Origin of the sequence: Sorangium sp. So ce128 (assembly GCF_051525245.1) — a bacterium.
Classification (GTDB): Bacteria; Myxococcota_A; Polyangia; order Polyangiales; family Polyangiaceae; genus Sorangium; species Sorangium cellulosum_B.
In genome coordinates, this window is the sequence record NZ_CP150313.1 from 8,216,221 (window position 1) to 8,273,021 (window position 56,801).

Consider the following 56,801-nt stretch of genomic DNA (forward strand, 5'->3'; position numbering starts at 1 on the left):
AAGCTCCCGGGCGTGACGGTGCTCAACATCTCGGCGGACCTGCCGTTCGCGCACACCCGCTTCTGCGCGTCCGAGGGCATCTCGAACGCGGAAGGCCTGTCGACGTTCCGGGGAGATTTCGGCCAGAAGTACGGCGTCACGCTCGTCGACGGGCCGCTCGCCGGCCTGCTCGCGCGCTCGGTCCTCGTGCTCGACGAGCAGAACAAGGTGCTCCACGTCGAGCTCGTCCCGGAGATCGCGCAGGAGCCCGATTACGACGCGGCCCTCGCCAAGGTGCAGTGAGCCGGAGCGCCGGCGCCTGGCCGCCCCGCGCGCTGGCGCACCTCGTGATCTCGCGCGCTCGCGCGCTTCGTGATCTCACGCGCTCGCGCGCTTCGTGAACCGGATGCGCAGCCCCTCCGGCTGCATCGCGAACGCCATCCGCTCCCGCACCGGCGCGGTGTGATCCGCGAGGTGCACCGTGAAGCTCCGGAGCACCATGCCGACCGTCACCGCGCACTCCAGGAGCGCCATCGCGCGCCCCGGGCAGACGCGCGGCCCGCCGCCGAACGCGAGCGCCATCCTCGGCTCGTGGGGTAGCGTCGACGGCGCGCCCCCGAGCCAGCGCTCGGGGCGAAACGACTCCGGATCGCCGAAATATTCGGGTTTCCTCCCCGTCGCGCGCGTGAGCGCCACGACGCCGGCGCCGGCGGGCACGGCCACGTCGCCCACCGCGGTGTCGTGGTTCGCCTCGAGGAAGAGCAGCGGCGCGGCGGAGCGCAGGCGCAGCGTCTCCTGCGTGACGGCGGCCGTGTACTCGAGGCGCTTGCACTGCTCCAGCGTCGGGATCAGGCCGCCGCCGAGCACGCGATCGACCTCCTCGCGGGCGCGCGCCTGCACGTCGGGGCGCGAGCCCAGGTAATAGAGGATCCACGCGAGGGTGTTCGCTGTGGTGTCCTCGCCCGCGAGCAGCATCGTGAGCACGTTCGCGTAGACCTCGGCGTCCGAGAGGCGCGCCCTCGGGTCCTCGCCGTCCCGCGCGGCGATCATGAGCTCCAGCAGCGTCCGCGGGCGCGCGGGCCGGTCCGCGCCGCCCTCGAGCTCGCGCCGCGCGGCGGTCACGAGATCGAGGATGAGCCGCTTCACCGCGACCAGGGCGCGGTCGTAGGCGCGGTCGGCGGGCAGTCCCAGGTAGCGCCAGTAGGGCAGCGGCGCGAGCATCCGCCGGTTCAGCCCGAGGAACACGCGCTGGAGGTGCTCCTGGAGCGCGTCCGCCCCGCGCTCCAGCGTGTTGAGATCGCGGCCGAAGGCGACCGACGAGGTGACGTCGACCGAGTAACGCATGAGATCGCCGAGCACGTCGCGGGCGGCGCGCTCGTCGGCCGCCCGCGCCCAGAGCTCGCGCAGCCGGCCCGTGATGTCGCGGATGCTCGGGAAGAAGCCCTCGACATGCCTCGGGTGGAACGTCGGGTGGATGAGCTGCCGCTGCTTCCGCCACGCGTCGCCGTCCGCCGAGAACAACCCGACCATGTCCGCCTCGCGCGACACGGCCTCGATGGCGCGCACCCGCCGGAACACCGCGGGGCGGCGCTGGAGCACGTCGCGCACGAGCTCGCCGTCCACAACGACGAGGACCGGCTGTCGGCCCATCCGCACGACGAAGAGGTCTCCATGGGCGCGCCACCACCGCTCGAACTCGAGGTGCCAGCGGTCGGGGTGGAGCGCGAGCAGATGGCCAAGCACAGGCAGGCCCGGCGGCCCCGGGAGATCCGCGAGCGTCCGCCGGGGGCGCGCAGCCGCGTCGCCGCGGCCGATCGCGTCCTCCATGGCAGGGAGCGTGGCGTTCATGCCCCCTTCATACAGAGGCGGCGCGCCCCGACGCAAACCCGACAGGCGACAGAGGACGCGCCCCACCGCGCTGGACGATGTCGGACGGGCGGAGCGCCGGCGCTGGCGAGGTGGCGTCGACACGGAGTAAGACGCGGACATGACGGAGCCGCTGGAGCGACAGCTCGCGAACCTGTCCGGCGCGGAGATGGTGGAGGCGCTCGGCCTCGGCGGGGCGCCGGCGTGGGTGCGCCGGGCCGGGCGCGCGGCCTTCGCCGTCCCTTCGTGGCCGCTCGGGCGCGTGCTCGCGCGCTTCGATCGGCGCACCGGCGAGGCGGGGCTCCACGTCGCGGCGCGGGAGGCGCTCGCCGGCTTCGGGGCGCGCTGGACGGCCGACGCGGCGCCGCCGTCGCGCGGGGCGCTGCTCGTCGTGTCCAACCACCCCGGCGCCTACGACGCGCTCGCGCTCATGGCGGCGCTCGGCCGGGAAGACCTCATGATCGTCGCGGCCGATCGGCGGTTCCTGCGGGCGCTGCCCCACGTGAGCCGGCGGCTGCTCTTCGTGCCGATCGACGAGGGCGGCGCGCTCGCGCTCGCCGCGCGGTCGGCCGGCGTGCGCCGCGCGCTGCGGCACCTGCGCCGCGGGGGCGCGCTGCTGCACTTCCCCGCGGGGCGCATCGAGGCGGATCCGGCGTTCGCGGGCAAGGGCGACGCGCTGCTCGCGGAGTGGCAGCCGAGCGCCGGCGCGCTGCTGCGCGCGGCCGCGGCGGCGGGAGGGCGCGCCGCCGTGGCGATCGTCTCGGGGGTGCACTCGCCGCGGGCGAAGCGGCTGGCCATCACGCGGTGGGCCGAGCGCCGCGGGATCACCACGCTGGCGCCGCTCCTGCAAGTGGCGCTGCCGGGCTTCGACGACGTCGAGGTGCGGGTTCGCCTGGGCGAGGCGCGGGACGCGGCGGAGGTGGCGGGCGGGGCCCGCGACGACGCGGCGCTCACGCGACGGCTGAAGGACGAGGCGGCGTCGCTGCTCGCGGGGGCGTGACGGCCCGGCGCCCCGGGGCGGCGCGATCCTGCCCGCTCTTCGCCGAGCCGGTCATCCCCTCATCGGCTCATCCAAGCGCCGCGCGCGCGAGCGCCGCGCGCACCGCGGCCGTGGTGCCGTCCCAGGTGGGCAGCGTCGCGGCCCGGACGGCCGCCGCGCGGCGCATGCTCGCCCGGAGAGCGCCGTCCTCGAGGAAGCGGGCGAGCGCCGGCGCGGGGCCCTCGACGTCGTCCCAGAGCAGCGCCTCCGCGCCGTCCTGGACCGCCTCCGCGATCGCGCCGGCACGGGCGGCGAGCACCGGAACGCCGGCCCGGACCGCCTCCGTGAGCACCATGCCGTAGCCCTCCAGCGACGAGGGCAGGACGAGCGCGTCCGCCGCCGCGAGCTCGGCCGCGAGCGCCTCGTCCCCGAGCACACCGGGCGCCGAGACGCGCGCCCGCAGGAACGCGGAGCCGGCGATCGCGCGGCGCACCCGCCCGGCGTAGGCCGGGTCGCGCGCCGCGTCGCCGATGAGCACGAGCGTGGCATGCGCGCTCCCGACCCGCTCGAACGCCGCGAGGAGCTCCAGCAGCCGCTTGCGCGGGATGAAGCTCCCCACGAACAGGAGCCGCAGCGGGCCGCCGTCCCGCCGGGCGCGGGGGAGCAAGGGGAGCCGGTCCGCGCCCGGCGTCGCCACGTCGACCCGGGCGAGCCCGAGCTCGCGCCGGAGCCGCGCCGCGGTCGTCGCGCTCGTCGCGAGGTGCGCGTCGCACAGGCGGATCACCGCCGCCTCCGCGAGCGAGAGCGCCGCGCGCCGCGGGCCGGGCGGGAGCTCCCACGCGCTCAGGTGGTGCACGAGGAGCGCGCGCGCGATCCGCCGCGGCAGCGTCACGAACGCCGGCCCGAGCTCCCGGAAGCAGAGCTCGTCGCCGACCACCACGGCGGGGTCGATCCGGGCGAGGCGCCGCCCGAGCGCGAGGCCGGCGAGCGCCCGCGACCGCGGCGCCGGATCGAGGGACACGACCTCCACGGCGTCGCCCCGGGCGCGCAGCCGCTCGACGACGAGCCGATCGTAGATGTAGCCGCCCGTTGTCTGGTCGAGGGCGCCGTAGACGATCCAGGCGATGCGCATGGGTCAGGGGAGCGGCCCGCCGCGGCGGCCGGCGCTACAGGTCGCGCTCGAAGCCCGCGTACGCCGACGGCGACTCTCGGACGAGCACCCTCAGCGTCGATCCCGGGAGCGGCGCCTCTCCCGCGGGCAGCCTCGCGATCTCCTCGGCGAGGAGCCCGGCCACGTGCTCGGCCACGCGCTCGGTCGTGGAGGTGCGCCCGGGGAAGGCGGGGTGCTCGTCGAGGTTCGTGTAGTCGATCGTGTCGAGCACCCGGCGCAGCGACGCGTGCAGCGCGCCGATGTCCATGACCACGTGGTGCGGGCCGAGCGCCTTCGCGCGGATCTCGATCTCGACGGAGTACGTCGCGCCGTGCATCCGGGTCGCCGGGCCGAAGAACGGATCGGAGAAGCTGTGCGCGATCATCACGTGATCGCTGACGCCGAGGAGGAACATGGCGGTGGCGGGCCTCTGACTTCTAGGGTGCCTCTCGCGTAGCCGATCGCGCGCCGTACCGGAAGACCGTCTGCAGCCGCGCCCCGGGCTCGGCCGCGAGCTCTGCGTACACGGACGGCGCCGCGTCGAGCGGGACGGACGGGTCCAGCAGCGCGTCGAGCGCCGGGTCTTCGAGGAGGGCGCGGACGAGCGCGAAGCGCCGCGCGTGGTCCCAGCGGGGGGCGCGCTCCGGCGGGAGCGTCGAGACCTGGCTCGCCCGCAGGCGCAGGCGCCGGCGGTGGAACTCCGCGCCGAGCGCGACCGGGCTCGTCCGCGCCCCGTAGAACGACGCGACCGTCACCGTCGCCTCGCGCGCCGCGTGCGCGATCGCGCGGTCGAGCTCCTCCGGATGGCCGGTCGCGGCGATCACGGCGTCCGCGTCGCCGCGCGGCCGGTCGTCCTCGGGCCGGAGCGCCGCCGCGGCGCCGAGCGCGAGTCCCACCTGGCGCCGCCGCTCGCTCGGCTCGACGAGCCGGACCACGGCCCCGGCGCGCCGCGCGAGCGCCACGATGAGCAGCCCGACGACCCCGCCGCCGAGCACCACCACGTCGTCTCCGAGCCCCACCCCCGCGTCCCACACGCACGTGATCGCCGTCTCGAGGTTCGCGGCCAGCACCGCGCGCTCGGCCGGGATCGAGCGGGGCAGGCCGCGCGCCGCGCCCGGCCCGAGCAGGTGGAGATCGCCATGGGGCGCGAGCGCGAAGACGCGGTCGCCCGGCCCGAGCGCCGCGCCCTCGCCGCGGGCGACGACCTCGCCGACCCACGCGTAGCCGTAGCGGCGCGGGTAGGTCGGCGCGCATTCAGCGTCGGGCGCGTCGAGCGACGGGTCGAACGGCGTCGGCCCCTCGCCGCGGAAGAGCAGCAGCTCCGTCCCCTGGCTCACGCCCGACGCGAGCGCGCGCGCCACGACCTCGCCGGGCCCGGGCGCGCGCGGCGGGGCCCCCGGACGCACCTCGACGAGCCCTGGCCGGACGAACCAGAGCTCCCGGGCGAGGGGCGGGGCGGCATCGCTCGGCGTGATGGCCCCGGGCGGCGCGGGCGCGTCAGTCGGGATAACGCACCTCCCCTCGCAACAGCACGTTGCCCCCGAGGAGCTCGACCGCCGGCTCGCGCAGGTCGATCGCCGACGCGAGCGGCGCCTCTCCCAGCGCGCCGACCGCGGGGATCGCCGTGTCGCCGAGGAAGCGCGGCGCGATCTCGACCTCCGCGCGGTCGGCGAGGCGCGCGCGCAGGAACGAGGTGAGCACGGCGCCGCCCCCCTCGACGAGCAGCCGCCGCACGCCGCGCGCGTGCAGCTCGGCCAGCGCGTGCGGCAGCGAGACGAGGCCGCTGTCGTCCGCGGGCACGACGATCACCTCTGCGCCGCGCTCCTCGATCCACGCCTGCGCCGCGCGCGACGCGCGCCCCGCCGCGCCGAAGACGACCACGCGCCCGCCGGCCGGCTGCCCGCTGCCGGGCGGCTGCAGCAGGCGCGCCCCTTCCGGCACGCCGAGGGCGCTCGCCAGCACCACGCGCATCGGCTGGCGCCCCTCGCACCCGCGCAGGGTCAGCCGCGGATCGTCGATCACGACGGTGCGGATCCCCACGAGCACCGCGTCGTGCTCCGCGCGCGCCCGGTGGGCGCACACCATCCCGGCGGGTGTGCTGAGCATGACGCGCTGGTCCCGGGCCGCGATCCGGCCGTCGAGCGTCTGGGCGAAGTGGAGCGTGACCCGCGGGCGCGGCAAGCTCATGGCGCGCCCGCGGGTGCGCGTCCGGCGCGAGCGAACGCGCAGGGGAGAGGGGACTTTGCCGCCGTCCCGAGCCGACAGTGGAGCCTCCGGGGCACGACGGCACTCTAGACCAGAACGTGGGAACCGGGGAGGAGCGCGCGCACTCGATCACCCAGTTCCACGCTTTCTAGCAACGCGTTCATCTCCGCGCTCAACGGCCTCATCCGAAGCTCATTCCGTCCGGCGCGCCGATGGCGCTGCTGCAGTAGCGCCATCGGGCGACTCGAAGCATCGATGAAGATCAGCGAGACACGGTTCGATCGTCTCTCTGGCGACTCCGTCCCTCGATGGGCGCAAAAACGATATGTCGAGCGGTGCTCCGACGCGAACACGCCAAGCGTCGAGGTCGCCGGAGCGACGTCAAGTCCACGAAGCGCGTGACGCGGCGCACGCCACACTTTTCGAGTCGAGCGGTGATGCCATCGCTGTTGCTGCAATTGTTCAAGTCACGCTCTGCTTTTTTGCGCACGGCGATGCCGCGCACCGCCGTGTGCCTGTGTGCAAGTGTATGTTGCGCGCCATGCGCGCCCATACCTTGACCGAATCTTTTGCACTTCTCACGCTGGCGGCGGCTCTCGCCGCCGGTTGCTCTGGATCTTCTGACGCTGACGACGGAGACCCCGGCGCAGCGGCGAGCTCTGGCGGGCTACCGAGCGCTAGCGCCTCGACGGGCGACGCCGCGAGTGGCAGCGGCGGCTCGACCTCGGGCAGCACCGGCGTCACCAGCGGCGCCGGCGTCACCAGCGGCGCCGGCGGCGCGGGCAGCACCGGCAGCACCACGGCGGGAACCGGCGGCGGCGCGGCGGCAGGTACCGGAGGTAGCGGCGAAGCGAGCAGCACCGCGGCAGGAACGGGCGGCACCGCGAACCCGGGCTCCGAGCTAGGCAACGGCGCCATGGAGGGCTCCGGCAAATCGAGCGAGCGGTACGAAACGGGTCTCGTCTCGCGCGACGGCACGCCGTACGTGCTCATCACCAACGGCTGGGGCCCCGGGTTCGGCAACCACACCGTGTCGTGGGAAGGCACGTCGTTCACGGTGGAGAGCATGAGCGGCTCGGCCGGCTCGATGGGGCAACCCGCCTCGTATCCGACGGTCTTTTGCGGCCGATACTCGGTGAGGGAGGTGCCTGACTGCGGCTTGCCGGCGCCGAGCAGCTCCATCAAGAGCCTGCGCACCGGCTGGCGCTGGGCCAAGAATGGCAACGAGGGCCAGTACAACGCCGCGTTCGACATCTGGATGGGCAACGGCACGCAGCTCCAGGGCTATCTCATGGTGTGGCTGCGCGATCCGACGCGCTTCCAGCCCGCCGGGCAGCCGAACGCCGCGCACCAGGGCGTGGAGGTCGCGAACGTCCCCGGCAAGTGGAACATCTGGAACGGCATGGTGAACGGCCTGCCGATCGTGAACTGGGTGCGCGCCGAGGGGCAAGACAGCTCGGAGATCGAGTTCGACGTGATGGACTTCGTGCGCGACGCGCAGACGCGCGGCATCAGCGTGCCCGGCAACACGGTCAACGCGGTCGCCGTCGGGTTCGAGATCTGGGAGGGCCCGATCACGAACCTGAAGAGCCTCGACTTCTACGTCGACGTGAACTGAGCGCCGCCGCTCGCTTGCCGCGCAGGCCCAGGCGTCCTAAGCGCGCCGCGATGCCCATCAGCTGGCCGGATCTCTCCTCGCGTTGCGAGCGCGCTGGCCTCCCGCTCCGCGGCGGCTTCCACCCGCGCGAAGGCGACGGCGTGCCGGCGGCGGGCGACCTCCCCGCGGGGACGCTCGTCCTGCTCGGCAACGCCGGCCCGTCGATGTGGCGCGCGTTCTCGCGCGCCCGCAAGGACACCCCCGATCTCGCGCTCGACGACTGGACCGCCGCGGTCGTCTCCCCGCTCGCGGCGGAGCTCGGCGCGACGGCCCTGTTTCCCTTCACCGGCCCTCCCTACTGGCCGTTCCAGCGCTGGGCGCAGCAGGCCGAGGCGCTGTCCCCGTCGCCCCTGGCCATCCTCATCCACCCGCGATTCGGCCTCTGGCACGGCTACCGCGCCGCCCTCGTCTTCGCGGAGCGGCTGTCGCTCCCGCCGCACGAGGATCTGGCGAGCCCCTGCGTCTCGTGCGCCGGCCAGCCCTGCCTGAGCGCCTGCCCCGTGTCCGCGTTCTCCCCTGGCAGCTACGATGTCGCCGCGTGCGTCGGCCACCTCGACGCCGGGCCCGGCGCAACGTGCATGACCGGAGGGTGCCTGTCGCGCCGCGCCTGCCCGATCGGGCAGGAGCACATCTATCCCGACGAGCAGCGCGAGTTCCACATGCGCGCGTTCCGGCGCGCGATGTCGAGCACGGGCGGCTAGCGAGGACCGCGGCGGCACGCAGAGCGCGCTGGCCCCGGCGCACGGCGCGGCTCACTCCTTCCTGATGCGATATCCGGCGCGCGGGAAGTGCACCGCGATCTCCCCCACGTCCGGATCGCTGCGTCGTATCGTGATCTCGGCGGCCGAGAGCCGCGCGACCACGCCCCGGGTCTCCTCTGGACCGTAATCGTCAGCCGTGATCGTCACGGCGTCTCCCGGCGACAGGCCCTCTCCGGTCGCGCTCTCCCCGCCGGCGACGTCGGCCGGATCGGACGCGCGGGCCGCCGCGAGCGCCTCGGCGGCGGTCATCGCTCGGACGTCGCCGGGGCCGAACGCCCTGATGCGCGCGAACCACGCCGCGAGCGCGGGCCGCGCCTCGATCGCGGCGGACAGCTTTGCGCTCCGGTTCAGGAACCAGACCGGGTGGAAGCACGCCGCGTCCGCGATCGAGAACGCGTCGCCCAGCACGAAAGGCCGGCCACGGAGCTGGACCTCGAGCCGATCGAGCGACAGCAGCGCCTGGCTCAGGGCGTGCGGCGCCGCCTGGAAGATCGCGTCCTTGCTGAGCGCCGGCGACATCGCCGCGCGATCGGCCAGGATGCCGGGCGGCAGGACAGGGAATATCTCCACGACCACCGGCGGCACGGCCTGGGACATCAACCGATGATCCGCCCAGTCCTCGATCAGCTCGACCAGCCCGGCCTGGCCCGGCGGGACGCAGGGAGGCTCCGGTCGTATCTGCTCCAGGCGCCGCGCGATGCAGGCCGTGTCACAATAGATGTCCGCGCCGATCTGCAAGACCGGGATCCGCCGATATCCCCCCGTGAGCGGCGTCAGCTCCGGCTTCGGCGCCATCATCGGTTGCTCGACCGATCTCCACGCGATCTTCTTGTACGCGAGGATCCGGCGGATCTTCTCCGCGAAGAGCGATAACGGATAGTGGTGCAGGATGAGCTCGGCCATGGACGACCTCGTGCGCTGGCGACCTCTTCGGGTCGGCGTTCGCTGTCGAATCTAATGAGGGCGGCCCGCGCCGTTCTTGGGAGATCTTGCGATCCCCGCCCCCTCTCGGGAGCTCCGGGGCGCCGGATCAGGTCGCCGGCGCGGAGCCAGGCGCCGCTCGCCCGGGCGCCGCGTGCCCCGCATCTCCCGCGTGCGCCGCATTCCCTGCGCGGCGCCGCCCGCGAGCCGCTAGCCTCCGCTTCGGGGGGGCCAGCGCCGCGGTCTCACGGCGCCCTTCAAGAGCCCTCCTGACTCGACGGATCCCCGCGCCTCGCGCGGGACGAGGAGGCACCGCCCATGCTCGCCGGCCGCATGATGGATTACCCGCTCACGTTGACCCACTTCCTCGACCGGGCGCGGACGTACCACGCGCGCTGCGAGATCGTGACCCAGAACCCGGACAGGACCGTCTCCCGCGCCACGTATGCCGATCTCCACCGCCGCGCGTCGAAGCTCGCGCACGCGCTCACGCGGCTCGGCGTCCGCGCGGGCGACCGCGTCGCGACGCTCTGCTGGAACCACGCCCGGCACCTGGAGCTCTACCTCGGCGTCCCGGCCATGGGCGCGGTCCTCCACACCCTGAACCTGCGCCTCCACCCGAGCGAGCTCGGGTACATCGCCTCGCACGCCGAGGACAAGGTCGTCGTCGTCGACCGCTCGCTCCTCCCGCTCTTCCGCAAGTTCGCGCCGGAGGTCCGCAGCATCCAGCGCGTCCTGGTCCTCGACGACGACGGGCCCGTGGATCCGGCGGCGGGCGACGGGCTCGACTACGAGGCGCTGCTCGCGCCCGAGCCGGATCACTTCGACTTCCCGAGCCTGGATGAGCGCGCCGCCGCCATGCTCTGTTACACGTCGGGGACGACCGGCAACCCCAAGGGCGTGGCCTACAGCCACCGCTCGATCGTGCTCCACACGCTGGTCTCCTGCATGCACGACGCGCTCGGCTTCCGCGACCGCGACATCGTCCTTCCGGTGGTGCCCATGTTCCACGCCATGGCCTGGGGGCTGCCGTACGCGGCGATCGCGACCGGCGCGAGGCTCGTGCTCCCGGGCCCGCACCTCGACGCCGCGTCGCTGCTCGATCTCATGGCCAGGGAGCGCGTCACGTTCGCCGCGGGCGTCCCCACGATCTGGCTCGGGATCCTCGCGCTCCTCGACGAGCACCCGAAGCGCTGGGATCTCTCGTCGATGCGCGCCATGGTGATCGGCGGCTCGGCGGCGCCCCCCGCGCTCATCGACGGCTTCCGCGCGCGCCACGGGCTCGTGGTCCTCCACGCCTGGGGCATGACCGAGACCAACCCGCTCGGCACCGTCGCCCACGTCCGGAGCAGCCTTGGCCGCCTCCACGAGGACCCGGCCGCCTCGCTGCAGACGCGCGCGTCGCAGGGCTACCCGGTCCCGTTCATCGATCAGCGCAACGTCGACGCGAACGATCGGCCGCTGCCCTGGGACGGCAGGACGATGGGCGAGCTCGAGGTGCGGGGCCCCTGGGTCGCCTCATCGTACTTCGGCGGCGAGGGCGAGGACCGCTTCACGAAGGACGGCTGGTTCAAGACCGGCGACGTCGTGACGATCGACGGCGAGGGCTACATGCGCATCACGGATCGAACGAAGGACGTGATCAAGTCGGGCGGCGAGTGGATCAGCTCGGTCGCGCTGGAGAACGCGCTCATGAGCCACCCGGCCGTCCTGGAGGCCGCGGTGTTCGCGGCGCGCCACCCCCTCTGGGGCGAGCGCCCGCTCGCCGCGATCGTCCTGCGGCAGGGCCATAGCGCCTCGAAGGAGCAGCTCCACGCCCTCCTCGAGCCGCGCTTCGCGAAGTTCTGGCTCCCGGACGAGTACCTCTTCCTCGAGCGGATCCCGCGCACCTCGACCGGCAAGTTCCTCAAGTCGAGGCTGCGCGAGGAGTTCGCCGATCTCCTGGAGAAGAAGGCATCCGGATGACGCGCTGACGCGCCCGCGCGCCCTGGGAGAAATCGCCGGAAGCTCCCGGCAAAGCGTGTACTACGCTGCCGCCATGGCCGAAGGGGAACCCGAGGATTTCGCCGCCGCGCTGAACGCCGCGGCCATCGACGGCTGGATCAGCGCCATGGGTCTCCGGCTGATCCGCGCCACGCGCGACGAGGTGGAGGCCGAGCTCGACATCGGGCCGCAGCACCGGCAGGCCTATGGCATCGTCCACGGCGGCGTCCACGCGGGCATCGTGGAGACGCTGGCGTCGATCGGCGCCGCGCTCCATGCCCTGCCGGACGGCCGCTCGGTCGTCGGGCTCGAGAACCACACGAGCTTCCTGCGCGCGGTCCGGTCGGGGCGGCTGCGCGCCACCGCGCGCCCGCTCGACCGCGGGCGGCGCACCCAGGTCTGGGAGGGCTCGGTCTACGACGAGGAGGGCCGGCTCTGCGCCTCGGGGCGCGTGCGCCTCCTCGTCCTGGAGCCGGACGCGACGCTCGCAGGGCAGCGCGCCGGCACGCCCGGGTGATCGAAGGCCGCGCGAGCGCCTGACCGAAAGCTCCCCCTGACCCCTGATTGCCCGATCGCTGGCTCGCCTGACCCCCGGATTGCCCGCTCGCCCGATTGCCCGATCGCCCGAGCGCCTTACACCCTTCGCGAGGTGCCCCCGTTGCGCGACGCAGCCGCCCTTCGGATGATCGACCCCATTCCCCGGCTCGGCTGGGTCGGCGCGCCCTCGCCGATCACGGCGCTGCCGCGGCTCGCCTCCGCGCTCGGCGTCGAGTTCCTCGGCGTCAAGCGAGACGACCTCTGCGAGCCCCTCCACGGCGGGATGAAGATGCGGAAGCTCGACTACGTGCTCGCCGCGCCGCCCTTCTCGACCGCGGCGGCGTGGTCCGCGGCGGGCGGCATCGGCTCGGGCAACGTGGCGGCGCTCGTCGCCGCGGCGCAGCGGCTCGGCCGGAGGGTGCACGCGCACCTCTTCTGGACCGACATCTCCAGGGGCGTGCTCGACAACCTCGCGTTCACCGCCTCGGGCCCGGCCTCGATCCGCTTCTACCCGTCGCGCATCGAGCTCGCGCTCGCGCGCCCGTCGCTCTTCCTGCCGCTCCGCGCCCGGGACGACGACGGCGCGGCGATCGTGCCGCTCGGCGCCACGTCGGCGCTCGGCATGCTGGGCGCCGCGCGCGCGGCGCTCGAGCTCGGCGCGCAGATCCGGGCCGGCGACCTCCCCGAGCCCGCGCGCGTGTACGTGCCGCTCGGCTCCGGCGGCACCGCCGCCGGGCTCGCCGTCGGGCTCGCGCTGGGCGGCCTGCGCTCGCGGGTCGTGGCCGTCGCCGTGGTCGAGCGCCTCCTCGCCTCGCGCTTCCGCCTCCGCGCCCTCACCGCCGAGCTCCGCGCCGCGCTCGCGCGGCGGGGCGTCGCGCCCGTGCCCCCCGCGGCGCCGATCGACGTCGTGCACGGCTACCTGGGCCGCGGGTATGGATCGCCCACGCCCGCGTCACTCGCCGCCTGCGACGCCCTCGCCGCCGAGGGGATCTCGCTGGAGCCGGTCTACACCGGCAAGGCCATGGCCGCGCTCATGGCGCACGCGCGGGAGCGCCGGCTCGGCCCGGTGCTGTTCTGGCAAACCGCGCGGCGCGAGCCCCTGCCCCGGCACGGCGGTTTTTGCGAGCGGCTCCCGGCCGCGCTGTCGCGGCGCCTCGGCGCCCACTGCGGCGGCGGATCTCGATAAACGACCTACATCTCGGCGCCTCCCCGGCGCTCGTGCGCTGTCGCTCGGCTGCACTTTTCTCCACGCCGGCCTCGTGCTGCCAGCGCACGGCGGCAATTTTCTGGATCGCACCGCCATTGCGACGCGATAGAATTGCTGTCTCGCTTGCGCCCTCGGCGACCGCCCATCCCGGCGCTCGTAACGCCGCGGCCCGCGCGCACACAACGCGCAAAACATGCGCAAACCACGCACAACGGACGCGCAGACCACGCGCGATATTCCCCGCAGAAGGAGTCTTCACATGCTTAGGCCGCTACAGTCGAACTGGTGTGCTCCGCTCGCAACCATGCTGGTGTTGGCCGGGGTCGCGTGTGGGGGCGGCACCGATGGATCGAGCGACTCCAGCAACAGCGCCGGCGCCGGATACGGCTCGGGCACGGGCGGCAGCGACTTCGGGTCCGGTGTGTCGGCGGGCGCAGGCAACGGGAACGGCAGCAGCGGCAGCGGCGACGGGTGCAACGCGAGCCTCACGGGCATCGTGCGCGACTTCCGCGCCTACGAAGACGGCGAGGGGCACCCTGACTTCGAGACGTTCACGGGCCAGGGCCTGAAAGGCATCGTCGAGCGCGAGCTGGGCCCGGATCAGAAGCCCATCTATGCGCATGACGGCGGTACCGCGCACACGACGGGGCCCGAGGAGTTCAACCAGTGGTACCGCGACGTCGACGGCGTGAACATGCCGATCCAGTTCACGATCACGCCCGTCGTCGGCGCGGACGGCATTGCCACCTACGAGAACCGGGCCTTCTTCCCCATCGACGAGCGGGGCTTCGGGAACGAGGGGAGACAGCACAACTTCCACTTCACGTTCGAGCTCCACATGACGTTCGTGTACAACGGCGGCGAGGAGTTCAGGTTCTCCGGCGACGACGATCTCTGGGTGTTCATCAACAACCGGCTCGCCATCGATCTGGGCGGCCTCCACGGCCCGCAGGACGATAGGCTCGACCTCGACGCGATGGCGAACGAGCTGGGGATCACGCCCGGGCAGGAGTACGCGCTCGACTTCTTCCACGCCGAGCGGCACACGACCGAATCGAACTTCACCATCCAGTCGACGCTCGCGTTCACGAACTGCGAACCCATCTTTGTCGATTGATCCGCTCGATTGATCCGCTCGATTGATCCGCTCGATTGATCCGCTCGACTGATCCCGCTCCACCTCTCCTGCCCAGCGAGGGCGGCGGGCCCGCTTCCGCGAGCCCGCCGGGGCTAAGGCTGGAACGACCCGCTGACGAACGTCGAATCGGCGAGGCGGTACGGCGCGCCCATGATCTCCCTGGGCCGCGGCACGCGCACGAGCTCGCGCGGGAGCTCGTAGGTCTGGTCCATCAGCCGGATCTCGATCGGCCCGGAGTCCTCGACCTCCAGCGACCACTCGATACCTCCCGGCGACAAACCCATGTAGGTGAACCCCCAGCGGACATCGCGCTTCGCGTCGGCCGCGCGACCCCGCTCCTCCACGCCCTTTCCGTCCACCTCGGCGCGGATCACCCGGTTCGGGGACGTCACCTCGGCGAGCAGCCAGGGGGCTCCCCGGGATGAGGCGACGCGGAGCCGGAGCGCCCGCACGCCGTCGCGCCGGACATCGCCGAGCACCGTGAGCGACGGCGCCGGCAGGGCGAGGGCCGGCGCCTCGCCCTGGCGCGTCACGCGCACGAACGGCACGGCGAACGAGGGCGCCTGCCCGCGATCGTCCGGGAAGTACGCGGCGGTCCACGGGTCGAGGTCGCGGTCGGCCGAGAGCCAGTGGGCCTCCCCGGCGGCGGTGTCGACCGCGTAGGCGAGGCTCGCCGGTCGGGGCCGCGCCTCGGTGAAGCCCGTGGTGGCGCAGGCGACGAGGAGCGCCGTGAGGCCGGAGACGCCGAACGCGAGCGAGAGCCGCGCCGAGCGGCCGCCGCCGAGCAGCTCGGCGTGCGGCAGGAAGAGCCCGAAGACGAGCGCGACGGCCAGGGCCGGCACCGCCGCCTTCGGCAGGCCCAGCGCGACGAAGAACAGGTACGGGCCGGGCACGGCCAGCGCGACCGCCGGCACCGCGGTCGCGACGAGGACCGCGGCGTCCGCGAGCGTGGGCGGGGCGTCGCCGCGCCGGATCGTCACCGCCGCGAGCCCGAGCAGGGCGAACGCGAGCGGCCAGGCGAAGTAGAAGCTCGCGCCCGGCATGAGCAGGCTCGCCGCGGCGAGGAGCAACAGCCACAGGAGCAGCGCGCCGAGGGCGAGCTCGCACGCGCCGAGCCGCCGCCGGAAGAACCGGTAGCCCGCCGCGGAGGCCGCGAGCGCGGCGAGCGCGAGCGCGAGCCGGTACGCGGGCGCGTTGTACGGCTCGAACGGCATCACCCGGAGGGCCGGGTGCACGCTGCGGAGGATCCACGCGAGCCCGCCCACGGCCGCGGCGACGCCGGCGAGCAGCGCCAGGAAGGCGAAGAGCCCCGCGGCGATCCGGCCCGGCGAAGCGGCCCGCCGCCGCCCCGCGTGGAGCACCACGCCCGCGAACAGGCAGGTGACCAGCGCGGCGATCGGGAGCGTCCAGCCGATCGGGTGCGAGACGAGGTGGGCGCCCCACGTGTTGAAGTACACCGCATCTCCGCGCCCGGGATCCCGCAGGTCGAGCGCGCCGAAGCGCCGCGCGAGCGAGAGCGCGTAGTCGCCGGCGTGCTGCACGCTCCGGAGGTCGAGGTTGCCCACGGTGTCGGACGGGGCGTGGTAGTGCGCGGCGTCGTCGGTGAAGGCGAAGTTCAGCCCGGGGATCCCGGCCCGCTTGAAGACGCTGAGATCGGTGCTGTGGCCCATGCGCCGCGCGACCTCGGGGAAGAGCGACGACGCCACCGGGTAGGCCGCGGCGCTGGCGAGCTCGCGGACGGGGAAGGCGTCGCCGGGCCCGGTGTCGAACATCGCGACCACGCCGCCGGCCCCGCGGGCGTCGAAGTTGAGCGCGATCCCCACCTCGCCGCGCAGCGGGTGCTCGTCCATGAACGCCTTGCCGCCGAGGACGCCTCCCTCCTCCGCGTCGGTGAACAGGAGCAGCACGTCGTTGCGCAGCGGAGGGCCGCTCTTCAGGGCGCGCAGCGCCTCCAGGAGCGCCGCCACCCCGCTGCCGTCGTCGGCGGCGCCCGGGCTGCCGGGCACCGAGTCGTAGTGCGCGACGAGCGCGACCGCCCGGGTGCTGTCCGCGCCCGGCAGCCGCGCCACGATGTTCTCGACGTGCGCCGCGTCGTACGGCAGGCCCCACTGCCGGCTGAGGACCGAGGCGCGCTGCACCTCGGGCTGCACGCCGAGCTTCGAGAGCTCCGCGAGCAGGTAGTCGCGCGCCCGCCGGTGGCCCGCCGAGCCGGTGGGGCGCGGCTCGGCCGCGATCTGCGCGAGGTGCGCCCTGGCCCGCTCGGCCGAGAACACCTCGGGCGGCGCGCTCGCCGGGACGACGTCGGGAGGGCTCAGCTGCGCGATGCGGAGCGCGACCAGCGCGAGGAGCGCGAGGGCCGCGGCGAGGCGAGGAGACCACGCCATGGCGGTCGGTCGGCCTCAGCGCAGCGGCGCCGGAGGCTCCCCCTGGGCGACGTCGTCCTCGGGCCTGCGCGCGAGGCGCGCGGCCGCGCGACGGTAGAGCTCCGTGAGCGGCGCGCGGTGCGCGGCGAGGAGCACCGTCACCCCGGCCAGCCACAGGAGCACGAGCGGCACGAGCGCCGAGGAGGTCGTGTAGACGAGCACGGGGCGGAAGGCGCGCTCGCGCGTGACGAGCTCGCGGCGCGCTCGAACGGCCCTCTCGTAGTCCGGGAGCGACAGCGCGACCGGCGTCACCCCCTCCAGCACCGCGCCTCCAGGGGCGAGCGCGCCGCCGCCCTTGGGCAGATCGTCGTCCTTCGCCCTGCGCACGGCGGCGGGCGCCGGCGCCGCCGACTCGCTGTACGTCGAGTTCCAGCGCTCCGCCCTGTAGCTCCTCGCCGAGATGGCGAAGAGCCCGACCAGGAGCGCCAGGCCGCCCAGGCAGAGCAGCACCACCATCGCGGCGGCGCGGCCACGGCCTCCGAGGAGCCGCCCCGCGAGCCACGCCGCCACGGCCGTCGCGATGCCGACCAGCAGCGCCACGAACGTCGCGGGCGCCAGGAACCACAGGCCCGCCATGAGCAGCCCGCCCAGCGCGCGCAGCGCGCGCACGCGCCCGCGGCTCGCCGCCCCGCCGGGGCGGACGGCGATCCACGCGGCCACGAAGCCGATCGCCACCGCGAAGGCGTCGCCCGCGTCCGCGAACCACACCGGCCGGTCGCCGCCGAGCAGCGCGAGCGGCACCACGCGATCGGGCAGCCCGACCGTCAGCGCCACCTCGCTCGCGGTGAGCGGGTAGCTCGGCATCGGCAGCTCCAGGGTTCCTCCGAGCGAGTGCACCGCCGCCTGCGCCAGCGACTGCACCTGGATCGTGTGGCTCCCCGTCTGCAGAGGCACGAGGACCTCCTCCGCGGCCTTGCCCTGGTGCATGATCCGCTGCGCCTTCCCGTCGGTGGCGAGGTAGATCGGCCGCCCGCCCGGCGCGTAGGTCAGGTAATCGATGCCGTTGTTCTCGTAAGTGAGCGCGTCGTCGGCGACGAGGTCTCCGCGCTCGGTCAGGACCAGGGTGCGGCGGTGGTCGCGCACCACCGCGGCGAGGACCTCGACCCCCGAGAGCGGCTCGACGGCGACCTCGACGCGCTGCCCTCGCTGCACGAGCAGGAGCCGCGACGTCGCCTGGGTCCGCGGGATCGGCGACTCGGCGGCGTCGACCTGGCGCGCGTCGCCCTTCACCGTGAGGCGGTGCTCCGCGTCGGACTCGAACAGCCACCACTCGTAGGCGGAGCGCGGATCGGGCGAGAAGGCCCCGACCTTCGGGAGCGTGCCCGAGATCTTCATCTCCGCGGCGCGGCCCGAGGTGGGCAGCACGAGCTCGCCGCCCTCGACCCGGAAGCCGCTCGCGCCCGCGACGTCGAGCACCTTCTCCCCGAACGCGAGCGGCAGGCGCACGACGCCGAGGTCGCTGCCCGACCGCATGACGAGCCGGTACTCGAAGCCGATCTCCCGACCGACCCGCACCGCGCGCGACAGCTGGAAGACCGTGGGGCCCGCGCTCTGCGACCCCGCGCCGCCATCGGGGGTGAAGTGGAGCGTCGCCCCGCTGAGCCCCGAGAGCCGCGCGCCCTCGGCGACGGAGCCGCCGGTGATGTCGGCCTCGAACGTGTTGAGCGGACCGGCGACCAGGAGCGTGAGGTCGCCCTCGAGCCACAGGGTGCCCCGGAGCACGAAGCGGCGCGCGGCCGTCCAGAGGTAGTAGTGGTCGTCCTCGAAGCTGATCGGCGCGGCCTCGCGGCGCGACGCAGGCCGTCCATCGTCGAGCGTGGCCTCGATGCGGAGGTGCGCCGGCGGCCCGAAGAGCGGCACGGCCACGGGGCGGTCCGTGAGCACGCCGCCCGAGAGCTCGAACTGGAGCGGCCCCTCGCCCACCGCGCCCGTGATGCGCAGCCGATCGAGCGCGTAACAGCGCTCCTCGCAGCCCCCCGAGCCGCCGCGCTGGTCGACCCAGCGAGAGAGCATCTCCAGCTGTCCAGCCCACGAGTCCGGCGGAGGCCCGTGCGCCTGCGCCTGCGCCGCGGCGCCCTTCGCCGCGGGCGTTGCTGGCGCCGCGCCCGCGGCAGGCGCCGCCGTCGGCGCGTCAGGCGCCTGCCCCATCGAGAGCGACGGAACGACGAGCAGCGACAGCACCACGAGAAGCCACAACAGCGTTGGTGGCGTGGCCTTGTTCCAGCGCGCGAGCGACATAGGGTGACTCCCTTCCTTGACCTGCCGAGCGAACGCGATGGCCGCCGCAGCGTCCTCATCAAACAACCTAGGGAAAAACGACGGCAACAAAATCGACATGAGGCCTTGACAGTTAACGCATCGCGTCGCAATGTCGTGGCGTCGCGATTGTGCCTCCGACGAAGCCACAAGGTGGCTCTGTTCGCGGGCACGGCCGTGCGGCGGGGCGCCCCTCGCTCCAGTGCACATCGCGTCTGGCGAGCCCGCGAGAGCGGGCGACGCGCGGGGCACGGGGGTCAACGCTGGATTCATCATTTCTGTACGCCCGCGGTCGTCGCGGGGGGACATATCGAAGTGGGAGGCAGACCATGAGTGAGATCCAGAGCATCACGGAGCCGAAGGCCGAGAACAGCGTGAACGGGAGCGCCGGGCCCGCGCAGGCGGCGGACGCCAGAGCCGGGGCGGCGATCAAGCCGCCGTTCGTCGAGACGCTGCGCGAGCTGGGCACCTCCTGGGCAGGGGTGGCCATCGGTTACGGGCGGATCGCGCTCGAGGGCGCCGCGCGCGCCCTCGAGCGGTCGGCGGGGAAGCTCGGCGAGCTTCAAGGGAAGCTCAAGAAGGGCGAAGTGGCCGCAGCGGAAGGCGCCCGCTGAGCCCCCCCTCCAGCGCGCCGCCGAGGAGCGTCCATCACGGCGCTTCTGGCGGCGCCGGGACCGGCGCGCCGCCGATGCCGACGGCAACAGCATAGATCGAGCCGGCTGCGCCTCCGACGTAAAGGGTCCTCGCATCGAACCCCGGGCCCGCTCCGAACTGCGCATTGGCCACCCCGGTGGGGAAGCGCGCCAGCAGCTCGGCCTCCCCCAGGGCGGCGCCGCCCGCGTCGAGCCTCACACGATAGAGCTTCCGGTTCTCGTTATCGACCGTGTAGAGGTGACCACACGTATCGAGAACGAGTCCGTCGAGCACGGACGAGGCGACCGTGACCACGAGCGAGGGAGGTTCGCCCGGGTTGTTCAGGTCGATCTTGCGGATCTCGCCGGCAGAGGAGTTGGTGTAGAAAACCGCCCATCGCGCCGGGTCGAAGACGATTCCGTTCGGCCCGCTCACCTCGGGGGCGCCGCTCGCGATCTCATCGATCGTGGCATCGGGGTTGAGGCGGATCACCCGATCGCCCGCGAGGTCGGTCGCCCAGACGTTGCCCAGCGCGTCCGGAGCGAGGCCGTTCGGGTCCGTGAGGCCTGTCACGTAGTCGTCGACCATTCCGGTCGTCGAGATCTGGACGACGGCGCCCTGGTTCGGCAGCGCCGCCACGAGGGTCCCGTCGGGCCGGTACCGGAGCCCGGGCACGGGGCCCGGGGGGCCCGGCAGAGACGCGAAGTTCGAGGTCCGGCCCGTGGCGTCGAAGCGAACGAGGTTCGGCCCCTGCTTGGCGACGAGGTAGCCCCGGCCATCGAACGCGAAGTCCTCGCTGCCGATGAACCCGTCCGTGACCAGCGCCGGCTCGAAGGGCCCGGGCGCGAGCGCCGCACACTCGCCGCTCGGCCCCGCGCCCGCGCCGACTGCCACCCCGCCGCCTTCTCCGGCGCCCACAGCCGCGCCGCCGCCCTCTCCGGCGCCCACCACCGCGCCGCCGCCCTCTCCGGTGCCCGTGGCCGCGCCGCCGCCTTCTCCGGCGCTCGCGCTCGCACCGCTGCTCGACGCAGCGCCGACGTGGCCGCCGCTGCACGCCGACGGCGCCCCGAACAGGAGCAGCGCCCAGCCGAGCAGCCGGTACCCTCTCTTCATCTATCTCGCCTCCTCGCCGCGCACACTACACGCCGCCTCCCGCATTGCCTACGGTCGACGGCGCGCGCCCGGGGCGCGAAGGCGGCCGCCGCGGCGCGCCGTGGGAGCGGGGCGGGGTGGGGGTGGCCCGTGAGCGCAGCGCAGCGCGCCTAGCGCCGCGAGACGATGACGACGCCGGCGCCGACGATGGCCGCCGCGGCCCAGGTCGTCGCGGAGGCCCGCTCGCCGCCGAGCAGGACGCCGAGCGCGATGGCGACGATCGGGTTCACGTACGCGTAGCTCGTCGCGATCGCCGGGCGCGTGCTCCGGAGCAGGTACGTGTACGCGCTGAGGGCCACGATCGATCCGAACACCGCCAGATAGGCGAGCGCGAGGAGCGACCGCGATGAGGGCGCCGCCGCGAGGTGCTCGCCCGAGAGCGCGCTCACCCCGAGCATCACCGCGCCGCCCGCGAGCATCTCCGCCGCGACCGCCATCGGCCCTTCCGGGAGCGGCAGCGAGCGGCTGTACAGCGAGCCGAGCGCCCACGACACGGGGGCCAGCAAGATGAGCAGGGCCCCGGCGTGCGCCGCATGGAGATCGCCGCCGAGGTGGAGCAGCGCCGCGCCCGCGAACCCGACGAGGAGCCCGATCCACTCGCGCCGGGAGACCGCCGGGGCGCCGGCGGGCGCGCCGCCGGCGGCGCCCCGGCCTCGCGCGGTGGCGAAGAGCGCAAGCCAGAGCGGCATCGTGGACACCACGACCGCGGCGACGCCCGAGCTCACCCACTGCTGCGAGACGACGACGAACCCGTTGCCGAAGACGAGCAGCAGCACCCCGACCCGCGCCGCCGCGCCCCACTGCCGCAGCGTCGGCCGCGGGGCGCCGCGCAGCCGGAGCACGCCGTAGAGCAGCGCGCCCGCCGTCATGAAGCGCGTCCCGGCCAGCAAGAAGGGCGGCATCGTCTCGAGCGCGACCGAGACCGCCAGGTACGTCGAGCCCCAGATCACGTACAGCGCGAGGAGCGAGAGCAGCACCAGCCAGCTCCCCCGCGCCCTCGCCAGCGCCGCGCGCGCCGTCTTCCCTGCCTCGCCTCTCGCCACCGCGATCTGCGCCGGCTCGAGCGCCTCCACCACGAGGAGCCCGCGCCCCTCGCCTCCATAGCTGGAGCCGGCCTCCAGCACCACGTCCTCCGGCGCCCCCTCGCGGGTGATCCAGACCGCGCCGGCGGTACAGCTCAGGAGCAGCGGGCCGCCCCGCAGGCGGTGCGTCCACAGGCGACCCTTCCCGAGCTCGATCCGCGACGCCTCCCGGAGGCGCGATGGCGGCTCCGAAACAAGTGAGGTCAACTTCATGCCCTGAAGGGTGGGGTCAAGCGAGCGACCGGTACAGAGGCAGTCGGTTGGTAATTGAGGCCGGTACAGTCTCCGGAACAGGCGACTGTGCTGGTCCTCACGCCCGGCAGCTGTACCGGTACCGCAGGGCCCGCCCGGCTGTACACTTCGTCTCGTGCAGGTGCAGGCGCCCATCGAAGCGGAGGACGAGGCCCACCTCTACGACCGCGTCGCCGCGCACGTCGCGGATCTGATCGCGCGCGGCGCGCTGCGGCCGGGCGACCGGATCCCGTCGGTGCGGCGGCTCAGCCGGCAGCAGGGGGTCAGCGTCGCGACGGTGCTGCAGGCGTACATGCAGCTCGAGAACCGCGGGCTCATCGAGGCGCGCCCGCAGTCGGGGCACTACGTCCGCGCCCGCCGGGGCACGGCGCTGCCCGAGCCCCGGGCCGCGCGCCCCTGCACCACCGCCACGCGGGTCAGCGTGAAGAGCCTCGTCTCCAAGGTCTACCGGGCGTGCCGGGACCCGCACATCGTCCCGTTCGGCGCGGCGTGCCCGAGCCCGGAGCTCCTGCCGACCGACAAGCTGAACCGGATCCTCAGCGCGATCGCGCGGAGCGCTGGCGGCGCCGGCGTCTCGTACGATCCGCCGCCCGGCCTGCCGGCCTTGCGGCGGCAGATCGCCCGGCGCTCGGTCGAGTGGGGCGTCGCGCTCTCCCCCGACGACATCGTGACGACGGTCGGCGCCATGGAGGCGCTCCACCTCTGCCTGCGCGCGGTCGCCCGCCGGGGCGACACGGTCGCGCTGGAGTCGCCGGCGTACTACGGGCTCCTCCAGCTCATCGAGAGCCTCGGCATCAAGGCGATCGAGGTCCCGTCGCACCCCCGCACCGGCATGGACCTCGACGTCCTCGAGGAGATGCTGGGCCGCCACCGCATCAAGGCGTGCCTCGCGATCCCGAACTTCAACAACCCCCTCGGCAGCGCCATGCCCGACGAGGCGAAGGAGCGCCTCGTCGCGATGCTCGCGCGCCGCGAGGTGCCGCTCATCGAGGACGACATCTACGGCGACCTGCACTTCGGCGACGTCCGCCCCCGCCCCGCCAAGGCGTTCGACAAGAAGGGCCTCGTGATGCTCTGCTCGTCGTTCACGAAGACGGTGGCGCCGGGCTACCGGGTCGGCTGGACGGCGCCCGGCCGCTTCCTCGACGAGGTCGAGCAGCTCAAGTTCGCGCAGAGCGTGGCGACCGCGACGCTGCCGCAGATGGCGATCGCCGAGTTCCTCGAGATCGGCGGGTACGACCACCACCTGCGGACGCTCCGGCGACGGCTCGCCGCCCAGGTCGCGCGCATGAGCGAGGCGATCGCCGAGCACTTCCCACCCGGCACCCGCGTCTCGCGCCCCGCCGGCGGCTTCGTGCTCTGGGTCGAGCTGCCGCCCGGCACGAGCGCGCTCGACGTGCACGAGAGCGCGCTCGAGCACGGCATCAGCGTCGCGCCGGGGCCGATCTTCTCGGCCAAGCACCGCTTCTCGAACTACATCCGGGTGAACTGCGGCTACCCGTTCACGGAGCTGAGCGAGCACGCGGTCCGGACGCTCGGACGGATCTGCGCCGAGACCGCCGAGGGATGACGCGGTGGACGGCCGGGGCCCCGGCGGCGGCCGGCGCGCCCTGGATGCCGTACCCGCGCTGAAGTAGAACCTTCCCTCTCGATCGAGCGCCCGCCCCGACGAGCCCACGCCCTTGCGCCCCCGACATCCCGCGTCCCTTCCTTCGCCCGCGCCCCCGCCGACGCCCGCGCTGCGGCCTGCGCTCCCGATCCTGCCTGCGCACCGCCCGCCCGAGCCCGCCCGCGCTGCGGCTCCATCGCCCGCCCGCGCCGCCTGGGCGCTCGCGGCCTCGCTCGCCGTCCTGCCCGCCTGCGGCGCCGGGACGATCACCTCGCCGGGCACGCGAGCGCCGGAGACGCTGCGCGCGCTGCCGGATCGCATCGACGGCAGCACCCTCCTCGGCGGGGACGCGCAGCGCGCAGCGCAGGCGGGCGCGAGCGCGCTCCGGGTGATCGGCGCGGACATGGCGTCCGACGGCGATCGGCTCGGCGCCTTCGTCGAGGTGCCCGCCGGCGAGTGCATGCTCGCGATGGCGCGGGTCTCGCCGACGATCAGCGACGTCGACCTGTTCGCCTTCGAGGACGACGGCAGCGCCTTCTCGACGGACGAGGCCGCCGACGCGCGCGCGTCCATCCTCGTCTGCCCGCCGCACCCGCGGAGGCTCTATGTCATGGCGCGCGTGATGTCGGGCGCCGGGGCGGTGAGCGTCGGCGTGCAGAGCGTCCCGGTCAAGGCGGCCGACGCGGTCGCCCGCGCCGTCGGCGCGCGCGGCAGGTCCGGCGACGAGAGCGGGCGCCTCGAGTCGTGGCCCGGCCTGGAGGCGAAGATCAGGGCGCGCCGCGCCGCGGTCGGCGCGCGCTGGGACGACGTCCGGCGCGTCGCGCTGCCCGTCGGATCGAGGACCGCGAGCCGGATCGGCGCCACCCTCGACGGCGGCCGCTGCCTCGACGTGCTCGTCTCCCCGAGCGACGAGGTCGCCTCGCTCGAGGTGGTCGCGGAGGACGAGACCGGCAGGGTCGTCGCGCGCGCGCGCGAGCGGGGCCAGGATCGCTCGCTGCTCCTCTGCTCGGCGGTCTCCGTCGAGCTCTCGATCGCGATCCGCTCGCGCGGCACGCAGGGCCTCGTGGCCGTGGTCGTGGGCCGCTCGCAGCCGGGCGCCGAGGCGGAGATCTCCGGCGCCACGCCGATCGAGCGCGTGACCGAGGGCCGCGACCTCGCCGAGGCGCGGGCGGACCACGCCCGCGCGCTCGCCGGCCGGGGCTACGGCGCGCCGCGCGTGTCGACCGGGGCCGCGCGGCTCGGCAGCCGGACGACGCTGCCGATCGAGCTGCCGGCCGGCTGCGCGCGGATCGACGTGCTGGCCGGCAAGCCGCTCGCCGACGTGCTCGCGGAGCTCTGGAGCGAGGGCCACGCCCTCCTCGGCCGCGCCCGGGGCGGCGCCCGGGCGACGCTCTTCACCTGCGGGCGCGGCGGACCCGCCCGCGTCGACGTCGAGTCGATGGCGCAGCCTGGCCCGTTCGCCGTGGAGGTCCGCAAGGAGCCCGAGGCCCCGCCGGCGCTCGTCGCCCATCCGCTCGCCGCCGCGAGGCTGCTCGGGCGCATGAGCGCCGCCGGCCCCGCCGACGCCGCGGGGGCGGCCGGCGCGCAGGCGGTGGGGCTCGACGCCGCGCGCCTCAAGATCCTCCCGCTCCCGATCCCGGCCAACACGTGCGCCGAGGTGATCGTGGCGCTCGACGCCGACGGCGCGGGCGTCGATCTGCGGCTCGTCGACACCTCGACGGGCGAGAGCGCGCTCGCCAGGGCGCGGCACGTCGTGTCCGACAGCCGCTGCGCCGGCCCGGCGGCCGTCCCCGCGTCGATCGAGCTGCGCCTCGCGCACGGCAAGGGAGACGCCCTCGTGCTGATCCGCACCTCGCCCAGGTCGCGCTGAGCGAGCAGGCGCCGAGGCGAGAACGCTCGACCGCCCGCCGCGCCTTGACAGCGGACCCCCCCGAGCCCTCAGATGACGGCCGAGGGGCCGTTCGATGTCCTCGGGTCGCTTCGCCATCGCCACGCACGCCCTCGCGCTGCTCGCCCAGTCCGACGAGAGCTGCGCGAGCGACGCGCTGTCGGCGAGCATCAACACGAACCCGGCCTTCCTGCGGCGCATCCTCGCGCGGCTGTCGCAGGCCGGGCTCATCGAGGCGCGGGAGGGCCGCTCGGGCGGTTATCGCCTGGCGAGGCCGGCCAAGAAGATCCGGCTGAGCGAGGTGTACGCCGCCGTCGAGCCGGAAGGCGCCATCGCGCCGAGCCCGTGCGAGCCGAACGCGAGGTGCCCGATCGGGTCGGGGATCCAGCGGGCGTTCGATGAGGTCGCCGAGGCGGCCAACGCAGGGCTGCTGCGCGGCCTCGCGCAGAAGACCGTCGCGGACATCGCGCTCCGGGCGCAGCACCTCGGCCGCCCTGCGCCTGCGCCGATCAAGGCCGGCTGATCGCGGAGGCGCCTGGCCGCGCGGCGACCCCGCCGGCCTCCTGCACCGGACACACGCGAGGCCGCCATCCCTGCGGGCGGCCGAGCCGCTCCCCTGGCAGAAACTGAAACCGTGCATATAACAGTTGGAGCGAGCGTGGCTGTCGAGGATCGGGCCGGCATCGGGCCGGCGCGTCGCAGCCAGGGCCCGCTCACTCCAGCGAAGACCGAAAGGACAGCGCCATGGGCAGCAGCAATGTCATCGAAGTCAACGACCTGAATTTCGCGCAGGAGGTCCTGCAGACGGACACGCCGGTGCTCGTGGACTTCTCGGCATCCTGGTGCGCCCCCTGCAAGCGGCTCGCGCCGATCGTCGATGAGATCGCCGCCGAGACGGCGGGCCAGGTCAAGGTGGTCAAGCTCGACGTCGACGCGTCGCCCGAGGCCGCGCAGCGCTTCGGCATCCGCGGCCTGCCGACGGTGGTCGCCTTCCAGAAGGGCGAGCCCGTCGGGCGGCACGTCGGCCTCACGAACAAGAAGACGCTGCTCGCGCTCCTCGGACGTTGAGCGCGCCGAGAACCTCGAGCGCATCGAGCCTCCGCCGGCGATCGTCCGCGCCGTGACGTGCCCCACATCGCGCCCCGTGCGCGACGGAGACGCCACCACGGCGCGCGCCAGGACCACTGGACACCCGACATCGACCTTCATTTCGCGAGCGGCTCCCGCCTTCACCCCGACCGCACGGGATGTGCGCGGCGCGCGGCCGTCGCATTGCGCGTCGGCCGTCTTCTACGGACGCAGCATCCCGTTGACATGACCACCCGATACGAGATTTTCTCGTCCGAGGAAGCCCAGCACTCCGCAACGCCGCTCGCTGCCGTCCGTCGAGGCGGTCGAGGGTCGCCACGCGGAGCCCTGCCGGTGTGGGTATTTCTGGCACGGCGCGACCGAGCCTGGCTTCCCGGACGCCATGGCCCTGTTCGACGACGACTTCGAGACGCTCGAGCAGCTCCCCGAGATGCGAAAATCTCGCGGGAAGGGCGGAGATTCGCACGGCCAGAGCCCCACCCCCGTGAGCCTCGGCCGCGCCCGCGCGGAGCTCACGGATCTGTCGAGCGACGGCCCCCGCTACGAGATGCGGTCGCTGCTCGGCGTCGGGGGGATGGGCGAGGTCCACTTCTGCAGGGACCGCCGCATCGGCCGCGACGTGGCCATGAAGGTCATCCGCGCCGAGCACCAGGGCGACACGACGCTGCGCCACCGGTTCCTCCGCGAGGCGCGGGTGCAGGGCCAGCTCGAGCACCCGTCGATCGTGCCCGTCTACGACCTCGGCGTGGACAACAAGGGCTCGGCGTACTTCACGATGAAGCGCCTCCGGGGCCTCACGCTGGCGAGGATCCTGAACGAGCTCCGCGAGGGCGACCCGACGGCGCTCCAGAGCTTCTCGCGCCGCAGGCTGCTCACCGCCTTCTCGTCGGTCTGCATCGCCGTCGACTTCGCGCACTCGCGCGGCGTGCTCCACCGCGACCTCAAGCCCGCCAACATCATGCTCGGCGACTTCGGCGAGGTGTACCTGCTCGACTGGGGCGTCGCGAAGCTCATCGACACGCCGCTCCAGACGATCGACATGGGCGAAGATCCCATGAGCACGCGGACCATCCCGGGCGACGTGCTCGGGACCCTCGGGTACATGTCGCCGGAGCAGGCGCAGGGGTGCGTCGACACGCTCGACGTGCGCAGCGACATCTACTCGCTCGGCGCGATCCTCTTCGAGCTCCTCACGCTCAAGCCGCTGCACCCGAAGAAGGACCGCACCGAGATGCTCGACTCGCTCATTCACGGCGCCGACGCGCGGGCGTCGGTGCGCGCGCCCGAGCGCGAGGTGCCGCCGGAGCTCGACGCGATCTGCGTGACGGCGACGCGGCGCGAGCCCTCCGAGCGCTACCCGTCCGCCCGCGCGCTCTACGAGGCGGTCGAGCGGTTCCTCGACGGCGACAAGGACGTGGAGCTCCGCCGCGACCTCGCGGCGCGGCACGCGGGGCTGGCCGAGGAGCGCGTGACGGAGGCGCTCGCCGGCGGCAAGGAAGCCGAGGGCGCGCGGAAGGCGCTGCTCAGCGAGGTCGGCCAGGCGCTCGCCTTCGATCCGTCCAACGAGCGCGCCCTGGAGACGCTCCGGCGCGTCCTGACCGAGCCGCCGCGCGAGATGCCGGGGGAGGTGCTCGCCGAGCTGGACGCGGCCGCGGCGGCGCGGCACCGGCTGCAGCTGCGCGCGGGCATGCGCGCCGAGCTGCTCGCGACGGCGATCGCGACGCTGGTCGCCGCGGTGTGGCTCGGCATCCGGGAGTGGCAGGTCTTCGCCTTCATCCTGGGCTTCACCGCCCTGGCGGCGCTGATGAAGTTCCTCGCCGCGCGCGTCGTCCACCGCCCGTCCGCGGAGTGGTACGCCTACGCCGGCTTCGTCTTCAACGTGCTCAGCTTCCTGTGCATCGGGCGCGGCTTCGGCCCGCTGCTCTTCATGCCGATGCTGCTCGTCATCCTCACGTACGGCAACTCGTTCACGTACCGGACGGCCTACCGCGTCGCCGTCGTCGTGACCAGCTGCATCGCGGTGCTGGCCGCCGCGTGGATCGAGTACTCGGGCGTCCTGCCCCGCTCGTACGAGTTCGCGGGCGGCGCGATGGTCATCCTGCCCCAGGCCGTCGAGCACTCGAAGATCGCGACGATGACGGCGCTGACGCTGACGACCCTGTTCATGCTTGTCGTGCCGGCGTTCATGATGGGCCAGCACCAGCACGCGCTGCGCGCCGCGGAGCGACGCGCGTTCCTGCAGGCCTGGCAGCTCCGCCAGCTGCTGCCGGAGCGGGCCCAGCCCGGCGCCGCGGCCAGCCCAGGCCCGGAGCACGCCCCGCGCCGCCGCCCGAGGCGCCCCCACGCCGCGGGGTGAGCGGGGTCAGTCCATCGGCCAGACCGCGACGACCCAGACCGGCGAGCCGCCGCGCGCGGACACGCGGAGGGCGGCGCTCTCCTCGATCTCGGAGCAGAACGCCACGCCGGCGCTCTCGCCGTTCTCGCCGGCGTCGTCGCGCCCGGCGCGGTCGCCGAGCTCGACGGAGATCCGGAGCGCGCGCAGCTCGCCCCGGGCCAGCGCCGCCGCCGCGAAGTAGCAGCGGCCCGGCTCGACCTGGACCGGGACGAGCGTGTCGCCCTGCGCGCCGATCGCCTCGGCGATCGCCTGCGCGCGCGGCGCGGGCGCGTGGCGGCGGCGCAGCGCGGCGACCAGGTTGCCCCGGGCGCGCGCGCCGAAGTGCCCCGGCACGAACGCGGACATCGGCCACTGCGCGTCGGACAGCACGACCTTCACCGGCCCCGCGGCCCCGAGGAAAGGCACCTCGACGACCCCCTGCTCGCCCAGGCAGAAATCGAGCCGCGCGTCGGGCGCGTCGGACCTGTCGCGATCGAGCAGCCTGCCCGTGGTCCCCTCGCGCGCCTCGGCGTCGAGGTCGGTCGCGCGGCGCAACGTGGCGCTCGGCACCTCGGCCATCAGGTCGAGGCGGTGGCAACCCTCGGGGAGCTTGACCGAGAACTGCCCCGTCCCGATCGACGAGGCGCGCATGTCGGTCGGAGCGACGCGCGGCGCCCCTTCCGCGAGCGCGCGCCGCGCGGCCCGCGCGACCCGGGCGTCGAGCGGCCCCGGCTCGGAGGGCCGCCCAGGGTCGCCGCGGGGCGCGACGGGCCCGGACGCGCGCTCCGGCAGGATGGCCTCGACGCGCTCCAGCGGCCCGCTCGACGCGGCGACGACGACATCGAACGCGCTGCGCGTCGACAGCACCTCGATCGCCACGCGGCGCAGCCCCTCGCGCTCGGCCCCGCACCGCGTGATGGCCGCGACCCCGGCGACGCTCAGGACGCGGCGGTCGTCCTCGGGCTCCGCGCCGCGCAGCTGCTGGATGAGGCCCTCGAGGGCGGGGACGCCGCCCGATGGCCCCTCGGGAGAGAGCGTGAACTCCGCCGTGCGCGGCGCGAGGAACGCGGCGGTGAGGCACTCGTCCGCCGCCGCGCCGGCAGCGCCAGCCACGCGGGCCGGGCCGGCGGGCGGATCGACCGCCACGACCCGGGCGCGGCCGTGCTCGAGGAAGATGGGGGGGAGGCGCGCGACGCGCGCGCCCGAGAGCGACCACATCCGCGCGACGCGCGCGGCGTCGTCGCTGAGATCCGCGCGCGCCGGCGTCCCCGCGGAGACGCCGGCGAGCGCGGCGAGGAGCGAGAGGGCCGCGGCGCGCGCCACGCGCGCCACGCGCGCCACGTCTGATGCCGCGCGGCCCCGCTCGACGGCGCCGCCCGCCGCGGCCCTCAGGCGCCCGCGGCTACGACGAGCTGCGCATCGACTCGATGAGGATGCGCGCGACCTCCGGACGGGAGAACTCCGGCGGCGGCAGCTCGCCGCGCTGGAGCAGCTCGCGCACCTTCGTCCCGGACAGGTTGACCTGCGTCGACGCATCACCAGGCGCCGTCTTCGCCGTGGCCATCGCGCCGACCACCGTCGAGTAGAACGCGTTCTCGAAGTTGAGCGTGGTGATGCCGAGCTCTCCGGGGCTGAAGGCATTGAAGATCTCCTGCGCGTCGTACGTGCCGTAGTAGCTGCCGACGCCGGCGTGATCGCGCCCCACGATGAAGTGGGAGCAGCCGTAGTTCTTGCGCGCCAGCGCGTGGAAGATCGCCTCGCGCGGCCCCGCGTAGCGCATCGCCGCCGGGTAGATCGAGAGGAGCACGCGGTCCTTCACATAGTACTTCGCGATGAGCTCCTCGTAGCAACGCATCCGCACGTCCGCCGGGATGTCGTCCGACTTGGTCGCGCCGACGAGCGGGTGGATCATCAGGCCGTCGCAGATCTCCAGCGCCGTCTTGGTGATGAACTCGTGCGCCCTGTGGATCGGGTTCCGCGTCTGGAACCCGACGATGCGGCGCCAGCCCTTCTCGGCGAAGTACGCCCGCGTCGTCGCCGGGCTCCGGTCGTACGCCGGGAACGCCGAGTCGACGGGCCGCTCCAGCACGCGGATCTCGCCGCCGACGTACACGGGGCCCGTGCTCATCAGGTACGCGACGCCCGGGTGCTTCGTCTCGGTCGTCCGGAACACCTCCTGCGCCTCGATCTCCTTGTTCGGCCGCCACTTGTCGCTCAGCTCGATGACCGCGACGATGCGTCCGTCGCGCGCGCGGAGCGCCGCCTCGGAGCCCACGCGGAGCCCCTCGGCCGCCTGCTCGGAGACGGCGAGCGTGATCGGCATCGACCACGGCAGGCCGCTCTCGAGCCGCATCTCGCGCACGACGCGCAGGTAGTCCTTCGAGTTCATGAAGCCGCGCAGCGGGGAGAACGCCCCGATCGCGATCATCTCGACGTCGCTCTCGGTCCGCTCGTCGAGCTCGATGACCGGCAGCCCCTTCGCCCGCTCCGCGAGCGACGCCTTCGCCGCGCCCTCGACCCACCGGTTCACGAGCTCGCCGCCGTGCGGCGCGATCAGCCCGCGCGCGCCGCCCGCGGCCGCCCCCGCGGCGGCCGCGCCGGACACGGCGACCGCGCCTCCGCGGCGCGGGACGTAGCCGAGCTCCTCGAGCTTGGCGAGGATCTTGGCGAGGCTCTCCTCCTTCGTCTCCTTGCCGGTGTCGACGACCACCTCGGGGCTCTCGGGCGCCTCGTACGGATCGTCGATGCCCGTGAAGTTCTTGATCTCGCCCGCGAGCGCCTTCTTGTAGAGCCCCTTCGCGTCGCGCTCGGCGAGCACGGGGATCTCGCAGGAGCAGAACACCTCGACGAAGTGGGGGATCTGGGCCCGCTGCTCGTCACGGATCGCCTTGTAAGGGCTGATGGCGGCCGTCATCGCGCACGCGCCCGACCGGGCGATGAGCTTCGCCACGTATCCGATCCGCCGGATGTTCGTATCGCGGTCCTCCTTCGAGAACCCGAGGCCCTTCGAGAGGTTGGTGCGCACCTCGTCGCCGTCGAGCACCTCCACATGGACGGAGCGGGCGCGGAGCTCGGCCGAGAGCATCGCCGCGAGCGTGCTCTTGCCGGCGCCGCTCAAACCGGTGAACCAGACAACAAAACCTGACATTTAGGCAACTCCTTCGATGATGAAGTGACGACTACGGACTCGGCCTCTCCGGGCCTCGGATTCAGATCCCTCAACGAGCGGATGAGGGCTGCGCGAGAGCGCGTCGACGCGCGCCCCGGCGCGATGAGCTCAATCGACGACGGAGAACGTCGACGCGACGAACGCGGCGCCGTCCCACACGAAGAGGCGGTGCTCGGCGATGCGGGGCGCCTCCTCCGGGCGCCCTTCGCCGGAGCCGCCGCGCACGCTGGTGACGAGGAACGCGAGCGGGAACGCCGGCCCGGGCCCCAGCACGATCTGGCCCCCTTCCTCGGCCGGCGGCTCGCCGCCGCTCATCATGGCGGCGTCCGTCGGGCTGAAGTAAGCGCCGGCGTCGAGGTGGGAGTGATAGAGCACCTTCACCGGGCGCCCCGCCGAGGCGCCCTTCTCGACAGCGTCGGAGAAGCGCTTGCCGTTGAAATCGAAGAACGTCCGCGCCGTCCGGAAGTACCGCTCCGGATCGATGGCGTGAAGCTTGTTCGCGATGTTGTCCATCCGAACGTGCTCGTCGCAGAGCAGCGGCTCGGTCGCGGGCCCCTTCAGGTACCCGCAGGCCTCCTCGTCGCGCGCGTAGCCCGCGAGCGCCTCGTCCTCGACCGCCTTGAGCACGCTCGCCTTGAGGACGACCCCACCGGCGGTCCACGGCTGTGGAGACATCACCATACGTAACGCTTCTCCCATTTCATGGGCGCAAAATAGCGGTCGCCCCGGTCCGGGACAATCGCCACGACGCACCCTCCTTGCTGTTCGCGGTGCAGGCGCTTCGCCACCTCGAAGGCCGCGAAGACGGCCGCGCCGCCCGAGTGCCCCACGTGCAGCGCCTCCTCGCGCGCGAGGCGATCGGACATGTCCCAGCCGTCCTCCGTCGCGATGCGCATCGTCTCGTGGTACGCGCCCTCGTCGTGGATGGCGGGCACGAGCGAGCTCGGCAGGTGCTTGAGCCCCTCCAGCCCGTGGAGCGCCTCCGTGGGCTCCACGGCGATGCAGCGGATCGGGCGGTGGTGCTCGCGCAGCCGCCGGCTCGTCCCGACGATGGTGCCGCTCGTGCCGATGCCGGCCACGAAGTGCGTGATCCTGTCGCCGACCGCCTCCAGGATCTCGCGCGCCGTGCCGTGGTAGTGGGCGAGCGGGTTGTCCTCGTTCGAGTACTGATCCGGGTAGAAGTACCGCTCCGGATCCTTCTCGACCAGCGAGCGCACGAGGCGGATCGCGCCGTCGGAGCCCTCCATCGGGTCGCTGAAGATGAGCTCCGTGCCGAACGCGCGCGCGATGTCCTTGCGCGCCTTCGACACGTTCGACGGCATGACGAGCGCCACCTTGAAGCCCATCGCCGCGCCGAAGAGCGAGTAGGCGACCCCGGTGTTGCCGCTCGTCGAGTCGATGAGCGTCTTCTGGCTGGTGAGGCGGCCGTCCGCGGCGGCGCGGGTCATCATCCGCAGCGCGGCGCGATCCTTCACCGAGCCGCCGGGGTTCGCGAACTCGAGCTTGGCGTAGACCTCGACCGACGGCGTGTCGCGGCCGACGCGCGAGAGGCGCAAGAGCGGCGTGTCGCCCACCGCGTCGACGACCGATCCCAGGCGGCGGGAGCGGGCGAGCGAGTGCCTCATGACGGGTCGACCTCCCCCGCGCTCCCCTGCCCCGCGCTCCCCGCGGCGCTGTCCAGAGCCAGCGCGGCGCGCATCTCGGCGAGCGCCGCGCGCGCGCCGGCGAGCACGGCGCGCGCGGCGGGCGAGGCGACGAGGTCCGCGGGCGCGAGCGCGGCGAGGTCGATCGCGCCGTCCGCGAGCGCGCCGAAGCCGGCGCCGCGCGCGTAGCGCTCCGCCACCTCGTGCGCGAGCGGCGGCGCGTCGCTGCCGCCGCCGAGCACGCGCGCCGTCGCCGCCCCGAGCCTCGCCTGTCCCTCTGGACCGATCTCCGCGAGCAACACCTGGCGGAGATAGCGCGGGTCGTCCACCTCAGCCCCCGGCGATCGCGGGCACGATCGCCACCTGGTCACCGCCCTTCACGGGCGTCTTCAGCCCGTCGAGGAAGCGGATGTCCTCGTCGCCCACGAAGATGTTCACGAAGCGCCGCACGCCCTTCTCGTCGAGGAGTCGGTCGCGGATGCCGGGGTAGCTCTTCTCGAGGTTCTCGATCAGCTCGCCGACGGTGCCGCCGGCGGCTTTGACCTCGTCCTGCCCGCCGGTGAGCGTGCGGAGCGGGGTCGGGATGCGGACGGTCGCGGTGTCAGCCATGGTCTTGCTCTCCAGTCTTGAGGTGGGTCGAGGATCCGCTCTCGCGGTCGTTTTCAGCTTCAGCGTGGGTCGGGGATCCGCTCTCGCGGTCGTTTTCAGCTTCAGCGTGGGTCGGGGATCCGCTCTCGCGGTCCCCTTCAACGTGGGTCGGGGATCCGCTCTCGGCCGCGCACGCGACGACGTAGCGGGACGCGTCGATCGTCGCGATCGCGGCGCGCGCTCCGCACAGGTCGCAGGCGGGCCGCGCGGAGACAGGGACGCTGCGCAGCGTGTCCGTGCGGCCGTCGTACGTCGCGATCCGGCCGAAGATCGACGCGTCGCCCGCGAGGATCGCCAGCGCGCGATCCGCCGCGATCGCGCCGGCCACGCCGCACACCGGGCCAGCCACCCCGGCCGTGGCGCAATCCGGCGCGTCCCCGGTCGGCAGGTCCTCGAACAGGCAGCGGTAGCAGGGCGCCCCCTCCCCCGCGACCGCCATCACCGTCGCGCGCCAGCGGATCGCGGCGGCATGGACCACCGGCGTCCTCGTGAGGCGGCACACGTCGGCGATCAGGAACCGCGACGCGAAGTTGTCGGTCGCGTCGACAACCACGGAGACGCCCGGCATCAGCCCCGCCGCCGCGCTCGGCGTGAAGCGGCCGTAACGGCGATCGACGCGGAGCCCGGGGAAGCGGCGGCGCAGCGCCTCCGCGAACGCATCGAGCTTCGGCCGCCCGACGTCGTCGTCGTCGAACAGGATCTGACGATGCAGGTTCGTCAGCTCGACCTCGTCGTCGTCCGCGACCCGGAGCTCCCGCACCCCGGCGGCGGCGAGCGCGAGCGCGGCGGGCGCGGCGATCCCCCCCGCCCCGACGAGGAGGACGCACCCGCGGATCGCCTCGCCGCCGCTCATCGGAAATACTCGTCCAGGCTGAAGTAGCGCTCGCCGGTGTCGCAGAGGACGGTCACCACGTTGGCGTCGGGGCCGAGCTCGCGGGCGACGTCGAGCGCGACGCGTACCGCCGCGCCGGCGCTGATGCCGACGAGCAGCCCCTCCTGCCGGGCCAGCGCCACCTTCGTGTCGTACGCGGCGCGATCGCTGATCGTCCGCACCTCGTCCACCACGCCCGGATCGTAGTTCGCGGGGACGAACCCGGCGGCGAGCCCCTGGATCTTGGTGGGCCCGCGCTCGCCGCGCGAGATCGTCGCGCACGACTCGGGCTCGACCGCGATGACGCGCGTCGCCGCGCGCATCCGCTTGAGCACCCGCCCGACGCCGCTCACCGACCCGCCCGTCCCCACGCCGGCGACGAACGCGTCGATCGTCAGCGACTGCCGGGGACCGGGCCGCCCCGGCGCGTCGAGGCCGGCCATCGCGTGCAGGATCTCCCGCGCGGTCGTCTCCGCGTGGACGCGCGGGTTGTCGGGGTTGTCGAACTGGCTGAGGATGAGCGCCCCCGGGATGTCCGCCGCGAGCTCGCGCGCCCGCGCGATGGCCCCCTCCATCTGCAGCTCGGGCTCGGTCAGGACGACCTCCGCGCCGTAGGCCTCGAGCAGCTGGCGCCGCTCCAGGCTCATGCTCGCCGGCATCGTCAGGATGCAGCGGTACCCCTTCGCCGCGCACACGATCGCGAGCCCGATCCCGGTGTTCCCCGACGTGGGCTCGATGACGACGCCGCCCGCGCCGAGCAGCCCGCGCGCCTCGGCGCCCTCGATCATCGCCAGGCAGATCCGGTCCTTCAGCGAGCCGCCCGGGTTCTGCTGCTCGGCCTTCCCGAAGACGCGCCCCCGGGGCGTCGCCGCGTCGACGCGGCGGATCTCGAAGAGCGGCGTGTCGCCCACGAGGTCGAGGAGGCTGTCGACGACGCGCGGGTGCGACGGGAGCGGCGGGAGCTGCGCTGCGCCCTTCGCGGGTTCCGCGGGAGTGCGGGGGGCGCCGGTGGACTGTGCGGATCGTTCGGGGCTGCTCATGGTGTCGGCTCAGATCACGTAGGTCGAGCGCTCTGGCCGCCCCTTGCGGTGCACGCCGAGCTCGACGCCGCGCTCGCAGACGTCGGCGATCGACACCGAGTCGAAGCAGCGCTCGATGGCGAGCGCCAGATCCTGGAACACGGCCGTGGGCGGGTCGAGCGGCGAGCCCTCCGGCCTGCCGTCGTCATCCGGAGCGATCACGGCGACCGGCCCCTCCAGGGCGCGGACCACGTCGCCCAGGCTGATCTCGCTCGCGGGCCGCGCGAGGTGGTAGCCGCCGCGCGGCCCCCGCTTCGAGCTGATGAGCCCGGCCTTCTTCAGGTCCTGGAAGATCTGCTCCAGGAAACGCGCGGGGATGAGCTCCCGCTCGGAGATCTCGCGGATCTGGGTCGGCCGCCCGTCGTTGTGGAATGCGATATCGAACAATGCGCGCACACCGTAGCGACCCTTGTTCGAGAGCTTCACCGCCAGCCATATGCATTGGTGCATCGGAGAAGTCAAGAACCGCACATTCAGCGACTTCCGCTTCTTTCCGTGCGACACAGCACCCGAACAGCCCACAAAAACCGGGCGTCGCGGGGAAATTACCAGCAGAGGTTCACCGTTCGCCGCGTCGGCGCGACGCAGCCTCCGGCTTCCTGTTGAACCGGGTGGGACGGGTTCAGTAGCTTCGAGCTCTATCGAGGCTGCGAGTCGCCGCGCGTGCACGGAGGGGCGCGCGGAACGTGATCGGCGCGCGGGCGTCGCACGGTTCGGGTTGCGGCGCACCAACCTAGGAGTCGGCCGGTGGCTTTCTATCAGGACCCCCCCACACTCGGGAACCAGTACGACGACGACCGCGTGCTGCGGTCCTATCTCGCGCGGGCCCTGCCGCGCGAGGTGGCCGCATCGATAACGCCTTCGCTGCGGGAGATGGGCGAGCTCGCCGGCGGCCGCCTGTACGAGCTGCAGCTCGCCGATCGCGCGAACGAGCCGAAGCTCACGTCGTGGGACGCCTGGGGAAGGCGCATCGACCACGTCGAGGTGACCCAGCTCTGGAAGGAGGCGGCCCGCATCGCGTGCGAGCGGGGGGTCGTCGCGACGGCCTACGAGCGGGCGCACGGCGCGTTCTCGCGCGTCCATCAGTTCGCGCTGGCGTACCTCTTCGACGCGTCGAGCGACGTGTACACGTGCCCGCTCGCGATGACCGACGGCGCCGCGCGGACGCTCCTCGCGAGCGACAACCGCGCGCTCATCGACCGCGCGGTGCCCCGGCTCACAAGCCGCGACCCCGCCGCCGCGTGGACCTCGGGCCAGTGGATGACCGAGCGCACCGGCGGCTCGGACGTGGGGCGGAGCGAGACGGCGGCGCGCCTCGACCCCGACGGGGCCTACCGGCTCCACGGGACGAAGTGGTTCGCCTCGTCGACCACGTCGGAGATGGCGCTCACGCTCGCGCGCCCCGAGGGCAACCCGGAGGGCAGCCGCGGGCTGGCGCTCTTCTACGTGGAGCTCGCCGGCGAGTCGGGGCGCCGCGAGGGCGTGCTGATCAACCGGCTGAAGGACAAGCTCGGCACCCGCAAGGTGCCGACCGCCGAGCTCACGCTCGACGGCGTCCTCGCCACGCCGGTGGCGGGCCTGTCGAACGGCGTCCGGGCGATCGCGCCGATGCTCAACGTGACGCGCACCTGGAACGCGATCGGCGCCATCGCCGGGATGCGCCGGGGGCTCGCGCTGGCGCGCTCGTACGCCCAGAGCCGAGTCCAGTTCGGCACGACGCTGGCGGAGAAGCCGCTGCACATGGACACGCTCGCCGAGCTCCAGGCCGAGTTCGAGGGCGCCTTCCACCTGACCTTCCGCGCGATCGAGCTGCTCGGGCGCGAGGAGACGGGCTCGCTCACCGACTCGGAGGCGAAGCTGCTGCGGCTGATCATCCCGCTCGCGAAGCTCACGACCGCCAAGCAGGCGGTGTCGGTGCTGAGCGAGGTGCTCGAGGCGTTCGGCGGGGCCGGCTACGTCGAGGACACGGGGCTGCCGCGCCTGCTCCGGGACGCGCAGGTCCTCACGATCTGGGAGGGCACGACGAACGTGCTCGCCCTCGACGCGCTGCGGGTGATCCTGAAGGACGGCTCGCTCGACATCCTCGCGGCCGAGGTGGCGCGCCTCCTGACCGGCGTCGTCGAGCCCAAGCTCGCCGAGGCCGAGACGTCCGCGTCGCGCGCGGTGTCCCACGCCCGCGCGTGGATCAAGGAGATGGCCGCCGCCGACCGCCCCGGCCTCGAGGCAGGCGCCCGCCGGGTCGCGATCACCCTGGGCCGGGCGCTGCAGCTCGCCCTGCTCGTGCGACACGCCGCGTGGGCCATGGACCGCGAGCGAAGCCGGACCGCGCTGGCCGCCGCCATCCAGTTCGAGCGCAACGGCGTCGACTGCATCCGGGACCACGATCGCGACACGATCGAGGCCCTCGCCGAGACGCGACAGCGGCCCGATACCTGAACAAAAGGTGGGGTCTACCCACTGAACAAATCCCTCCGGCAACCCGGGCGCGGCGACAGCGCGAGGCAGGCGTGGCGCCGCGATCCACGCGTCGTCCGCGACCTTCGACGATTTTTCCGTGGTCGCGCCACGTTCTGATCATACAGAATTAACTTTTGATTTCGGACGGTTGCGAACGCACGGCCGTACTGGAAGCGGACGGCATTTGTCCTAGCGTCGTGCGAAGGCACTAGACGGGACAACCTGAACGGGCTTACAGTAATGCGTAGCTGCGGCGCTGAACGCGTGCCCGACGCGGGCGACGTGCGGGCGGGCCCGTCCATCGAGGCGGGCTCCGCCGGCGCGGCGTCCCCGGTGGGGTGAGATCCGCCTGCGCGCGCCTCCGGCGCGTGCGTGGGACTTCGTCCGCCTCCTGGACGGATCGGGCTCGCGTGGGCCCGGGCACGCGCGCGGCGCGCGGTGTGGGTGAGCGCACACGACGAGCTGCGAGCTGCGAAGAGGCGAGATGAAGACGCAATACACGCTGCTGTCCGGCGAGACGGTCGAGTTCCCGACGCCGGCGGGCGAGCTGGGCGCCTTTCTGTCCCGGGTCCTGGCGGCGGCCAGGGATCCGTCGGTGTCCGATGCGGAGCTGCTCGATCTCGTGCTCGGCCCGGAGAACCCGTTGCTGGACAGGACCGCCGTCGCGGGCCGGAGCGTCGCGACCGCCGACGTGTACCGCGACCCGGCCTTCCACGTGATGCTCGACTGCGTGGCGCGGAAGCGGCTGCCGCCCGATTCGGCGGTCGTCACGCCGCGGACGCGGTTCACGATGACGGTGCCGGACGCCGCGCACCAGCTCGGCATCTCGGAGAGCGCGGTGCGCCAGGCGATCTACGCGGGGCGGCTGCGCGCGAGCAAGGAAGGGGGCACCTACTACCTCGATCCGCACTCGGTGGCGGGCTACCGCGTGAGCAAGCGGGGTCCGCGGCGCCAGGACCAGATGGCGAAGGGACCGCCCGGGGCCACGCTCGACGCGCGCATCGGCTCGGGGCCGGACGCGAGCTTCCGCGTGAAGCACAGCCGCGACGACTTCGAGCTGTCGGAGAAGCGCGGCCCCGAGTGGACGGGGATGATCCCGGCGGGGTGGCGGCGGATCGCGGTGCTCGGCACGTCGAAGGACCGCTCGCGCTACTGGGAGATCGAGCCCGCCGAGGGCGAGAGCGTGCTTCACTTCGAGGGCTTCTACCTGCGCGGCGGCTTCCGCATCGTGGAGACCGTGAGCACGTCGCCGCGCGCTGTCGCGGCGTTCAAGGACTTCCAGCCGCGGTGAGCGCGCGGCGCGGTCGCCGGATCAGAAGCGGGCCTGGAAGCTCGTGCCGAGGCCGAAGAAGTCGGGGTTCACGAAGGTGCGCAGGGCCACGGTGCCCTCGGAGGGATCGCGCTCCATGAAGGTGCCGTTGTTGTCACGCACATATTGAGCCCACGCCACCGCGGAGAGGATCTTGCTGATATCCCACTTGAGGCTCGCGCGGAGCTGGAAGATCGGGGCGGCGGAGGTGTTGAAGGGGAGGATCGACACATTGCCCTGCTCTCGGACGACGGACGTGCGCGCGATCACCACGCTCATGGCGTCGACGGACATCGTCCTGAACGCGGCGGGGAACTGCAGGCCCACGCCGAGGCCGGGCGTGAGCCGCGCGGACGCGAGGTGGTAATCGGCCGCGAGCGCGAAGAACAGCTCGTCGGCCGTCGAGGTCTGGGCGGTCTTCGGGATCGTCTGGAAGGGGATGAAGCTCGGCTGGTTGCGCAGCACGAACGGCAGGTCGCGGTAGACGCCCGTGACGCTCGCGCGCGCATACCCGGACTTGACGACCGCCTGGAGGGCGCCGGCGCGTGCCGGCTGGTGGGTGGTGGCGCCGGCAGATTCGAAGTCCTTGAGGTTCTGAAAGAGGTTCGTCGCCTCGAGGCTCACGGCCCATGTCGTCCTGGCCGGCGCGTACGGCTCGGGCTTGAAGAGGATCTGCGGCTTGCTGGGATCGTTGCGGTAGAGGAGGAAGTCGACCGACTGGGGGATGGGCTCGTTCCTGGCGTGCGCGACGATCCGGGCCGAGGCGCCGTAGGTGTAGACAGGGTCGCCGGCGACGTCGGGCAAGTCGAAGCGGCCCTGCTGGAAGTAGCCGGCGCCGAGGTCGAGGTGAACGTAGGGGTGGAGATCGGCGCCCCCGCCAAGGAGAAAGCCGTAGTTGGTCTGAGCGATTCGGATCTCCTCGGTCTCGCTCGTGCCGGGGGTGAGCACCTTCTGGACCTGGGTGAGGCTCGCGACCTTGAACCCCGCGTACACGCTGAACCGGTCGGCATCGAGCTGGACCTTCGCGCCAGGCGCGGTTCCGATGATGCGCGGGAAGATGGACTGGTTGGCGGAGCCGTTCGTCCCGCCCCACGAGATGTCGTAGAGGTAGCCGAGACGAAACCGGTCCGTGTCGATGGGCCAGAGCGTGACACCGACGCCGGTCTTCCCCTCTGCCCTGCCGCCTATGTGATAGAAGGCGCGAATGAACGATCCGGCGTCGTAAAACGCCTGATTGACGTTGTTGTTGTTCCTGGACAGCGCGGCGAGATCGATGCGCAGGACGAGCGAAGCCTCGGTGTCCAGCCGCTCGATGAACCCCGGCATCCTCTTGTAGAGCGCGAGGTGCGTCAGGTTCTCGCGCCCGCTGAAGCGGGAGTTGAGGTTGTCGAAGAAGAGCCGGTATTGCTTTCGATCGCCGACGCTGAGGTTGGGCGAGAGCGGCTGCGCCTGACCCGTGTCGTGGAGCAGGTCGTCGTCGCCGAGCGTCCACGTGAGGCGCGTGTCCATCGCGTCCCCCACGCGGACGAGAGGCTCGGTGGCCGCTGGCGGGAGGTAGGGTTCGATCCGCGGGAGGGTCGGGACGACGGCTGCGGGGGCGGGCTGGGAGATCGGAGGCGGCGCGGCGGCCGCCGGCGCCGGCGCGGCCTGGTCCGAGGCTGGCGCGTCGGGCGCCGGGGCCGGCACGGCCTGGTCCGGGCTCGGCGCAGCCGGCGCTGGCGGCGGCTGCGGCTGGCCCAGCGCCGGCGGCGCGAGCGTGAACAGCAAGGCCGCGGAGGCAGCAGGGGCGAGGAGCGCGCTTCGGTGCATGGCGGGCGGTGGCTTTCCTGGGCCTGGGTGAACCGGCGGGCGCGGCGCGGCCGCGGCGAAGGCGAGGAGGTGGCTAGTTGGTCTCCGCGTCGTCGTCGTCGAGGCTGCGCGTCCGGACGCAGGCCTCCTTCGAGGGCTTCGTGGCGGGCGCGCAGCCGGGCGCCCGGCAGACGAGGTCGTCCGGACAGCGGGCTTCGATCGTCCAGTTCAGCGAGCCGCCCGAGAAGCTCCGGAGCGTGCCAGTCACCGCGTCGATCACCTCGCCCCGGTGGGACGTCGGATCGAAGGCGCTCACCGTGCCCGTCTGGATCTGGATCCTGCTCGACCCGTCCGTGATCTTGTAGTTGCCGCGCGCGGAGTAGCTCGTCCACTCGCTGCACTCGGGGTCGTCCGAGCACGCGTTCGCGCAGCTCCGCTCGGCCTGGCTGTCGAAATCGACCTGCCCGTCGCCGTTCAGATCGCAGTTCGACTGCTCCGCGGCGAAGACGTTGTCCCTCGCGGGCCTCGGACCGAAGCGCTCGCCGATGTGGAACCCCTCGACGCGCACGAGCCCGCTCTCGAGGCGCTCCATGGCCAAGGCGCCAGCGATCGTCGGCCCGTCGAGCACCGTCGGCTCCGGGACCAGGCACTCCGCTCCTTCCTGCGCGCGCGCGATCTCGTACGAAGGGAACGAGAGCTGGGTGAAGCCGAAGAACTCGTCGACGGTGCCCGCGAGGTACTCGAGCCGATCGCAGACACGCAGGTTGGCAGGTGTGCTGAAATTGTACGCGAAGAGGTGGTTGAAGCCGCTGCCCTGGCCGGCCAGATCGGTGACGTAGAAGCCGTCGCTCGAGACACGCGTGACGACGACCTGCTGGGGAGCCGCGGTGTCGATCCGCATCGCTTCGGACGGATAGGGCGTCGCCGAGCCGCCGCCCTGCACGTCGGCGATGCGCGGCGAGGCGTAGGCGACCGGCTTCGAGACGCCGGCGCTGAAGGAGCCGCCCTCCTCGGTGTCGTCGTCCGCGAAGGCGCACCCGGGATCGGCGGGGAAATCGACGAGCATGTCGCCCGGCGCGTCGTCGTTGACGCCGTTGGCGCACGCGGGGCGGTCGCCCCGGGACGCGGGCCGGTAGCCGAGGTCCTCGACCCACAGCCGGATGGGCCCGTAGACGGCCGTCACGTGGGCGATCCCCTCGGCGACGCCGTCCCGCAGGCGGATGTTGCGGCCGACCGCGATGCCCTCGTCGTCCGCCTCGACGTCGAGCACCGCCCCGGGATCGACGCTCAGCCTGACCATGCCGTCGAAGGGCGTCCGGCGGCCGGCAGCGTCGCGCGCCTCGATCCTGAACGACCAGGTGTCCACCGTGTCGCCGCGGTTGGCCGGCAGCGGCGCCTCGGCGGAGGGGGGCGCTTCCCCGTTCACCTGCACGACCTGGACCCAGAAGCTCGAGACGCCCCGGGGCGGCCCGCCGTCGCTGCCGCACCCGGCGAGCGCGGCGGCCGCGAGCGCCGCTCGGCGCCTCGCGCGCGGCGTCACTGGCCCACCATCCGCAAGCGGCCGTCGGAGAAGTTGCCGAGCCGCCGGTCGACGCACGCCAGGTGCTTGCACTGCTCGCCCGCGGCGCTGCACGGGGCGAGCGCGCTCTCGCACTGCTCCCGCACCCAGTCGGTCGGCGCCTCGGCGCAGACGTCGCGCTGGTAGGCGGCGACGTCATCGCGGCAGCGCGCGAGCACACACGCGCCCCGGGAGCACGGCGCGTCGCCGGTCTTGCACGCCCGCCCCTCGACCACCGACTCGGGGCACGCGCAGACGAAGCCCTCGCCCGCGCCCGCGCAGTCGGCGTCCCGACGGCACGACGCGAGCTCGCCGCGCTCGTCCGCGCCGCACGGGCTGCCCGCGCGGATGGCGTCGATCAGCGCGTCGCGCTGCTGCACCTGGGTGTCGAGCTGCGTCGTGTTGCGCTGGAGCACGCGGAACCCGCTGCCGCCCTGGGCGAGGTAGCTCGACGTCGCCAGCTCGTAGGTCGCGATCGGATCGAGCGGCTGCCAGCAGCGCCTCGCCTCGACGTCGCAGCTGCCCACCTCGCCGCCCGGACAGTCGGCGTCGCCGTTCGGGCACGCTATCGCCGGCTGGCGCGCGCCGATGTACACGTGGGTCGCGACGCCGGACGCGGCGCCGTCGGCCGAGCGCGCGGCGCAGTGGATGACGACCCGCGCGCCCGCGATCTGCGCCTGCGAGACGCACCCGCGGCCGCTCGATCGACGCGCCACGAAGTCGAAGAGCTCCTGCACCTCGAGGCCGGAGAGCTGCATCTTCGAGATCGAGTTGTCGAAGGGGAAGACGTTGAACATCTGCTCGACCGTCACCGGGCCGGGCACGAGGTCGGCGCGGATGCCCGTCGTGTTCGTGAGCGCGAAATCGGTCTGGATGCCGAGGCGCAGCCACATCGCCCCGGCGATGAGGTTGCCCAGCGGCGAGTCGCCGCCGCTCGCCGAGGCGCGGCGGGAGCCGCCCGGCGCGTAGCCGACCAGGAGATCGAGGTTCGCGAGCGCGTCGAGCCCCTGCGCGTACGGCTCGAGCGCCGAGGCGACGATCGGATCGTCGGGCACGCCCTCGGTCACCGGGAAGAGCTCGTACCGGTCCGAGAGCACCTCGAAGCCGTTCACCGGGTCGTAGCCGCCCCCGAGCTCGGAGGCGTCCCTGGACAGCACGAGGTCGAGCCGCCCGACGAACTTCGCGAACGCGCCGGAGTGCGCGAGCAGCACGTCGCGCGGCGTGCAGTAACGCCGGCGCTTCGCGCCCTCCCCGGGCGAGCGCTCGTCGTTCAGGAGGATGTAGTGCCGCTGCTCCTCCTCGTCGTAGTACCGCGAGCAGTCGCGGACGCGCTTCGGCGGCTGGAGGACGATGTGGTTGTGCCCGCCGAGCACGACGTCGATGCCCGTCGTGGTCTCGATCATCCGCTCGTCGCCGTCGAGGCCGAGGTGCGTCACGAAGACGATGACGTCCACCGTGGGGCGGAGCAGGTCGACGTAAAACTGGGCGACCTCGGTCGTGTTCAGCGGGGTGACGCCGAGCCGGTTCGGCGCCTCGAAGATCGACGTCAGGCTGGAGAGGTTGCCCATCCCGACGACGCCGACCTGGAGGCCCTCGAGGTCGAAGACCGTGAACGGCTGCAGGATGGCGCCGAGCGGAGAGGCGCCGGGCTGCGCGGGGTCCTCGAGCTGGTAGTTCGCCGCGAGGACGGGGAAGCCGGCGTTCTGCTGGAGCTGGATACCGAGGTTCAGCGCGCCGCGGTCGAACTCGTGGTTGGCGACGATCATGGCGTCGACGCCCATGGCGCCGAGGGCGCGGATCTCCGCCTCTCCCGAGTAGAAATTGAAGATCGGCGCCCCCTGGAAGCAGTCGCCGCCGTCGAGGTGAAGCGCGCGCGACGACCGGGCGCGCTCGCGCCCGAGGAGATGGGACATTCGCGCGGCGCCGCCGACGTTCGCGATCGAGGCCGCCGCGCCGAGGCCGAGCCCCGCGTCCACCTGACCGAGCTGCAGGTTGTACGGGAAGAGCCGCGAGTGGATGTCCGACGTGTGGAGCAGCGTCAGGTGCACCTGCCCGACGAGCCGCGTCGGCGGCGCCTCCTCCTCGCAGCCCGCCGCGCACAGGCCGAGCGCCACCGCGCAGGCGGCCAGCGCGCGCGCCACCCCGGACGCGACCGGCACCGCAGGCGTCGGCCCCACCGCACCCAGCGCGCCGCTCACCGCGTGGCGCGCTCTCCCGTGAGCAGGTCGTAGAGGTCCGGCGCGAACGAGGCGGCGACGCAGCACTCGACCTCCTCCGCCGTCGCGCAGGCGAGCGCCTCCGCCGCGACCGCCTCGGCCTCGGCGACCGTCACGCGCCGGAGCGTCTCCTTGATCTCCGGGATCGCCGCCGCCTCCATCGAGAAGTCGCGGAGGCCGAGGCCGAGCAGCAGCAGGGCGGCGAGCGGATCGCTCGCCATCGCGCCGCAGAGGGAGACCGGCCTGCCGAAATCCTGGCCTGCCTGGATCACCTTCGTGATCAGCCGCAGGATCGACGGGTCGAACGGCGAGGCCAGGTAGGCGAGCGAGCGGCTGGTCCGGTCGACCGCGAGCGCGTACTGGATCAGATCGTTCGTCCCGAGGCTCAGGAACGCGGCCTCGCGCGCGAAATGATCGACCATGATCGCCGCCGAGGGCACCTCGATCATCACGCCGAGCGGGATCTCGTCGGCGCACGCCTGGCCGCGGGCGCGCACCTGCTCCTGCGCGCGGCGCAGCAGCGCGCGCACCTGCCGGAGCTCGCCGAGGCCCGCGACCATGGGGATCATGATCCGCACGTCGCCGTAGGCGGAGGCGCGCACCATGGCGCGGAGGTGCTCGAGGAAGACGTCGGGGCGCGAGAGCGCGAGCCGGACCGCGCGGAGGCCGAGCATCGGGTTCATCTCGGGCGGCACCTGGAACGTGGAGACGAACTTGTCGCCGCCGATGTCGAACGTGCGCAGCGTGACCGGCTTCGGGCGGAGCGCCTCGACGACGGCGCGGAAGATCTCGAACTGCTGATCCTCCGAGGGCGGGGACGTGCGGTCGATGTAGAGGAACTCGGTCCGGTAGAGGCCGATGCCGTCGGCGCCCTGGTCGCGCGCGAGGATCGCCTCGGCCGGGAGCTCGACGTTCGCCCGGAGCGACACCTTGACGCCGTCCTTCGACTGGGCGGCACGGTGCCTGGACTCCGAGAGCTCCTTGCCGAGCGCGACGTAGCGCTCGGCGCGGGCGCGCGCGTCCGCGAGCTCGGCCGGGCCGGGGCGAACGACGACCGTGCCGCGCAGCCCGTCGATCACCACGACGTCGCCCGTGATCACGCGCTGCAGCACGTCGCTGACGCCGACCACGGCCGGGATCTCCAGCGCGCGCGCCATGATGGAGGTGTGGCTCGTGCGGGTGCCGACCTCGGTGACGAAGCCGACGACCGGCTCGTCGACCATCGCCGCGGTGTCGGCCGGCGACAGGTCGTGCGCGATGAGGATCGTCGGCCCGGAGAAGCGCGGGAGCGCCGCGCCGAACGTCGCCGGCATGGCGATCGAGTTCTGCAGCTCGATCAGGCTGCGCGTGGAGAGGGGCGAGGTGTCGCGCGAGGACGGCGGCTCCTGGGGCGGGAGGCTGAACGCGCGCAGGAGGCGCTCGCCGACGAACAGGACGTCGTGGCTGCGCTCGCGCAGGTACGGGTCGTCCAGCGCGGCGAAGCGGCCGGCGATCGCCTCGCACGCGATCACCACCGCCCACTCGGCGCAGCGGCGCTCCTCGGTGACCTGGCGCTTCACGGCGTCGGCGAGGGCCTCGTCGCCGAGCATCAGCAGGTAGGCCTCGAGGATCGACGCCTCGGCGCGGTGGTCGCCGATGCGCTTCGCCATGTCGCGCAGCTCGTCCTGCGCGCGCTCGACCGCGGCCTCGAAGCGCTCGAGCTCCGCCGCGATCTCGCTGGAGCCGACGCGGCGGCGCGGGTGGTTCGTCCGGTGGCCGCCCATCACGACGGCCGCGCCGATGGCGACCCCGGGGGACCCAGCGATGCCCCGCAGCGTCTCCGTCCGGGCGCCGGGCGGCATCGAGTCGACCCGGGCGCCGGGCGCCGCCGAGCCGCTCCGGACGGCGTCCGCCGGGGCGGGATGCTCGTCCGGGGCGTCCGACGAGAGCGCGCTCGGGCCGCGCGTCACTCGTGCTCTCCGAAGCGCGCGGCGATCAGCTCGCCGATGGCGGAGACGGCGTCGGCGGCCTGATCGCCCGTCGCGCTCACCTCGATCTGGGTGCCCATCGACCCGCAGAGCAGGAGCACGCCCATCACGCTCTTCGCGTTGGCCGACTGCCCGTCCGGCCCGGTCAGCGAGATCTCGCAGTCGTAACGCCCCGCGAGCTGCACGAGCTTCGTCGCGGCGCGCGCGTGGAGCCCGCGGACATTGATGATGGTAAACCGCCTCGTTACCGCCTCGGTCGTCACCGCTCGCCCCCCGTCACGCTCGTGTCCGACGCCGGGCGAGGCTCCGACGGGGGCGCTCCCGGCTGCGCCAGCCGGAGATCCACGCCGGGCGCCCCGGCCATGCCCTCTCCCACCCCCGAGGGTACACCACTCGTGCTCGCCCGGGCGACGTCCCGGTGCACGACCGTGATCGGGAGCCCCGTCTTCCGCCGCAAGCTGTCGCTGAGCGCGTTGGTGAGCACGACGGAGCGGTGCCGGCCGCCGGTGCACCCGATGCCGACGGTGAGGTAGCTCTTTCCTTCGCTGGCGTAGCGCGGCATGCAGAACGAGAGGAGCTGCTCTGTCCTGCAGATGAACTCGAGGGCATCCGGGTTCTTCAGGATGTACTCCCGCACGGGCTCGTCGTTCCCCGTGAGCTCGCGGAGGCCGTGGACGAAATACGGGTTGTCGAGGAAGCGGACGTCGAAGAGCAGATCGGCGTCGAGCGGGATGCCGTACTTGTAACCGAACGAGATGAACCGGGTGGACATCCGGGGCACCTCGACCTTCGCGGGGCGCAGCCGCTCGATGACGACGCGGCGCAGGTCGTGCGTCGACAGCCGGGTCGTGTCGAGCTCGATCGTCGCCCTGGCCCGCAGCGACGCGAGCCGCTCGCGCTCCAGGAGGACGCCGTCGAGCATCGCGATAGCGCCGCTGCCGCCGGTCGTCAGCGGGTGCGGGCGCCGCGTCTCGCTGAAGCGCCGGAGCAGCGTCTCGTCCGAGGCGTCGAGGAAGAGGATCACCACGTCCCGTCCGGTCCGTATCGAGTCGAGCGCCGCCGTGGCGCCCGCCAGGAAGGAGCCCACCCGGACGTCGATGCCGAGCCCGATCCGGGTGATCCCGCCCGACTCGCACGCCTCGACCGCCGGCTGCACGAGCGACGTGGGCAGGTTGTCCACGCAGAAGAAGCCGAGGTCCTCCAGGGCGTGGAGCGCCGTCGACTTGCCCGCGCCGGAGAGGCCCGTGACGACGACGACGCGCCCCGGCGCGCCGTCGGGCCCGTGCAGGCCGTGCTGCTGCTGATCGCCTCCGTTGCTCACTCTCGCCTCCTCGGCCGCGGCAGGCTCACGGACGACTCCGTGGGGCTGAACCCGGAGCTCGGGCGATCAGGGGGCGGCCTGCCCCGATCCACGGGCGGCCGGAAGGCGCTGCTCGGGGGGTTCGGCGCGTCCACGCCGCGGCCGGGCGGCTGCGGCCGGGGCGGGCCGGGCGGCGCGGCGATCCGCGAGGCGCCTTCCTCGGCGAGCCTCGCCGGCGGCGGGATCGACGACTCCTCCGGCGAGCGCTCGCGGAGCAGCTCGCCCTCGACATTGCCGAAGAACTCGCGGGCCGCGTGGAACCCGGCGTTCTTCAGGAGCTCGTTGCGGGCGGCGACCTCGAGGATCGACGCCATGTCGCGGCCCGGGCGCACCGGGATGACGAGCTCCCGGATCTTCACGCCGAGGATGGTGTGGTACCGCTCGTCCAGCCCGAGCCGATCGTACTCGGTGTCCTTCGACCACTCGACAAGCTTCACCACGACGTCGATCCGCTTGCGCTCGCGGATCGAGGTGACGCCGAAGAGGTCCTTCACGTTGAGGATGCCGAGGCCGCGCACCTCGAGGTGGTACCGGAGGAGCTCCGCCGGGGCCCCGAAGACCATGCCGGGAGGGCGGTAATCGCACTCCACGGCGTCGTCGGCCACGAGCCGGTGGCCGCGCATCACGAGATCGAGCGCGCACTCGCTCTTGCCGATCGCGCTCGACCCCATGAGAAGGAGGCCCACGCCGAAGACGTCGACGAGCACGCCGTGCAGCCGCAGGCGCGGCGCCAGGCGATCGTCGAGCAGCGCGTGCAGCGCGGTGATCGTGGCGCTCGACCGCACCGCCGAGAGGAGGAGCGGCGTCCCGCTCTCCTCGGCGCACTGCGCGAGCTCCGGCACAGGGACGAACCCGATGCCGGAGCCGTTCGCCTCGAACGGCTGGTCGCCCTGCGTGAGGATGACGCAGCACAGGCCGAGCTCGAAGAAGCCGCGCAGCGACAGGAGCCGGTCCTCGCGGGAGAGCTTGTGGAGGAACGAGAGCTCGGTCTGCCCGAGGATCTGCACCCGCGTCGGGACGATGCCGTGGAAGTGGCCGACGAGCGCGAGCCCGGACTTCTGGATGCGGGTGTTCATGATGGGCCGGTCGAGGCCCGCGGCGCCGGCGATGAGCGTGAGGTCGATGCCGAGCCCCTCGTCGGCCATCAGGCTCCGCACCGCGATGGCGGGGCGGTCCGCCCGGCCACCGCGGGTCGAGGGGGGCATCCGGCCGCCCCCTTCCCCTTCGTGTCCGCCGCTGCGCGGGCCGCTCATGACACCGACCTCCCTTCCTCGGCCGCGATGAGCTCGAACGCCGCGCGCCCGGTCGAGGCGCCGAGCAGCCGCCGCCTGAACGTCTCGTCCCGCAGCAGGCGGGAGATGCGCGCCAGCGTCTTGAGGTGCTCGCCCGTGGCGCGCTTCGGCCCGATCACGGCGACGAGGATGGCCACCGGCGCCCCGTCGATCGCGTCGAAGTCGATCGGCTTCGGGCAGATCAGGACCGCGCCGATCAGCCGATCGACGCCCTCCATCGCGCCGTGGGGGATGGCCACGCCGCTCCCGACGCCGGTGGACTGCAGGCGCTCGCGCTCGCCGAGCACCCGCTCGATGTCATCGGCCTTGACCCCCGGCTGTCCTGCCGCGAGCAGGGCGGCGAGCCGGCGGAGCGCGTCCGTCTTGGAGCGGACGACCCCCTCCTGCTCGCTGGCGACGGATACCTGGTGCGCGGTCAAGATGTCGCGGACTTGCATGCTGATTTCGGCGCTCGGGCGAGGTGAGAGGGCTCTGGAACGGCGCACGTGGCAAGGTCGGCGCGGCGCTCGGCCAGGGCCAAGCGAGCCGATGTGGCCATCGTACCCTGGGGACTTCGGGTGCGCGACTCAAGGACGCTATCGCGGCGAGCGGCCCCGGAGGGAGCGTTCTTCGCGTTCTTCGCGTCGCGATCGCTGGGCGACCACCGCGCCGCTCCAGGCAGGCCCCCCGGCAGGTTGGCCATGCGCAGGGGTGAGCTGATGGAGACGAGCGCTCTTCGCCGCCGCGCTCGCCGCGGCGAGCGCGGCGACTCACGCGGAGGGAGCGCGCCGCCTCGCCCGCCAGCGGTGGCTCACAGGATGGGAGCGCGCCGCGCCGGCGGGCGCGGCTGCCCTCGCTCCGGCTCGCGCGTCGCGCCTCGGCGACGCGCGCGGCGGCTCACGATCGGGAGCGTCCCGTCGCGGCCACCGCTTCGCGCTCCACCTCGACGGCGTACTCGCCGGCGCTCGTGCCGCCGCGCTTCCGCGCTATGGTGTGACCCTTCCCATCCCGGATCTGCCGCTCGAGCTTGTCGTGGACCATGTCGATCGACGCGTACATGTCCTCACCCCGCTCGGTCGCATGGAAGGCTAGACTGCCGGAGGAGAGGCGAACGTCGGCGACGTGCGTCAGACCCTCGACGGAGAGGGTGACCTGCGCCGTCATCGCCTGCCTAAGGAACTTCTGAAGCTTGGCCACCTTCTCATGGGCGTAATTCTTCACGGCGTCGGTACCCACCATATGGCGGAACGTGATCGTGATGTTCATCGGGTCCAGCCTTCCTTCCCTGATGCGTAGATGAAACAATCGACTACGGCTACAGAGCACCCCTCCATCTCCATCGTAACACTGATGTAGAGCTCTGGTCTGCACTCAACGGCGCAGCGCTTTCGTTTTGTTTGGCGTCGTTCCGCTTCTGCGTTTCTTGCCGCGGGTTGCCGCGTCTTGCGCCAGCCTGCCGCAGCTTGCCACCTCTCGCGCACCTCGTCGTGCCCGCGCGTCACCGTGGCTTGCCGCGCTGCGTCCTGCGCGGCCAGCGCACCTCCTCTTCAACAAGCCTTGGCACGCCCCGCTTGTTCCAGCGCCCGGCGCACCGTGTGCGGGGCATGGCCCGATGCCAGCGCGATCTCGCCGATCGTGGGTGTGCGTCCGAGCTCGGCCGCGAGCCGCCTCGCGCTCGCGACGACGGCGCGGAGCACCTCGACATCGCCCCGATCGAGCGGCTCGGCGACGCGGAGGCCCTCGGACTCGAGCCGGTCGATGATGTACTCGACCTCCTCGTACGAGACCGCCCGGCGGTCGACGACTTCGGCGATGTCGTTGAGGTCCACCCGACCGGTCGACCGATGGCGTGTAAGGAGCTCCTGGATCATGTCGTCGATGACAGGCGGCACGGCGCTAGCGTGCCACCTTCGCGCAGGCCGCGCACGCGCCTGCGCGGGCGAAAGCGGGCCCGAAAGCCGAGCGCGAGACCGAGCTGATCGAGCGTCTCGGCGCCGCGCTCCCCGGCCCTCCCCGCGGCCTCGCCGCGCGGAGCCTGGCCAGCCGGCTCGCCCGGCGCGAGCCCGCCGCCGCATCACAGCTCCTCATTCACGGCGCGCCACGGTGAACCGCACCTCACCTCGCCTCGCCACGATGGCCACGATCGACGTCTTCATCTGTTCAGCGATGTTTCCGCCAGGCTGAGCGAAGCATGATAGAAATGGACGCGTCATCGGGCGGATACACATCAGGAGATCTTCCATGCGCTGGGCCCCTCCCGAATCGCGATCGCGCTATGCGATCCGCGACCATATCGAAGCAAACCTGGATCCGGTCAAGGATCATCAGGAGATCGCATTTCTCTCGACGTGCTATGATTTCCCGTGGGACACGCAGCACGCCCTCGAGCTCGCGCTGTTCCGTGTCTTCGGGATCGCCAAGGGCACACCTCTCCTGGTGCAGACAGGGGAGTTCCTCCAGCGCACCCAGAAGCGCTACGACGACACCGTCCTCATCCTCGCCGAGATGCTGGAGAACGGATACGACAGCGAGCGCGGCCGGGCGGCGCTGCGGCGCATGAACCGGCAGCACGGGCGTTACGCCATCCCGAACGACGAGTACCTGTACACGCTGTCGACGTTCATCTTCGAGCCCATCCGCTGGAACGAGCGCTTCGCCTGGCGCGCGCTGCTCGAAAAGGAGAAGCTCGCGGCCTACCACTACTGGAAGCAGGTCGGGACGCTGATGAACATCAAGGATATCCCGCCGAGCTACGAGGCGTTCGAGCGGTTCAACCTCGATTACGAGGCGGAGCACCTGCGGTTCTCGGAGGACAACCGGAAGCTCGCCGTGGCGACGCGGGACCTCGTGCTGGGCTGGGCGCTGCCGAGAGCGCTATGGCCGCTCGGGGCGCCGGTCCTCCACGCGATGATCGATGATCGCATGCTCGACGCCGTCGGGCTGCCGCGGCCTCCGCCCGGGCTGCGCGGCCTCGTGCAGGCGGCGCTCCGCGCGCGCGGCCCGCTCTTGCGGGCCATGCCGCGCCGGCGCTCGCCGCGCCTGCTCACTCAGCTGAGGAACCGCACGTACCCGGACGGCTACCGTATCGAGGATCTCGGCGCGCGGTGACCGGCGCAGCTCCACGGGCCGGCGAGCCCAGCCGCCGCGCCGGGCGAGCGGCTGCCTTCCGGCTCAAGGCTGCTTTCCGGCTCAAGGCTGCCTGCCGGCTCAAGGCTGCCTGCCGGCTCAAGGCAGCTGGCGCCGCAGGAACTTGAGCGCCTCCCGGGCAGCGCGGTTCACCGGCTCGTAGACGTCCGGGGTCGTCCTGAGCGGCGCGCCGATCGGCTCGCCCGGGCGGACGCCGAGGATGCGCTCGACGTCCTCCAGGAGCGATTGCATCGAGTCGTAGCGGTTCCCGGGGGCCTTGCGGAGCGCGGTGGCGACCAGCGCCTCGATCCGCCGATCGATGCCGGGCCGGATCGAGCTGAGCCGGGGGGCCGGGGTGCAGGCGTGCTGGGCGACGACCACCACGTCGTCTGGCGAGGAGAACGGCAGCTGGCCTGCGAGCATGCGGAACATGGTGACACCGAGGGCATAAATGTCGGTGCGGCCGTCGATGGGATCGGCGAGGGCCTGCTCCGGGGCCATGTAGGGGACCGTGCCCAGCACGAGACCGGCGGCGGTGGTGGGGCCCGTCTTCAGCTTCGCAAAGCCGAAATCCATCATCTTGAGCACGCGCGGGCCGCCCTGGGAGCGGACGAGGAACAGGTTGTCCGGCTTCACGTCGCGGTGGATGACGCCGGCCGCGTGCGCCGAAGCGAGCGCCGACGCCGCCTGCCGTATCAGCGGAAGCGCGACGGCCTCGCTCATGGCCACCTCGCGGCGGAGCAGGACGCCGAGCGACTCGCCGGTGAGCAGCTCGAGCACGATGAACGGGGACCCGTCCTTGCGCTCGCCCGCGTCGAGGACCCGGATGATGTTGGGGTGCCCGAGCTCGGCCGCCGCCTCGAGCTCGCGGAGGAACCGCTCGCGCTGGGCCCGATCGGCGGCGAAGCTGCGGTTCAGGATCTTGATCGCGACCTGCTCCTTCGTGCGGCTGTCCGCCGCGAGGTACACGCGCGACATGCCGCCGGCGCCGATGAAGCCCTGGATCACATAGCGATCCTCGAGGATGGCGCCGAACTGCCGCGTCGGCTGCGCCGGCGGCGGCGCGGCCGACAGCGACTGGACGAGGCGCGCGCCGTCGTCGGGGCAGAAGCCGTACGAGCGATCGGTGTACGCGCGGTGGCAGCGCGGGCAAATCATGGGACCCGGGTCATGATGGCGGCGGGGGCGGGGATCCTCAAGGGACTTGCGGGCGGGCGGCACGCGGCGCCGCTCCCGGCGAGGTGGATCGCGGCGCGCACCTCGGCTATGCGTGCGCCTTTCCTCGTCGACGCGACGATTCACCCCGAGATCGAGAGACAGCCCGTGACCTCACAGAAGCATCCTGCGACCCTCATCCCCGGCGACGGCATCGGCCCCGAGATCGTGGACGCGACGCTGCGCGCCCTCGACGCGCTCGGCGCGCCCTTTGAATGGGAGACGTGCGTGGCCGGCATGGCCGGCGTCAAGGACGCGGGCGACCCGCTGCCGCGGGCCACGCTCGACAGCATCCACCGCACGCAGCTCGCGCTCAAGGGGCCGCTCGAGACGCCGATCGGCGGCGGGTACCGCTCGTCGAACGTGCGCCTACGGCAGGAGTTCAAGCTCTTCGCCAACGTGCGCCCCGCGAAGACGCTCATCCCGGGCGGCCGCTTCGAGAACATCGACATCGTGCTCGTGCGGGAGAACCTCGAGGGCCTCTACGTGGGCTTCGAGCACTACATCCCTATCGGCAGCGACGAGCACGCGGTGGCGATCGGCTCCGGCGTGAACACCCGGGTCGGCTCGCGCCGCATCGCCGAGTTCGCCTACGACTACGCCGAGAAGAACGGCCGCAAGAAGGTCACCATCGTCCACAAGGCGAACATCATGAAGGCGCTCACGGGCATCTTCCTGGAGACGTCGCGCGAGGTGAGCAAGGGCTACGAGGGCCGCGTGGCGACCGACGAGCGGATCGTGGACGCGTGCGCGATGCAGCTCGTGCTGAACCCGTGGCAGTTCGACGTCATCGTCACGACGAACCTCTTCGGGGACATCCTCTCGGACGAGATCGCGGGCCTCATCGGCGGCCTCGGCATGGCGCCGGGGGCGAACATCGGCCAGCACGCCGCTATCTTCGAGGCGGTGCACGGCTCGGCGCCGGACATCGCCGGCAAGGGCGTGGCGAACCCGATCGCGCTCATGCTCGCCGCCGCGATGATGCTCGACCACGTGGGCCACCGGGAGCTCGCCGTCCGCCTGCGCGCCGGCATCGACGGGGCGCTGAACCTGGACGGGGTCCGCACCCGCGATCTCGGCGGCAAGGCGGACACGAAGACGCTCACCGACGCCATCGTGGCGCGCATCAAGAACGGCTGAGCGGGGCGCCGTCGGTGCGGCGGATCCCGCGCTTTCGCCGGGGCGCGGCCACGGGGGTCCGCGGGGTCAGCCGCCGCGCGAGAGCGGGAGCGTGAAGTGGAAGGACGTCGTCTTGCCCAGCTCGCTCTGCGCCCAGATCCGGCCGCCGTGCGCCTCGATGATGCCCTTGCAGATGTAGAGCCCGAGGCCAGTGCCGGGCGGTCGGCCCCGGGACGGGTTTGACGAGAGCCGCTGGAAGCGCTGGAACAGCCTCGGCAGCTCGTCCGGGGGGATGCCCGGCCCGCGGTTCTCGACCTCGACCTCGACCTCGGCGTCGCGGAGAGAGAGCGTCACGCGGGTCGGCGCGTCGGGATCGCCGTACTTGGCGGCGTTGAGAAGGAGGTTCCCGAGCACCTGGTCCATGCGCGCCGCGTCCACGAGGACGGGCGGCACGTCCTCGTCCGCCGTCAGCACGATCGCGTGATCCGGCCTCTCAGCGGCAGCGAGCTCGACGATCGCGTGGAGCAGGGCGCGCATGTCCGTCGGCTGCGGCTCGAGGGAGAGATGCCTCGCCTCGATCTTGGAGGCGTCGAGCAGCTCTTCGGCCATCCGATCGAGGCGCTGGACGTTCGACAGGATCTTCTGGCCCCACGCCGCCGCACCGGCGGACTCGGGCAGCCGCGACAGCATGCCCGCGTAGGCGGAGATGGCGGAGAGCGGTTGCTTGAGGTCGTGCGCCACGAGGGAGGTCCACTCCTCGCGGAGCCGCTGGATCTCCCTGAAATTGGTGACGTCCTCGTAGCTCGCGATGGCCCCGTGGATCGCGCCGTCCTCGCCCCGGATGGGGCCAGCGCTCACCACAAC

49 protein-coding genes (2 of these 49 only partly in view) are annotated in these 56,801 nt (G+C 73.0%); 18 read left to right on the top strand and 31 right to left on the bottom strand.

Going from position 1 to position 56,801, the window contains the following annotated elements; genetic code table 11:
• On the top strand, positions 1-282 hold the 3' portion of the coding sequence (gene tpx, locus WME82_RS31175) for a thiol peroxidase (protein ID WP_437323736.1). Its footprint begins 213 nt before the window's first position; only the last 282 of its 495 coding nucleotides appear in the window; the start codon falls outside the window, past its left edge; its stop codon occupies positions 280-282.
• Positions 283-357: 75 nt separating this feature from the next.
• Here tpx and WME82_RS31180 read toward each other — a convergent pair whose 3' ends face one another.
• Positions 358-1,827, bottom strand: coding sequence for a cytochrome P450 (locus WME82_RS31180; protein ID WP_437850951.1), 1,470 nt, complete (start codon positions 1,825-1,827; stop codon positions 358-360).
• 139 nt (positions 1,828-1,966) lie between these two features.
• Between WME82_RS31180 and WME82_RS31185 the strand changes: the two genes are divergently transcribed.
• Complete coding sequence (locus WME82_RS31185; RefSeq protein WP_438038290.1) at positions 1,967-2,845, top strand: 1-acyl-sn-glycerol-3-phosphate acyltransferase; 879 nt, start codon at positions 1,967-1,969, stop codon at positions 2,843-2,845.
• 67 nt (positions 2,846-2,912) lie between these two features.
• Here the strand turns inward: WME82_RS31185 and WME82_RS31190 are convergent, their stop codons facing one another.
• The 4 genes from WME82_RS31190 to WME82_RS31205 form a co-directional block, all read right to left on the bottom strand.
• Positions 2,913-3,956, bottom strand: a complete 1,044-nt coding sequence (locus tag WME82_RS31190) for a glycosyltransferase family 4 protein (RefSeq protein ID WP_438038291.1) — start codon at positions 3,954-3,956, stop codon at positions 2,913-2,915.
• 34 nt (positions 3,957-3,990) lie between these two features.
• Positions 3,991-4,389, bottom strand: a complete 399-nt coding sequence (locus tag WME82_RS31195; RefSeq protein WP_437293635.1) for a 6-pyruvoyl trahydropterin synthase family protein — start codon at positions 4,387-4,389, stop codon at positions 3,991-3,993.
• Between the two features lie 22 nt (positions 4,390-4,411).
• On the bottom strand, positions 4,412-5,380 hold the full coding sequence (locus tag WME82_RS31200) for a zinc-dependent alcohol dehydrogenase (RefSeq protein ID WP_438038292.1): 969 nt from the start codon (positions 5,378-5,380) through the stop codon (positions 4,412-4,414).
• Positions 5,381-5,471: 91 nt separating this feature from the next.
• A complete protein-coding gene (locus WME82_RS31205) occupies positions 5,472-6,161 on the bottom strand; it encodes a RibD family protein (protein ID WP_437850958.1) in 690 nt (229 codons plus the stop codon).
• Positions 6,162-6,720: 559 nt separating this feature from the next.
• Here WME82_RS31205 and WME82_RS31210 point away from each other — a divergent pair.
• Positions 6,721-7,797 carry a GH12 family glycosyl hydrolase domain-containing protein gene (locus tag WME82_RS31210; RefSeq protein WP_438038293.1) on the top strand — a complete coding sequence of 359 codons (1,077 nt, stop codon included), beginning with the start codon at positions 6,721-6,723 and terminating at the stop codon, positions 7,795-7,797.
• Between the two features lie 50 nt (positions 7,798-7,847).
• Positions 7,848-8,537, top strand: a complete 690-nt coding sequence (locus WME82_RS31215; protein WP_438038294.1) for a hypothetical protein — start codon at positions 7,848-7,850, stop codon at positions 8,535-8,537.
• A gap of 51 nt (positions 8,538-8,588) precedes the next feature.
• Here the strand turns inward: WME82_RS31215 and WME82_RS31220 are convergent, their stop codons facing one another.
• Entirely contained in the window at positions 8,589-9,500 is a 912-nt protein-coding gene (locus WME82_RS31220) for a glutathione S-transferase family protein (RefSeq protein ID WP_438038295.1), read from the bottom strand.
• A 336-nt stretch (positions 9,501-9,836) separates the two neighbouring features.
• Here WME82_RS31220 and WME82_RS31225 point away from each other — a divergent pair, with 336 nt between their 5' ends.
• From WME82_RS31225 to WME82_RS31240, 4 genes are all read left to right on the top strand, one after another.
• The gene (locus WME82_RS31225) at positions 9,837-11,483 is read left to right on the top strand and encodes a long-chain fatty acid--CoA ligase (protein WP_438038296.1); all 1,647 of its coding nucleotides are present in this window, start codon (positions 9,837-9,839) and stop codon (positions 11,481-11,483) included.
• Positions 11,484-11,556: 73 nt separating this feature from the next.
• On the top strand, positions 11,557-12,018 hold the full coding sequence (locus tag WME82_RS31230) for a PaaI family thioesterase (protein ID WP_437542618.1): 462 nt from the start codon (positions 11,557-11,559) through the stop codon (positions 12,016-12,018).
• Positions 12,019-12,183: 165 nt separating this feature from the next.
• Positions 12,184-13,224, top strand: a complete 1,041-nt coding sequence (locus WME82_RS31235) for a 1-aminocyclopropane-1-carboxylate deaminase/D-cysteine desulfhydrase (RefSeq protein ID WP_438038297.1) — start codon at positions 12,184-12,186, stop codon at positions 13,222-13,224.
• 280 nt (positions 13,225-13,504) lie between these two features.
• The gene (locus WME82_RS31240; protein ID WP_438038298.1) at positions 13,505-14,362 is read left to right on the top strand and encodes a fibro-slime domain-containing protein; all 858 of its coding nucleotides are present in this window, start codon (positions 13,505-13,507) and stop codon (positions 14,360-14,362) included.
• A 113-nt stretch (positions 14,363-14,475) separates the two neighbouring features.
• Here the strand turns inward: WME82_RS31240 and WME82_RS31245 are convergent, their stop codons facing one another.
• Positions 14,476-16,767, bottom strand: coding sequence for a M20/M25/M40 family metallo-hydrolase (locus WME82_RS31245; protein ID WP_438038299.1), 2,292 nt, complete (start codon positions 16,765-16,767; stop codon positions 14,476-14,478).
• 15 nt (positions 16,768-16,782) lie between these two features.
• Positions 16,783-19,044: a hypothetical protein gene (locus WME82_RS31250; protein WP_438038300.1), complete on the bottom strand. Its 2,262-nt coding sequence runs from the start codon at positions 19,042-19,044 to the stop codon at positions 16,783-16,785.
• Positions 19,045-19,391: 347 nt separating this feature from the next.
• On the opposite strand from WME82_RS31250, the gene WME82_RS31255 reads away from it, so the two are divergent.
• The gene (locus WME82_RS31255) at positions 19,392-19,676 is read left to right on the top strand and encodes a hypothetical protein (protein ID WP_438038301.1); all 285 of its coding nucleotides are present in this window, start codon (positions 19,392-19,394) and stop codon (positions 19,674-19,676) included.
• 34 nt (positions 19,677-19,710) lie between these two features.
• Here WME82_RS31255 and WME82_RS31260 read toward each other — a convergent pair whose 3' ends face one another.
• Positions 19,711-20,808 (bottom strand): SMP-30/gluconolactonase/LRE family protein, encoded by a 1,098-nt coding sequence (locus WME82_RS31260; RefSeq protein WP_438038302.1) that lies wholly within the window; start codon positions 20,806-20,808, stop codon positions 19,711-19,713.
• A gap of 149 nt (positions 20,809-20,957) precedes the next feature.
• On the bottom strand, positions 20,958-22,142 hold the full coding sequence (gene yedA, locus WME82_RS31265) for a drug/metabolite exporter YedA (RefSeq protein ID WP_438038303.1): 1,185 nt from the start codon (positions 22,140-22,142) through the stop codon (positions 20,958-20,960).
• A 154-nt stretch (positions 22,143-22,296) separates the two neighbouring features.
• Here yedA and WME82_RS31270 point away from each other — a divergent pair, with 154 nt between their 5' ends.
• From WME82_RS31270 to WME82_RS31290, 5 genes are all read left to right on the top strand, one after another.
• Positions 22,297-23,751, top strand: a complete 1,455-nt coding sequence (locus tag WME82_RS31270) for a PLP-dependent aminotransferase family protein (RefSeq protein ID WP_438038304.1) — start codon at positions 22,297-22,299, stop codon at positions 23,749-23,751.
• Positions 23,752-23,863: 112 nt separating this feature from the next.
• Positions 23,864-25,660 (top strand): hypothetical protein, encoded by a 1,797-nt coding sequence (locus WME82_RS31275; RefSeq protein WP_438038305.1) that lies wholly within the window; start codon positions 23,864-23,866, stop codon positions 25,658-25,660.
• 94 nt (positions 25,661-25,754) lie between these two features.
• Complete coding sequence (locus WME82_RS31280) at positions 25,755-26,201, top strand: Rrf2 family transcriptional regulator (RefSeq protein ID WP_437740148.1); 447 nt, start codon at positions 25,755-25,757, stop codon at positions 26,199-26,201.
• Positions 26,202-26,422: 221 nt separating this feature from the next.
• A complete protein-coding gene (trxA, locus tag WME82_RS31285) occupies positions 26,423-26,746 on the top strand; it encodes a thioredoxin (RefSeq protein WP_437522675.1) in 324 nt (107 codons plus the stop codon).
• Between the two features lie 403 nt (positions 26,747-27,149).
• The gene (locus tag WME82_RS31290) at positions 27,150-29,123 is read left to right on the top strand and encodes a serine/threonine protein kinase (RefSeq protein ID WP_438038306.1); all 1,974 of its coding nucleotides are present in this window, start codon (positions 27,150-27,152) and stop codon (positions 29,121-29,123) included.
• A gap of 6 nt (positions 29,124-29,129) precedes the next feature.
• On the opposite strand, the gene WME82_RS31295 is transcribed toward WME82_RS31290, so the two are convergent.
• The 9 genes from WME82_RS31295 to WME82_RS31335 all read right to left on the bottom strand — a co-directional run bounded on the left by WME82_RS31295 (position 29,130) and on the right by WME82_RS31335 (position 37,001).
• Positions 29,130-30,473 carry a hypothetical protein gene (locus tag WME82_RS31295; protein ID WP_438038307.1) on the bottom strand — a complete coding sequence of 448 codons (1,344 nt, stop codon included), beginning with the start codon at positions 30,471-30,473 and terminating at the stop codon, positions 29,130-29,132.
• A 70-nt stretch (positions 30,474-30,543) separates the two neighbouring features.
• Positions 30,544-32,289 (bottom strand): sulfate adenylyltransferase, encoded by a 1,746-nt coding sequence (sat, locus tag WME82_RS31300; RefSeq protein ID WP_438038308.1) that lies wholly within the window; start codon positions 32,287-32,289, stop codon positions 30,544-30,546.
• Positions 32,290-32,418: 129 nt separating this feature from the next.
• Complete coding sequence (locus tag WME82_RS31305; RefSeq protein WP_438038309.1) at positions 32,419-32,991, bottom strand: Mov34/MPN/PAD-1 family protein; 573 nt, start codon at positions 32,989-32,991, stop codon at positions 32,419-32,421.
• Positions 32,985-33,935, bottom strand: a complete 951-nt coding sequence (locus WME82_RS31310) for a PLP-dependent cysteine synthase family protein (RefSeq protein WP_438038310.1) — start codon at positions 33,933-33,935, stop codon at positions 32,985-32,987. The genes WME82_RS31305 and WME82_RS31310 overlap by 7 nt, the downstream gene beginning before the upstream one ends.
• Positions 33,932-34,282 (bottom strand): hypothetical protein, encoded by a 351-nt coding sequence (locus WME82_RS31315; RefSeq protein WP_438038311.1) that lies wholly within the window; start codon positions 34,280-34,282, stop codon positions 33,932-33,934. Before WME82_RS31315 ends, WME82_RS31310 begins: the two co-directional genes overlap by 4 nt.
• A 1-nt stretch (position 34,283) precedes the next feature.
• The gene (locus WME82_RS31320; protein ID WP_012238383.1) at positions 34,284-34,562 is read right to left on the bottom strand and encodes a MoaD/ThiS family protein; all 279 of its coding nucleotides are present in this window, start codon (positions 34,560-34,562) and stop codon (positions 34,284-34,286) included.
• Entirely contained in the window at positions 34,555-35,454 is a 900-nt protein-coding gene (locus WME82_RS31325; RefSeq protein ID WP_438038312.1) for a HesA/MoeB/ThiF family protein, read from the bottom strand. The genes WME82_RS31320 and WME82_RS31325 overlap by 8 nt, the downstream gene beginning before the upstream one ends.
• Complete coding sequence (gene cysK, locus WME82_RS31330) at positions 35,451-36,512, bottom strand: cysteine synthase A (RefSeq protein WP_438038313.1); 1,062 nt, start codon at positions 36,510-36,512, stop codon at positions 35,451-35,453. The genes WME82_RS31325 and cysK overlap by 4 nt, the downstream gene beginning before the upstream one ends.
• A gap of 9 nt (positions 36,513-36,521) precedes the next feature.
• On the bottom strand, positions 36,522-37,001 hold the full coding sequence (locus WME82_RS31335; protein ID WP_437740156.1) for an RrF2 family transcriptional regulator: 480 nt from the start codon (positions 36,999-37,001) through the stop codon (positions 36,522-36,524).
• A 297-nt stretch (positions 37,002-37,298) separates the two neighbouring features.
• Here WME82_RS31335 and WME82_RS31340 point away from each other — a divergent pair, with 297 nt between their 5' ends.
• Positions 37,299-38,987: an acyl-CoA dehydrogenase family protein gene (locus WME82_RS31340; RefSeq protein WP_438038314.1), complete on the top strand. Its 1,689-nt coding sequence runs from the start codon at positions 37,299-37,301 to the stop codon at positions 38,985-38,987.
• A gap of 505 nt (positions 38,988-39,492) precedes the next feature.
• Complete coding sequence (locus tag WME82_RS31345; RefSeq protein ID WP_437740158.1) at positions 39,493-40,299, top strand: helix-turn-helix domain-containing protein; 807 nt, start codon at positions 39,493-39,495, stop codon at positions 40,297-40,299.
• 21 nt (positions 40,300-40,320) lie between these two features.
• Here WME82_RS31345 and WME82_RS31350 read toward each other — a convergent pair whose 3' ends face one another.
• The 10 genes from WME82_RS31350 to WME82_RS31395 form a co-directional block, all read right to left on the bottom strand.
• Positions 40,321-42,126 carry a hypothetical protein gene (locus WME82_RS31350; protein WP_438038315.1) on the bottom strand — a complete coding sequence of 602 codons (1,806 nt, stop codon included), beginning with the start codon at positions 42,124-42,126 and terminating at the stop codon, positions 40,321-40,323.
• Positions 42,127-42,199: 73 nt separating this feature from the next.
• On the bottom strand, positions 42,200-43,645 hold the full coding sequence (locus WME82_RS31355; protein ID WP_437912015.1) for a hypothetical protein: 1,446 nt from the start codon (positions 43,643-43,645) through the stop codon (positions 42,200-42,202).
• Positions 43,642-45,861 carry a bifunctional metallophosphatase/5'-nucleotidase gene (locus tag WME82_RS31360; protein ID WP_438038316.1) on the bottom strand — a complete coding sequence of 740 codons (2,220 nt, stop codon included), beginning with the start codon at positions 45,859-45,861 and terminating at the stop codon, positions 43,642-43,644. Before WME82_RS31360 ends, WME82_RS31355 begins: the two co-directional genes overlap by 4 nt.
• Entirely contained in the window at positions 45,858-47,828 is a 1,971-nt protein-coding gene (gene ptsP, locus WME82_RS31365) for a phosphoenolpyruvate--protein phosphotransferase (RefSeq protein WP_438038317.1), read from the bottom strand. The genes WME82_RS31360 and ptsP overlap by 4 nt, the downstream gene beginning before the upstream one ends.
• A complete protein-coding gene (locus WME82_RS31370) occupies positions 47,825-48,109 on the bottom strand; it encodes an HPr family phosphocarrier protein (protein ID WP_272094687.1) in 285 nt (94 codons plus the stop codon). Before WME82_RS31370 ends, ptsP begins: the two co-directional genes overlap by 4 nt.
• The gene (gene rapZ, locus WME82_RS31375; protein ID WP_437740163.1) at positions 48,106-49,167 is read right to left on the bottom strand and encodes an RNase adapter RapZ; all 1,062 of its coding nucleotides are present in this window, start codon (positions 49,165-49,167) and stop codon (positions 48,106-48,108) included. The genes WME82_RS31370 and rapZ overlap by 4 nt, the downstream gene beginning before the upstream one ends.
• Positions 49,164-50,459 carry an HPr(Ser) kinase/phosphatase gene (hprK, locus tag WME82_RS31380; protein ID WP_438038318.1) on the bottom strand — a complete coding sequence of 432 codons (1,296 nt, stop codon included), beginning with the start codon at positions 50,457-50,459 and terminating at the stop codon, positions 49,164-49,166. The genes rapZ and hprK overlap by 4 nt, the downstream gene beginning before the upstream one ends.
• The gene (locus tag WME82_RS31385; protein ID WP_437740165.1) at positions 50,456-50,935 is read right to left on the bottom strand and encodes a PTS sugar transporter subunit IIA; all 480 of its coding nucleotides are present in this window, start codon (positions 50,933-50,935) and stop codon (positions 50,456-50,458) included. Before WME82_RS31385 ends, hprK begins: the two co-directional genes overlap by 4 nt.
• 439 nt (positions 50,936-51,374) lie before the next feature.
• A complete protein-coding gene (hpf, locus tag WME82_RS31390; RefSeq protein WP_437740166.1) occupies positions 51,375-51,743 on the bottom strand; it encodes a ribosome hibernation-promoting factor, HPF/YfiA family in 369 nt (122 codons plus the stop codon).
• Positions 51,744-52,024: 281 nt separating this feature from the next.
• Positions 52,025-52,369, bottom strand: a complete 345-nt coding sequence (locus WME82_RS31395; protein ID WP_437708868.1) for a sigma-70 domain-containing protein — start codon at positions 52,367-52,369, stop codon at positions 52,025-52,027.
• 349 nt (positions 52,370-52,718) lie between these two features.
• Between WME82_RS31395 and WME82_RS31400 the strand changes: the two genes are divergently transcribed.
• Positions 52,719-53,585 carry an oxygenase MpaB family protein gene (locus tag WME82_RS31400; protein WP_438038319.1) on the top strand — a complete coding sequence of 289 codons (867 nt, stop codon included), beginning with the start codon at positions 52,719-52,721 and terminating at the stop codon, positions 53,583-53,585.
• A gap of 117 nt (positions 53,586-53,702) precedes the next feature.
• Here the strand turns inward: WME82_RS31400 and WME82_RS31405 are convergent, their stop codons facing one another.
• On the bottom strand, positions 53,703-54,761 hold the full coding sequence (locus WME82_RS31405; RefSeq protein ID WP_437740168.1) for a serine/threonine-protein kinase: 1,059 nt from the start codon (positions 54,759-54,761) through the stop codon (positions 53,703-53,705).
• A gap of 165 nt (positions 54,762-54,926) precedes the next feature.
• Here WME82_RS31405 and WME82_RS31410 point away from each other — a divergent pair, with 165 nt between their 5' ends.
• Positions 54,927-55,958 carry an isocitrate/isopropylmalate dehydrogenase family protein gene (locus tag WME82_RS31410; protein WP_437740169.1) on the top strand — a complete coding sequence of 344 codons (1,032 nt, stop codon included), beginning with the start codon at positions 54,927-54,929 and terminating at the stop codon, positions 55,956-55,958.
• A 66-nt stretch (positions 55,959-56,024) separates the two neighbouring features.
• On the opposite strand, the gene WME82_RS31415 is transcribed toward WME82_RS31410, so the two are convergent.
• On the bottom strand, positions 56,025-56,801 hold the 3' end of the coding sequence (locus tag WME82_RS31415; protein WP_438038320.1) for an ATP-binding protein. It continues 975 nt past the right edge of the window; the window shows 777 of its 1,752 coding nt (coding positions 976-1,752); its start codon lies beyond the right edge, outside the window — the gene reads right to left on this strand; it ends in the stop codon at positions 56,025-56,027.

Excerpts from the sequence above, each read along its gene's own strand:
- WME82_RS31180 (WP_437850951.1), bottom strand. The coding sequence starts at position 1,827 with ATGAACGCCACGCTCCCTGCCATGGAGGACGCGATCGGCCGCGGCGAC.
- WME82_RS31185 (WP_438038290.1), top strand. The coding sequence starts at position 1,967 with ATGACGGAGCCGCTGGAGCGACAGCTCGCGAACCTGTCCGGCGCGGAG.
- WME82_RS31190 (WP_438038291.1), bottom strand. The coding sequence starts at position 3,956 with ATGCGCATCGCCTGGATCGTCTACGGCGCCCTCGACCAGACAACGGGC.
- WME82_RS31195 (WP_437293635.1), bottom strand. The coding sequence starts at position 4,389 with ATGTTCCTCCTCGGCGTCAGCGATCACGTGATGATCGCGCACAGCTTC.
- WME82_RS31205 (WP_437850958.1), bottom strand. The coding sequence starts at position 6,161 with ATGAGCTTGCCGCGCCCGCGGGTCACGCTCCACTTCGCCCAGACGCTC.
- WME82_RS31210 (WP_438038293.1), top strand. The coding sequence starts at position 6,721 with ATGCGCGCCCATACCTTGACCGAATCTTTTGCACTTCTCACGCTGGCG.
- WME82_RS31215 (WP_438038294.1), top strand. The coding sequence starts at position 7,848 with ATGCCCATCAGCTGGCCGGATCTCTCCTCGCGTTGCGAGCGCGCTGGC.
- WME82_RS31220 (WP_438038295.1), bottom strand. The coding sequence starts at position 9,500 with ATGGCCGAGCTCATCCTGCACCACTATCCGTTATCGCTCTTCGCGGAG.
- WME82_RS31225 (WP_438038296.1), top strand. The coding sequence starts at position 9,837 with ATGCTCGCCGGCCGCATGATGGATTACCCGCTCACGTTGACCCACTTC.
- WME82_RS31230 (WP_437542618.1), top strand. The coding sequence starts at position 11,557 with ATGGCCGAAGGGGAACCCGAGGATTTCGCCGCCGCGCTGAACGCCGCG.
- WME82_RS31235 (WP_438038297.1), top strand. The coding sequence starts at position 12,184 with ATGATCGACCCCATTCCCCGGCTCGGCTGGGTCGGCGCGCCCTCGCCG.
- WME82_RS31240 (WP_438038298.1), top strand. The coding sequence starts at position 13,505 with ATGCTTAGGCCGCTACAGTCGAACTGGTGTGCTCCGCTCGCAACCATG.
- WME82_RS31245 (WP_438038299.1), bottom strand. The coding sequence starts at position 16,767 with ATGGCGTGGTCTCCTCGCCTCGCCGCGGCCCTCGCGCTCCTCGCGCTG.
- WME82_RS31250 (WP_438038300.1), bottom strand. The coding sequence starts at position 19,044 with ATGTCGCTCGCGCGCTGGAACAAGGCCACGCCACCAACGCTGTTGTGG.
- WME82_RS31255 (WP_438038301.1), top strand. The coding sequence starts at position 19,392 with ATGAGTGAGATCCAGAGCATCACGGAGCCGAAGGCCGAGAACAGCGTG.
- WME82_RS31260 (WP_438038302.1), bottom strand. The coding sequence starts at position 20,808 with ATGAAGAGAGGGTACCGGCTGCTCGGCTGGGCGCTGCTCCTGTTCGGG.
- yedA (WP_438038303.1), bottom strand. The coding sequence starts at position 22,142 with ATGAAGTTGACCTCACTTGTTTCGGAGCCGCCATCGCGCCTCCGGGAG.
- WME82_RS31280 (WP_437740148.1), top strand. The coding sequence starts at position 25,755 with ATGTCCTCGGGTCGCTTCGCCATCGCCACGCACGCCCTCGCGCTGCTC.
- trxA (WP_437522675.1), top strand. The coding sequence starts at position 26,423 with ATGGGCAGCAGCAATGTCATCGAAGTCAACGACCTGAATTTCGCGCAG.
- WME82_RS31290 (WP_438038306.1), top strand. The coding sequence starts at position 27,150 with ATGGCCCTGTTCGACGACGACTTCGAGACGCTCGAGCAGCTCCCCGAG.
- sat (WP_438038308.1), bottom strand. The coding sequence starts at position 32,289 with ATGTCAGGTTTTGTTGTCTGGTTCACCGGTTTGAGCGGCGCCGGCAAG.
- WME82_RS31305 (WP_438038309.1), bottom strand. The coding sequence starts at position 32,991 with ATGGTGATGTCTCCACAGCCGTGGACCGCCGGTGGGGTCGTCCTCAAG.
- WME82_RS31310 (WP_438038310.1), bottom strand. The coding sequence starts at position 33,935 with ATGAGGCACTCGCTCGCCCGCTCCCGCCGCCTGGGATCGGTCGTCGAC.
- WME82_RS31320 (WP_012238383.1), bottom strand. The coding sequence starts at position 34,562 with ATGGCTGACACCGCGACCGTCCGCATCCCGACCCCGCTCCGCACGCTC.
- WME82_RS31325 (WP_438038312.1), bottom strand. The coding sequence starts at position 35,454 with ATGAGCGGCGGCGAGGCGATCCGCGGGTGCGTCCTCCTCGTCGGGGCG.
- cysK (WP_438038313.1), bottom strand. The coding sequence starts at position 36,512 with ATGAGCAGCCCCGAACGATCCGCACAGTCCACCGGCGCCCCCCGCACT.
- WME82_RS31335 (WP_437740156.1), bottom strand. The coding sequence starts at position 37,001 with ATGCACCAATGCATATGGCTGGCGGTGAAGCTCTCGAACAAGGGTCGC.
- WME82_RS31345 (WP_437740158.1), top strand. The coding sequence starts at position 39,493 with ATGAAGACGCAATACACGCTGCTGTCCGGCGAGACGGTCGAGTTCCCG.
- WME82_RS31350 (WP_438038315.1), bottom strand. The coding sequence starts at position 42,126 with ATGCACCGAAGCGCGCTCCTCGCCCCTGCTGCCTCCGCGGCCTTGCTG.
- hprK (WP_438038318.1), bottom strand. The coding sequence starts at position 50,459 with ATGAGCGGCCCGCGCAGCGGCGGACACGAAGGGGAAGGGGGCGGCCGG.
- WME82_RS31385 (WP_437740165.1), bottom strand. The coding sequence starts at position 50,935 with ATGCAAGTCCGCGACATCTTGACCGCGCACCAGGTATCCGTCGCCAGC.
- hpf (WP_437740166.1), bottom strand. The coding sequence starts at position 51,743 with ATGAACATCACGATCACGTTCCGCCATATGGTGGGTACCGACGCCGTG.
- WME82_RS31400 (WP_438038319.1), top strand. The coding sequence starts at position 52,719 with ATGCGCTGGGCCCCTCCCGAATCGCGATCGCGCTATGCGATCCGCGAC.
- WME82_RS31405 (WP_437740168.1), bottom strand. The coding sequence starts at position 54,761 with ATGATTTGCCCGCGCTGCCACCGCGCGTACACCGATCGCTCGTACGGC.